The sequence below is a fragment of the Streptomyces sp. NPDC050856 genome (assembly GCF_040653855.1).
GTDB lineage: Bacteria > Actinomycetota > Actinomycetes > Streptomycetales > Streptomycetaceae > Streptomyces.
In genome coordinates this window covers 1-57,671 of record NZ_JBFAGV010000002.1, presented here as the reverse complement: position 1 = coordinate 57,671, position 57,671 = coordinate 1, and the positions used below count along the sequence as shown (strand labels likewise).

The window sequence follows — 57,671 nt, the reverse complement described above, 5'->3', positions numbered from 1 at the left end:
GACCAAGTTACGCGGGCGCGGACGCCGCTATTCACCTCCGGGGGGAAATCATCCCCCGGAAGTCGACAAATCTGCAGGGTTACTGCGCCGGGGTGCCGGAGCTCCCGCCCAGCTTCGAGATCCAGTCGCTGACCGTCGCCACGGCGTCACCAATGGCCTCCCAGTAGCTCTTGCCCTGGGCGACCCAGTCCTGGAGCGGAGTCAGCTCCCAGATCAGCCAGCCCGCGACGAAGAGCAGGACGATCGTGAACAGACAGCCCTTGAGGCAGCCCAGGCCCGGGATCCGCATCGGGTTGGCGCTGCGCTGCCGGGGCGGACGCGGCTCACGCGGCGGGCGCGGGGCCGGCTGCCGGGGCTGCTGCTGCCGGGGCTGCGGCGGCGGCTGCGGCTGGTGGTGCTGCGGCGCGTAACCCTGCCGCGGGGGCTGCGCGTACTGCTGCGGCGGGGGCGGGGGCGGGGGCGGCGCGTAGCGCTGGTGCTGCGGCGGGCGCTGCTGGGGCTGCGCGTACTGCTGCTGCGGCGGCTGCGCGGGCTGCTGGGGACGGCGCTGCGGGCGGCGGCGCAGCGGGTCCTGGCTCGGGTCGAGGTACTGGATCTGCGTCTGCTCGTTGCGGTCCCTGGCCGCGCGCAGCTGGTTCTGCCAGGGGTGCGGCTCCTCCGGCTGCGGCGGTCCGTCCGGGCGCGAGGGCATGAGCGCGGTCTGGTCGGCGTCCCCGCTCCGGCCACCGGGGCCGCCGGGGCCGCTGGTGGGCAGCACGGCGGTCGGATCGGCCGCGCCCGGGGCGCCGGTGGGCAGCACGCTGGTCGCGGCGCCGGCGTCGTACTGGCCCGCGCCGGCGGGCAGGACCTGGGTGGGGTCGGCCGCGCCCGGGGTGTCGGGGACGGGGGCCGGGGCGGGGTCGGGCGCCAGCAGCGCGCCGACGCCGTCGGCCGCCTCGATCTGGGCCGGTGTGGCGTGCACACCGATGCCGGCGGCGACGGTCCGCAGGGCGCGGGCGAGGTTCTCGGCGCTGGGGCGCCGGTCGGGGTCCTTGCTCAGGCAGCGCTCGATGACCGTCCACAGCGGGCCGGGAACCGTCGAGGGGCGGCGCGGCTCCTCGCTCAGGTGGCGGTGGAGGACCTCCAGGGCGGTGGCGCCCGCGAACGGGGGCCGGCCGGTGACCAGCTCGTACAGCAGGATGCCGGCGCCGTAGATGTCCACGGCGGAGGTCTGCGGGCGGCCCTCGGCGGACTCCGGCGCGACGTACGCGGGCGTGCCGACGAACTCGTGGGTCCGGGTCAGGCCCGGGGAGTCGGCGAGGCGCGCGATGCCGAAGTCGGTGAGCATCGGGTGCATCCGGCCGTCGCGCTCGGCGAGCAGCACATTGGCCGGCTTCAGGTCGCGGTGGACGACGCCGTCGGCGTGGCTGGCGGCGAGCGCGTCGGCGATCTGGGCGGTCAGCAGCGCGGCGGCGACCGGGGTGAGGGGGCCGTTCTCGCGCAGGTAGCGGTGCAGGTCGGGGCCGTCGACCAGGTCCATGACCAGGGCCAGCAGATCACCCTCCACGACCAGGTCGCGGGTCCGCACGATGTTGGGGTGGGTCAGGCGGAGGAGGACGGAGCGCTCCCGCAGGAACCGCATCACCACGTCCGCGTCGTTCGCGAGCTCCTCCTTGAGGACCTTGATCGCGACGGTCTCGCCGGGCTGGCCCGGCACGGCCGCCTCGGCGCCCGCTGTCTCGCGCTGGCGGGCTCGCCAGACGGTGCCCGTGGCGCCGCGCCCCAGCGGCTCCTCGAGCAGGTACTTGCTGCCTACCGGCCGCACGTCATGCGCTCCCTGCGATCGTGGTCCTTGCTCGGCCCGGGCCTCCCTGGAGGGTCCGCCCGGGGTTCCGACCCACTGTAAGGCCGCCGGGCGGCCTACCGGTGGGTCGTCGTCCACCGGGCACCGGCCGAGGGTGAAGACGTGCGCGGGGCGCCGGAGGTTGCCGGGCCGGCACATCCGGGGGGATCACACATGATCCCCATACCTGGCCAAGCAGGCGTTTTCCTGACCGTGTCCGATCGTTCAAGATCGTTTGGGGGTGGGTCGCGGGCGGGTTGTCAGTCGCGGGTGCGAGGATGCCTCCAGCACGGCTCACCGTGGGCGGAAGCCTCACGGTCCGTGCCGACCTGAACCGGACGACGCGTCCGTGCCGGGTGGGGGGAGAGCACCGGATCGCCGGGCCACTCCTCCGCCGGCGCGCCGCGCAGAAGGGACCGCTGACGGCGATGCAGATCCGGCTGACCGTCCTCGCGGCGCCGCTCGGCGGGCAGACCGCGCGGCGCGCCTGCGACGTGCTCGTCACCGCCCCGGCGGGGACCGCGCTGGCCGCCGTTGCCTCCGGGCTGGCCGCCGCCGTGTCCGGTCCCGACACCTCGGGCGCGGTCGTGCTGTACGCGGGCCGGGAGCGGCTGGACGCCCAGCGCCGCACCCTGGGCGAGCCACCGCTGGTGGACGGCGCGGTGCTCTCGCTGCACGTGCCGGCCGAGGAGCACGCCGCCGCCGACGGGGTGTCGGCACGGCTGCACGTGGTGGCCGGGCCGGACGCGGGCGGCGTCCACCTGCTGCACGGCGGGCAGATCCGGATCGGCCGTTCGGCCGACGCCGACGTCCCGCTGGACGACCCCGACGTCTCCCGGCTGCACTGCGCGGTGACCGTCTCCGAGGACGGCCGGGTCACGGTCGCCGACCTGGGCTCGACCAACGGCACCACCCTGGACGGCGAGGAGGTCGGCCCCCGCCCGGTGCGGCTCGCCCCGGGCGCATTGCTCCGGCTGGGTGAGTCGTCGCTCCGGCTGACGCCGGGCGCGCCCGGGGCGGACGGCGCACCGCTGCCGGTCACCCCGGACGGCGAGGGCCACCTGCGGGTGCGCCACGCCGGAGCGGCGCCGGACGCGACGGCCCCCGGCACCGGGCCGGCCGGACCGTACGGCGCCACGGGCCCGGCCCCCCTCCCGGCTTCCGGGCCCGGTTCCGGCGGGGCCGCCGGCGTACCGCCCCGGGGCGGTCACCGCGCGGACCCGGCGGCCGGGCGCGATCCGCGCCCGGGGTACGGCTCCGGCGGCCCGGCCGCCGCCGGGGGCGCCCCGCCCCGGGGCACCGGCGCGACCGTGCCCCACCAGGCCGCCCCGCAGCCGGGCGACCCGCTCCCCTCCACCACCCGGCCCGGCCACCACGCCCCCGGCGCCGCCGCTCCCGGTTCCGCCCCGCTGCCCGGGCGGCCGCTCTCCGGCGAAGGCCCGTTCGCCGGTGGCCCGCTGCCGGGCGCCCCGCTGCCCGGCGCGGTCCAGCCCGGCCACGCCGCTCCCGGCGGTCCCGCCGGCGCGTCCGGCGCCCCGGCTTCCGACGGCACCGCCCAGGGCGCCGGCCCCGCCCACCGCACGCCCGCACGCGGCACCCAGATGCCCGACGAACCTCCCCGCAGGCGCGGCATAGGCGCCTGGGCGCGGCGGCTGGCCGGGAGCGCCCGCACCGCCGACGGCACGGCACCCGGAGACCCGTACGGCACCGGATCGCCCACCGCCCCGGCCGGTGACCCGCGCGGGCCGCTCGCCGAGACCTGGCCCGATCCGTCCGCCGTGCTGCTCACTGTCCTCGGCCCCGGGCCCCGGCTGTGGGAGCGCGGTCCCGGGCACCCCGAGGCGCTGGCGGTACGGCTCGGCACGACCGACCGGGCCGACCTGCCCGCCGTGCCGGTCACGGTCGGCCTGCGCGAGGCCGGGTCGCTCGGGCTCGCCGGGCCGCGCGCCCGGCTGGCCGGGCTGGCCCGTTCGGTCGTGGCGCAGCTCGCCGCCCTGCACCCGCCCACCGACCTGGAGATCGTGCTGATCAGCGCCGACCGGGCCCGGCCGCTGGAGGACCGCAGGCGCGAGTGGGGCTGGCTCGGCTGGCTGCCGCACCTGCGCCCGGCGCACGGCCAGGACTGCCGGCTGCTCCTCGCCTACGACCGCGACCAGGCCACCGCGCGGACCGCCGAGCTCACCCGCCGCCTGGACGACGGGCCGCTGGGGCCCGACTGGGCGAGCGCCGACCGCAGGGCCGTCACCGAGGCCGCGGCCGCGTTCGACCCGGCGGCCGGCGGCACGTACACGGTCATGATCGTCGACGGCGACCCGGGTTCGGCGGCGCTGCGCGAGACCACGGCCCGGCTCGCCGCGACGGGCGCGGCGGCCGGTGTCCACCTGATCTGCCTGGCGGAGACCCCGGCCGCCTCGCCCCTCTCGCCGGTCGCCGCGACCTACGAGACCGCGTGCGCCGCGTCGTTGCCCTTCCGCGAGTGCGGCGCGGCCGCGCTGCTGTCCGGCGACGTGGCGACCGCGCTGCGCCTGATGCGCACGGCCGGGGGGCAGCCGGTGGGCCACGGCACCGTGGGCACCGTGGACGCGGTCTCCGGTGCCTGGGCCGAGCGGTTCGCGCGCGCCCTGGCGCCGCTGCGCGCCGAGGGCGGTGCCCCGCGTGGGCGGGGCGGCGGCGCCATGGCGCTGCCCGCGTCCGCCCGTCTGCTGGACGAACTGGGCCTGGCCCGGGCCACGCCCGCCTCCCTGCTGGCGCGGTGGGCCTCCGCGCCCGACGGCACGGCCGTACTGGGCGCGGGCCCGCGCGGCCCGCTCTGTGTGGACCTGACCGCCGAGGGGCCGCATCTGCTGGTCGAGGGACCGGCGGGCAGCGGGCGTACCGAACTGCTGCGCGCCGTCGCGGCCTCGCTGGCCGCCGCCTCCCGCCCGGACCGGCTCGGGCTGCTGCTGGTCGACGGCGCCGGTGGCGAGCGCGGTGACGGCCTGGCGCCCTGTGCCGAGCTGCCCCACGCCATCGAGCACCTGGTCGCCTCGGACCCGGTGCGGATGCGGACGTTCGCGCAGGCCCTCGGGGCGGAGCTGAAGCGGCGCGCCGAGCTGCTGGGCGGCCAGGAGTTCACCGAGTGGCACGCCCGGCGCGAGGTGGCCGACCGGCTGGTGGGCCAGCGCCGCCCGGGCGGCACGGATCAGCGTCCCCCGGCTCCGGCCGACCCCCGCGTACCCGCCCCCGCCGCCCCTCCGGCCGGGCACGCCCCCGACACGCCGTCCAGCACCACGCTCCGGCTGCGCCCCGCCGCCGCCCGGTCCGACGTCCCGCCCCCGCTGCCCCGTCTGGTGATCCTCGTCGACGACTACGACGCCCTCGTGTCGCCCGCCCTGGGCAGCCCCGGGCGGCCCGCGGCCGGTTCGGTGGTACGGGCGCTGGAGGCCGTGGCGCGCGACGGTCACCGGCTCGGGGTGCACCTGGTGGCGACCTCCGCCCGCCCGGACCGCACGGCCGACACGGAGCTGGCCCGGGGGGCGCGGCTGCGCGTCGTGCTGGACGCCCCGCCCGGTTCGCCGGGGCCGGACGACCCGGCGCCCGGGCGCGGCCGGCTGGGCCACCCGGACGGCCGGGTGACACCGTTCCAGGGGGGCCGGGTGACCGGGCGCATCCCGCGTACCGCCACCCAGCGGCCCACCGTGGTGCCGCTGGAGTGGGAGCGGATGGGTGATCCGCCGGCCCGCCGCCCGGTGCGTGAACTGGGCAACGGGCCGACCGACCTGGCGCTGCTGGCCAGCGCGCTGGAGCGGGCCGCCCGGTCGGTGGACGCCGCCCCGGTCGGGCCGCTGACCGCCGTACAGCCCCAGGCGCACTGACGTGACGTCACGACCCCATCACGATCGGCGACTTGACACGGAAGGCGGTATTGCGGGCCTCGGGCACCGGGCGTAGACCTGTCGGACGGGACGAGCACGCGCACGGAGTAGAGACGGGGCAGTGATGCGCACAACTCGCACGACTCGCACAGCTCGCACGGGCCGCACAGCACTTCGTACCCGCAGGGCCGCGCTGGCCGCCGCGGCGGCCGGCGCCCTGGCGCTCGCCGGCTGCGGTGACGGCGACGGCGGCGCCGGGGAGCCGGCCGGCAGCGGCGGCACCCAGCCGACGAGCGGTGCCGAGACCGTCCGGCTGCCCAGGCTGGACGGCCAGAAGCTCCAGGTGGTGGCGGTGTGGACCGGTCCCGAACAGCAGGCGTTCAGCAAGGTCCTGGACGAGTTCGAGAGGCGCACCGGGGCGGAGGTCTCCTACATCCCCACGCAGGACGCGATGCTCAACTACATCGGTACGAAGATCGCCGGGGGCGCCCCGCCGGACGTGGCGATGCTCCAGCAGGTCGGCGCGCTGCACCAGGCCGTCGAGCGCGAGTGGGCCCGGCCGGCCGGCGCCGCGACCAAGGACCAGCTGGCGAAGAACTACGCCAAGGGCTGGCGGGACCTCGGCGCCGTGGACGGCACCCAGTACGGCGTGTACTTCAAGGCCGCCAACAAGTCGCTGGTCTGGTACAACACCGCCGTGTTCGAGAACGCGGGCGTCTCCGCGTCGGACACGCCGAGGACGTGGAAGGAGTTCCTGGCCACCGCCGAGACGATCTCCGCGTCGGGTGTCACCCCCGTCTCGGTCGGCGGCGCGGACGGCTGGACGCTCACCGACTGGTTCGAGAACGTCTACCTCTCCCAGGCCGGCCCCCGGAAGTACGACCAGCTCGCCAAGCACGAGATCAAGTGGACCGACCCGTCCGTGAAGCGGGCGCTCACCACGCTGGCCGAGCTGTTCGGCAAACCGGACCTGATCGCCGGCGGCGCGGCCGGCGCGCTCCAGACGGAGTTCCCCGCGTCCGTCACCCAGACGTTCACCGGGGGTGACCAGCCCAAGGCCGCCATGGTGTTCGAGGGCGACTTCGTCTCGATCAACATCGGTCAGACCGAGGCCAAGGTCGGTACGGACGCCAAGGTGTTCCCCTTCCCGGCGGCCGGCGCCCAGGCCCCCGTGGTGACCGGCGGCGATGTGGCGGTGGCCCTCACCGACAAGCCGGCCGCCCAGGCGCTGCTCACCTTCCTCGCCTCCCCCGACGCGGCCCGCGTGTGGGCCGCTCAGGGCGGGTTCATCTCCCCCAACAAGTCGCTGGACCCGGCCGCCTACCCCAATGACGTCCAGCGCGACATCGCCAAGGCGCTGATCGCGGCGGGCGACGAGTTCCGCTTCGACATGTCGGACCAGATGCCGCAGTCGTTCGGCGGAACGCCCGGCAAGGGCGAGTGGAAGGCGCTCCAGGACTTCCTGAAGAACCCGAAGGACGTCGCGGGCACCCAGCAGCGGCTGGAGGCCGACGCGGCCAAGGCGTTCAAGGACTGACGCCGTGACAGCGGCCGTCCCGGCGGGGGGCACGCCTCCCCCGGCCCAGCGCAGGAGCGTCACCGGCACCCGCAAGCTCGTCGCAGCCCTGTTCCTGCTGCCCGCGCTGCTGCTGCTCGGCGCGCTCGTGGTCTACCCGATCGGGTACTCCGTCCACCGCTCCTTCTTCGACCAGTCCGGCGAGGGGTTCGCCGGATTCGGCAACTACGTCGAGATCTTCACCGACGACACCATCCTCACCGCCGTCAAGAACAACATGGTGTGGGTCGTCCTGGCGCCGACCGTCGCCACCGCCCTCGGCCTGATCTTCGCGGTGCTCACCGAACGGGTCCGCTGGGGCACCGCCTTCAAGCTGATCGTCTTCATGCCGATGGCGATCTCGATGCTGGCCGCCGGGATCATCTTCCGGCTGGTGTACGAGCAGGACCCCGACCGCGGTGTCGCCAACGCCGTCTGGGTGGGCGTGCACGACACCTTCGCCGGGTCGGCCGGTTACCCGGGCGCCCGGCCGCTGGCCGCGCACCCGCTGCGCGCGGCGGGCGGCGGGGCGTTCGTCACCAAGGAGCCGGTGCGCGCGGGCACGCCGGTCCGGTTGCCGCTGGTCGGCGTCGCGGCCCCGAGGATGCCGGACGACGCCCGGCCCGCCGCGGTCCCGCCGGCGGGCGGCAAGGAGGTCACCGGCACCGCCTGGCTGGACTTCGCCAAGGGCGGCGGTGGCCGGCTCAACGCCGTCGACGCCCGGGAGCTGGGCCTGGAGGGGCTCACGATCGAGGCGGTCAGGGACGGCGCGGTCGTCGCCACCGCCACGGCCGCCGCCGACGGCACCTTCACGCTCCCCCCGGAGGCGGACGGTGCCCGGCTGCGCCTGCCGGGGGAGAACTTCCGCGAACCGTACAACGGCGTCGACTGGCTCGGCCCGTCCCTGGTCACCCCGGCCGTCATCGGCAGTTACGTATGGATGTGGGCCGGGTTCGCGATGGTGCTCATCGCGGCCGGTCTGGCGGGCCTGCCGCGCGAACTGCTCGAAGCGGCCCGGGTCGACGGCGCCAACGAGTGGCAGGTCTTCCGCCGCGTCACCGTCCCGCTCCTCGCGCCGGTCCTGGCGGTCGTCCTGGTCACCCTGATGATCAACGTACTGAAGATCTTCGACCTGGTGTTCATCATCGCGCCCGGCTCGGTGCAGGACGACGCCAACGTCCTGGCGCTCCAGCTCTACCGCTCCTCGTTCGGCACCGACGCCCACCTCGGCGTGGGCAGCGCCATCTCCGTGCTCCTGCTGCTGCTGGTGATCCCGGTGATGCTGTTCAACATCCGCCGCATCCGGAAGGAGGCCCGGCGATGAGCGGCACCGTGACCGAACCCCGGCGGTCCCTGGCCGCGCGGGCCGCCGCCCGCGCGGGCGGGGGCGCCGTGCGGGTCTTCCTCGTGCTGGTCGCGCTGTTCTGGCTGATGCCCACCGTCGGGCTGCTGCTGTCCTCGCTGCGCGATCCCGCCGACATCAACGCCAGCGGCTGGTGGACGGCCCTGACCGCCCCCGCCCAGTTGACCACCGCCAACTACGCCGCCCTGTTCGACAACGACACCATCACCCGCTCCCTGCTGTCCACCGTCCTGATCACCGTCCCGGCGACCGTCCTGGTCGTCGTGATCGGGTCGCTCGCCGGGTACGCCTTCGCGTGGCTGGAGTTCCCCGGCCGCGACTGGTGGTTCCTGGCCGTGGTCGGCCTGCTCGTCGTCCCGGTACAGATCGCCCTGGTCCCGGTGTCCGAGCTGTTCGGCGAGATCGGGGTCTTCGAGACCACCCTGGGCGTGGTGCTCTTCCACGTGGCGTTCGGCCTGCCGTTCGCGATCTTCCTGCTGCGCAACTTCTTCGCGGAGATCCCGCGTGAGCTGCTGGAGGCCGCCCGGCTCGACGGGGCAGGAGAGGTGCGGCTGTTCACCCGGGTGGTGATGCCGCTGGGCGGCCCGGCCATCGCCTCCCTGGGCATCTTCCAGTTCCTGTGGGTGTGGAACGACATGCTGATCGCCCTTATCTTCGCGGACTCCGAGTCCCCGCCCATCACGGTGGCGCTCCAGCAGCAGGTACGGCAGTTCGGCAACAACATCGACGTCCTGGCCCCCGGCGCCTTCGTCTCGATGGTGATACCGCTGGCCGTCTTCTTCGCCTTCCAGCGGCAGTTCGTCTCCGGTGTGATGGCGGGCGCCGTGAAGTGACGGGGGCGGGCGGACCGGCCGGCCGTCCCCCGGATGCCACGGCGGGCGTAACCCGGTCGGTCCATCGGAAGTTCCCGGGCCATGCCCCGGTTCTCCGTCATCGTCCCCGCGTACAAGGTCCAGGCGTATCTGCACGCGTGCCTGGAGTCGGTGCTCGCCCAGTCCTACGACGACCTGGAGCTGATCGTCGTCGACGACTGCTCGCCGGACGGCTGCGGGGCGATCATCGACGAGTTCGCGGCCGGCGACCCCCGGGTCGTCGCCGTGCACCTGCCCGAGAACACCGGCCTGGGGCCCGCGCGCAACGCCGGGCTCGCCCGGGTCACCGGTGAGTACGTGCTCTTCCTGGACGGTGACGACACCCTCGTACCGGGCTCGCTCGAGGCGATCGCGCACCGTCTCAAGGAGACCGGCTCGCCCGATCTGCTGGTGTACGACTACGCCCGCGTCTACTGGTCGGGCAGAGCGGTGCGCAACGAGTTCCGCGGCCACCTCACCGAGGCGGGCCCCGCGCCCTTCCCGCTCGCCGACCGGCCCGGGCTGCTGAAGGTCCTGATGGTGGTGTGGAACAAGGCGTACAAGCGGGAGTTCATCGAGCGCCAGGGCTTCACCTTCCCGCCGGGCTTCTACGAGGACACCCCGTGGACGTACCCGGCGCTGATGGCGGCCGGGACGATCGCCACGCTCGACCGGGTCTGCGTGCACTACCGCCAGCGCCGCACCGGTTCCATCCTGCGCACCACCAGCCGCCGCCACTTCGACCTGTTCGACCAGTACGAGCGGGTCTTCTCGTTCATCGACGCGCGGCCCGAGCTGGCGCGCTGGCGGCCGGTGCTGTTCCGGCGGATGGCCGACCACTTCACCTCGGTGTTCAGCGCGCGCGGCCGGCTCCCGCGCGGCACCCGCGCCGACTTCTTCCGCCGCGCCCGCGCCCACTACCGCCGCTACCGCACCCCGGGCGCCACCCCGAAGTTCACCACGCGCCTGCGCCACGCCCTGGTCCGGCTCGGCAGCCACCGCACCTACCGGGCCGTCACGCTGGCCCGCGCGCTGCTGCGGCGGGCCCGGCGGTACGGCTCCGCCGCGGTGCGCGCGGTGCGCGGCGCCCTGCTCCAGGCGCACTACCGCGTCCAGCTCTGCCTGCCGCTGCGGGCGGACCTCGCGGTGTTCAGCGCCTACTGGAGCCGCGGGTACGCGTGCAGTCCGGCGGCCGTGGAGGAGCGGGTGCGCGAGCTGGCCCCGCACATCCGTACCGCGTGGATCTGCGCACCGGCGTACGCCCACACCGTGCCGCCCGCCACCCGCCGGCTGCGGCCGGGCTCGGCCGCCTACTGGACGGCCCTGGCCCGGGCCACGTACCTGGTCAACAACGTGAACTTCGACCGCCGGCTGGTCAAGCGGCGGGGCCAGCTCCTGGTCCAGACCCAGCACGGCACCCCGCTCAAGCACATGGGCCTGGACCTCCAGTACCGCCCGGCCGCCGGGCGCGACATGGACTTCGCGCGACTGCTGCGCGACATCGACAAGTGGGACTACCTGGTGTCCGCCAACCGGCACTCCAGCATGGTGTGGGAGCGGGTGTACCCGGCGGCCTACCGGGTGCTGGAGTACGGCTGCCCGCGCAGCGACGTCTTCCAGCGGGCCACCGCCACCGATGTCGCGCTGCTGCGCGAGGCGCTGCGCGTCCCCGAGGGACACACCGCGCTGCTGTACGCCCCGACCCACCGGGACTACGTGCGGCCCCAGCCCCGCCTGCTCGACCTGGACCGGGTGGTACGGGCGCTCGGACCCCGGTTCGTGATCCTGTCCCGCCCCCACCCCACCCACGGCGGCGAGGGGCCGCCGCCCTGCGAGAACCCGCGCGTCATCGACGTCTCCGGCCACCCCTCGGTGGAGGAGCTGTGCCTGGCGTCGGACGCGCTGATCACCGACTACTCGTCGCTGATGTTCGACTACGCGGGACTGGACCGGCCGATCGTGCTGCACACCGCGGACTGGGAGGCGTACGAGGCGGCTCGCGGCGCCTACTTCGACGTGCGGGCCTTCCCGCCGGGCGCGGTCGCCCGCGACGAGGACGAGCTGATCGACATCTTCGTCTCCGACCACTGGCGGGGCTCGCGCTCGGCGCAGCTGCGCGCCGCGTTCCGGGCGCGCTTCTGCCCCTGTGACGACGGCCACGCGGCCGAGCGGGTGGTGCGGCACGTGTTCCTCGGCGAGGACCCGGCGGCGCTCCCGCCGGTGGTGCCGCTGGAGGAGCGCCGTCCGGCCCCGGCGGCGGGCGACGCGGGCGCGAAGGTCTTCCCGGCCGGCCGCCGGCCGCCGCACGAGACCCCGGCCGGCCGCTGACCGGGACCCGCGTCGCCGCCCGGACGGGCGTCCGCCCGGTCCGCCCGCCCCCCGCCCGCATCTGGCCGGAATCCGCCGGTGCGGCCGGCGGGCGGACTACCCTCCTCACGATCGCCTTCGGACCACGGCCCCGCGCCGCGCCCCGGCCGGCCGGGGCTCAGCCGCCGGCCAGGGCCCTGGCGACCTTGCGCACCGGGCCGCGCTGCGCCACCGGGCCGAGCAGCCGGTTCAGCAGGCCCTCGGGCAGCCAGCGCAGTTGCAGCCGGCCCGCGCCCCGGCCCTCGGGCTCCACGGTGACGCGGTGCCGTCCGGTCCTGGGGCCGGTCACCGTCACGTCGAAGGGCGGGAAGTCCAGCGGCGCCAGCAGCACGCCGGTGTTGCCGGTGCGCCCGTCGGTGACCTCCAGCACCGGGTGGCGCGCGCCCCGGAAGCCGTGCAGGGGCAGCGAGGCCGCCGCCAGGTCCAGCCGTGCCGAGCCCTCGAAGACACCGCGCCCGGCCGGGTCCATCCGCAGCCGGGTGGTCAGCCGCCGCCCGGCCGGCGAGATGTGCAGCAGCGCGGGTTGCGGGGCGAGCGGCAGGCGCAGGCCCGGGTCGTACGTCCGTACCGTCAGCTCCACGGCGGCGCCCGGGCCCCGGGACACCCGGGTGATCTCGTGCCGGAACCGGGCGGCGCCGAACGGGCAGCCCGGCAGGTCGAGTCCGGTCAGGTCCAGGGCGAGCCGGCCGGCCCGTGACCGGGGCGGCACCCCGCCCCAGTAGGCGCGCCCCCGCTCGTCGGTGACCGTCTCGCGGGGCCCCACACCGTGCCCGGCGCCCCGGGCGGCCAGCCGCGCCTCCTCGTACCGGCCCTCCCGCAGCAGACCCACGACCACCCGCTGCTCCCAGCCGAGGCGTGCCAGCGCGGCGTCCGACAGGCCCTCCAGGTAGGGCACCATCTCGGCGGCGAACTCCGCCACCCAGGAGGGCTCGCGGTAGGGCAGGTCGCCGGCGTACAGGCCCAGGTCGTGGGAGAGGAACTTGAAGTCCTTCTCCTCCCGTACCCGCGCCGGGACGTCCCGGGCGGCGAGGAACTCGTCGATGAGCCGGGCGACGGTGACCCGGTCGCGGACGTTGCCGATCAGGTGGCGCCGGTTGGAGATGGTGGCGGCCCCGGGCGCGGCGTGCGGGGCGATGTACCAGCGGTAGACCGGTTCGGTGATCACGGTGAAGGCGCGCGCCAGGGTGTACGCCTGGGCGGTGAAGAGCTGGTCCTCGTAGTGCAGGCCCTCGGGGAAGCGCAGGTCGTGCCGGTCGAGGAACTCCTTGCGGTAGAGCTTGTTGGTCGACAGCGGTTCGAACAGCAGCCGGGGCTCGTCCGCGATGCCCCGTACCGTCCGCCGTCGCCCGAACAGGTGCGCCATCCAGGTCGAGGTGGCGCCGGTGTCGGTGCGGACGCGCTCGACCGCGCCCATCACGAAATCGGCGTCGGGCTCCTCGCGCGCCGCGGCGAGCAGCAGCTCGCAGGCGCGCGGCGGCAGCTCGTCGTCGCTGTCGAGGAACATCAGCAGGGGCGCGCGGGCGATCTCGACGGCCCGGTTGCGCGGCGCGCCGCACCCGCCGCTGTTGCGCTCCAGCCGCAGCACCCGGATCCGCTCGTCGCGGGCGGCCAGGGCCGCCGCCACCTCGGGGGTCGCGTCGGTGGAGTGGTCGTCGCTGATGACGATCTCGATGTCCCGGCGGGTCTGGGCCTGCACGGAGGCGACCGCGCGGGGCAGCCGCTCGGCGTCGTTGTGGACGATGACCGTGACGGTCACCTCGGGGAGCGTGGTCATCGGCGGTCGGCCTCCTCGGGGGTGGGGGCCGGGGTGCGCCGCTCCAGCGGGAGCACCGGCGGCAGGCTCTCCTCGCCCTCGCCGAGGAAGACCCGGCGCACCACCCGCTCGGCGGCGCGCCCGTCGTCGTACTCGCAGAAGCGCAGCCGGAAGTCGTGCCGCTGCTTGCGCGCGGCCTCGTCGCACCAGGTGCCGTCGGTGAGGATGCCGGTCAGCTCCTCCTGGTCGCGGGCGACCGGTCCCGGTGGCTCGGCGGTCAGGTCGAAGCAGACGCCCCGGACCCGGGTGTAGGTCTCCCAGTCGTCGGCGTGGATGAGGACGGGCCGGTCGAGGTTGGCGTAGTCGAACATGATCGACGAGTAGTCGGTGATGAGCGCGTCGGCGGCCAGGGCCAGTTCCTCGACCGGGTCGTAGCCGGTGACGTCCAGGACGCGCGGGTGGCCGGGGCCCGGCAGGGCGGTGTGGAAGTAGTGGCCGCGCACCAGCAGGACGGTGTCCTCGCCGAGCCGTTCGGCCAGGGCGGGCAGGTCGAGGCGGGGCGTCCAGCGGGCCTCGTGGTCGCGGTGGGTGGGGGCGTAGAGCAGGGCCCGCTGCCCGGGGCGGACGCCGAGCCTGGCGCGGGCGGCGCGGACGTCGGCGGCGGTGGCCCGGTAGTGGATGTCATTGCGGGGATAGCCGTAGTCGAGGGACTGGAAGCCGGAGGGGTAGGCGCGCTGCCAGGTCTCGGTGGAGTGGCTGTTGGCGGAGAGGCTGTAGTCCCAGCGGTCGACCCGCTCCAGCAGGGCGTCGAAGTTGAGGCCGCGGGCGGCGGCCGGGTGGAGCCGCTGGTCGACGCCCATGAGCTTGAGCGGGGTGCCGTGGTGGGTCTGGAGGTGGACCGTGCCGGGCCGTTTGACCACGGCGTTGGGGAAGTTGACGTTGTTGACGAGGTACTTGGCGCGGGCCAGCACCTCCCAGTAACGGGCGGTGCCGGGCACGACGTGATCGGTGCCGGGCGGCAGCAGCGGCACCCGGTCCTCCTCCACGACCCACACCTGGCGGATGTCGGGGGCGAGTTCGGTCAGCTCGGCGGCGATGGCGGCGGGGTTGCAGTGGACACCGCGCCCCCAGTACGCGGAGAGGACGGCGAGGTCCTCGTCGACGTCCCGGCGCAGGGCCCGGCGGTAGCGGTGGCGGGCGCGGGCGGCGGCGAGCCGCCGCGCGTGCGGGGCCGCGCCCGCCCGCAGGGCGCGGTGCCGGTCGTTGGCCAGGCGCAGCAGCCGGTAGCAGAGGTAGGCGTTGTGGCCGAGGAGTGTGTGGCGCACGCCGTCCAGGCCGCCGGGCCCCCGGTGCCCCTCGGGCCGGAGGACGGCGGCGTGCCGGGCGGCGTGCCGGAAGAACTCGCTGATCAGGGCGGGCGGCAGTTCGTCGCGCCGGGCGAGGGCCGCCAGGTAGTCGCCGGTCATCCGGTCGTAGAGCCGGGCGCGCAGGGCGGTGGGGGCGCCGGCGGCCAGCTGGTGCAGCCGTTCGTACTGCCCGAAGAGCGCGAAGGTGCGTTCGGGTCCGGCGGCGCGCCGCTGGGCCGGGCGGTCCGTGCGGTGGCTGAGCGCCACGGTGTCGCAGGCGGCGATCCGCCGGGCCAGCAGCAGCACGGCGTACGCGAGGTAGAGCTGGTCGTGGCCGTCGGTCCCGATGAGTTCGGGGTGGGCCGCGACCAGGGCGGCGCTGATGAGACGGGCGCCGAGGACGGGGGCGAGGTCCAGCAGCCCGGGGCGGGCGGCGAGCGTGGTGAGGGTGCCGTGGGCGCGGCCGAGGGCGTCGGTGTCGCCGCTGGGCGCTGCCTCGTCCCACCAGGTGGCCCGGTGGTGGTCGCACAGCAGTACGTCGGCGGCGCCGTCGAGCGCCTCCAGGCGCCGTACCAGTGCGGCCGCCGCGCCGGCCGGCAGCAGGTCGGTGCCGGGGCACAGGAACTGCAGGTGGGTCCCGGTGGCGGCGCGGGCCCCGGCGGCCCGGGCGGCCGCCTCGGGGGTGCCGGGCGGTACGGGTACGACGGTGACGCGCGGGTCGCGCACCTCGTGGATCCGGGCGAGCGCCCGGGCGGGGGCGTCACCGGGGCCCCGGCCGCGGTCCGCGGCGCGGCCGGCGGGGTCTTCGGCGCCGTCCACGACGATGACGACGTCCAGGTCGGGGACGTCCTGGCCGGTGACGCTGTCCAGGCAGGCGCGCAGCCGGCTGTGCGGGGCGCTGCCGGACACGATGACGCTGAGTGTGGGCATGGCGGCGGGCGGTCCTTGGGGAGAGGGGGCGGGCGGCCGGGTGGCGTCGGGTTCAGACACCCACGCGGTCGGTGGACCGGTCGGTGGGGACGAACTGGCGGTTGAGGATGTCCTGGACGTCGATGTGCTCCCCGGCGACGATCGTGCGCGCCGCGTGCGGGGTGAGCATGGCGACGTACTGGTAGCCGAAGAGGGTGGGCCGGGCCCGGGTGAGCAGCTTCGACAGCCCGCCGAGCGCCCTGGCGGCGGGGCCGCCGCCCAACACCGACCAGAAGGGCGCCCCGGTGGCGCGGATGGACAGCACGTCGTAGCCGGCGGAGCGGACGGTGCGGCGCAGGCTGGCCCGGCTGAAGAAGCGCAGGTGCGTCTCGTCGAGGATGCCGCGCCGGTCGTAGTCGAAGATGCCCAGGGCGACGCGCAGCCGGGAGTACCAGTGTCCGAAGTTCGGTACGGACAGCAGCACGTGCCCGTCGGGGCGCAGCACCCCGCGGGCCTCGGCCAGCAGGGACTCGGGCCGGGACAGGTGCTCGATGACGTCCGCGGCGACGACGTAGTCGTAGTCGTCCCCGACGCCCTCGGGCAGGCCGTCCTCCAGGTCGGCCAGGAGGAACCCGCCGGAGCAGCGGTCGCGCACGCCCTCCACCTCGACGCAGTCGATGCCGGTGACCTGGTGGCCGAGGGCTTCTAGGCGCTCGGCGAACAGGCCGCCCGAGCAGCCGACGTCCAGCACCCGGCCGGGCGGCAGGTCGCGCATCCGGTCCAGGATGACGGCGTGCGAGGAGCCGTCGCCCTCCTTGAAGGCGTACTCGACGGGCTTGGGGATCCAGCCGCAGGTGCCGAATCCCTTCTTGGCCAGCCGGTACTCCAGGACGTCCTTGACCACGTCCTTGGCGTAGCGCATGCCGTTGACGTAGCAGATCTCGTCCCCGTAGTAGGTGGGGATGGGGATCTCCCGGATGCGCAGGCCGGCGTCGACGAGCTGGACGATGATCTGGGTGTCGAAGTCGAAGGCGTCGGTGTTGCGTTCGACGGGCAGACGGCGCAGCGCGGCCACGCTGTAGGCGCGGTAGCCGGAGTGGAACTCGGTCAGCTCCGAGCCGAGCAGCCGGTTCTCCAGGCGGGTCAGGACGCGGTTGCCGAGCCACTTGTAGACGGGCATGCCACCGCGCAGGGCGTCCTTGGGCCGCATCATGCGGGAGCCGAACACGGCGTCGCACTCGCCGCGTTCGAGCGGGGCGACCATCTCGGGCAGCAGCTCGGGGGCGTACTGCCCGTCCCCGTGCAGCAGGACGACGATGTCCAGGCCCCGCTCGGCGGCGAGCGCGTAGCCGGCCTTCTGGTTGCCGCCGTAGCCCAGGTTCTTGGTGTGCCGCATGACGACGGTGGGGGGCATGCCGTCGAGTTGGGACCAGCGGCAGCCCGCGGTGAAGGTCGCGTCGTGGCTGGCGTCGTCGAGGATGAGGATTTCGGCGATCCTCGGGCGGAAGTCCGCCGGGATCCGGTCGAGGGTCTTCTCCAGTGTCGATTCCGCGTTGTACGCCACCACCAGGATGCCGATCCTGGGGGGCTGGCCTTCCGTCACGGGCTTCTCCACTCTCGCGGGGGTCGGGGACAGGTCGGGACGTCGGTGGGCGGCTCAGTGGGTGGTGGGGGCGGTGCGGTGTCCGGCCCGCGGCCCGGCGATGCGCGGAACCGGTGGCGGGCCGTCCGCCCCGGCGCCGGCCAGGACGCGGTGGACGCCGCAGGCCACGCCCACGGCGAGCACCGCCCAGCCGAGGGCGCCGAACGCCATCTCGGTGTCGGTCCAATGGACCGGCCGCTGCCCGGAGTAGACCGAAGCGGTCACCGCGCCGACGACGACTCCGTACGAGAGCCCCGGCCACAGGCCGACGACGAACAGCCCGGCCGCGGGCCAGGCGAGGTACTGCACGCCCGAGGCGGTGCTCAGCAGCAGCAGGAGCCCGAGGGTGGTGGCGACGGCGACGGGCAGGGCGTCGGGGCGCCGCCAGGCGAGCCAGACGCCGGCGGCCATGATCGCCGCGACGATCAGGAAGTGGCCGTCGCCGCGTACCAGGGTGACGTAGTCCTCGGGCACACCGGCCCAGCGGGCGAAGCGGACGATGCCCCAGAAGCTGAAGTTGCCGCCGGCGTACTCCAGCACGTTGGCCCTGAGACCGCCGGGTACGGTGGCGATCACCGGCCCCCAGACGGCGAGGAACAGCGCGCCGAAGCCGGCCGTGAACCGCAGCAGTGACCGCCGCCCGGCGCGCCAGGCGGCGACGAAGAACAGCGGCACGACCACGACCGGGACGATCTTCACACTGACGCACAGGGCGGCGGCGAGCCCGGCGGCCAGCGGGCTCCGGCGGTCGGCGAGCAGGTAGGCCGCGGCGAACGCGAACATCACGGCGACCGAGTCGGTGTTCCCGTGGTAGCCGGAGGTGGCCACCAGGACCGGGCACAGGGCCGCGCCGATGGCGCACAGGACGGCCGTCCGCAGCCGCGCCCGGCGCCGTACGATCGCGAACACCAGCAGCACCGTGACGAAGTCGGCCAGGCAGGCGGGGAAGCGGATGAGCGGCCGCCAGGGCACGTGCTGCCGCGCGAGCCACTCCATCCCCAGCAGCATCCAGCTCGCCAGGGGCGGGTGGTTGTAGACGGGCAGCCACGGCATCGGCTCGACGTAGATGCGAATGGGGTCCGTCCGGGCGATCGCCCGGGCGAAACCCCAGAAGAACCGCACGTCGGCGGGCCCGCGGGTGGACGCCGCGAGCATCATCTTCGAGATGAACGCGACCGCCGCGACGGCGATGACGACAATTCGAGCTTTCCGCACATCCCACGACAGAGACGACATTCTGACGTTCATGGTGGACGAACGTAGCAATACCAACGGCACCAGCGAAGCACCGATTAACACACTGGAACCGGTACTTACTTCTCCATACCGGCCTTATCCCAGTAAAACGGACTTATCAAATCACCCGTACGGCTCAGGGCCGTACGTCGTGCGCGGCGTCCAACTCTCTTTCCCACCCCGCACCTTGTCCCCGTACCGGCCAGCAGGCAGGCAGCTCCAGTGAAAGCACTCGTCCTCTCCGGTGGCGCCGGCACCCGGCTGCGCCCCATCACCCACACCTCCGCCAAACAGCTCGTGCCGGTCGCCAACAAGCCGGTGCTCTTCTACGGGCTCGAATCGATCGCCGCCGCCGGGATCCGGGAGGTGGGCATCATCGTCGGCGAGACCGCGCAGGAGATCCGCGCGGCGGTCGGCGACGGCTCGCGGTTCGGGCTGGACATCACCTACATCCCCCAGCACGCCCCGCTCGGGCTCGCCCACGCCGTACTGATCGCACGCGAGTTCCTCGGGGACGACGACTTCGTGATGTACCTCGGCGACAACTTCGTCGTCGGCGGGATCACCGACCTGGTGGAGGAGTTCCGGGCCACCCGCCCGCACGCCCAGATCCTGCTGACCAAGGTGCCCGACCCGCGGGCCTTCGGGGTGGCCGAGCTGGACGTCGACGGCCGGGTGGCACGCCTGGAGGAGAAGCCGGCCGCGCCGCGCAGCGACCTGGCGCTGGTCGGCGTGTACCTCTTCTCCCCCGCCGTGCACGAGGCGGTGCGGTCCATCGAGCCGTCCGCGCGCGGCGAGCTGGAGATCACCCACGCCATCCAGTGGCTCATCGACCAGCGGCGGACCGTCACCTCGACGATCGTCTCCGGCTACTGGAAGGACACCGGCAACGTGGCGGACATGCTGGAGGTGAACCGGTCCGTCCTGGAGCTGCTCACCCCGCGCAACGAGGGGACCGTGGACCCCGCCACCGAGATCATCGGCCGGGTGCGCATCGGGGAGGGGGCGACCGTGCGCGGCTCGCGCATCGTCGGCCCGGTCGTCATCGGCGCGGGCACCGTGGTGGAGAACTCCTACATCGGGCCCTCCACCTCCATCGCGGAGAACTGCCGGGTCACCGACAGCGAGATCGAGTACTCCATCGTGCTCAGCGGCTCCTCCCTGCTCGGCGTGGGGCGCGTGGAGGCCTCGCTCATCGGCCGTAACGTCGAGATCACCCCGGCCCCGCCCATCCCGGCCGCGCACCGGCTGGTGCTGGGCGATCACAGCAAGGTGCAGATCTCGTCATGACCGTTACCCGTGTCCTGGTGACCGGCGGCGCCGGCTTCATCGGCTCGCACTACGTCCGTACGCTGCTGGGCCCGGACGGCCCGGGGGGCGTCACGGTGACCGTCCTGGACCGGCTGACCTACGCGGGCAACCCGGCCAACCTGGACCCGGTGCGCGCCCACCCCGACCTCGCCTTCGTCCACGGCGACATCCGCGACGCCGACCTGGTCGACAGGCTGGTGTCCGAGCACGACCAGATCGTCCACTTCGCCGCCGAGTCGCACGTCGACCGCTCCCTGCTGGGCGCCGCCGAGTTCGTCCGCACCAACGTCCTGGGCACCCAGACACTGCTGGACGCGGCGCTGCGCCACCGGCTCGGTGTCTTCGTCCACATCTCCACGGACGAGGTGTACGGGTCGGTGGAGACCGGTTCCTGGACGGAGGAGGAGCCGCTGCGGCCGACCTCCCCCTACGCCGCGTCCAAGGCCTCCAGCGACCTGGTCGCCCTGGCCTACCACCGCACGCACGGGCTGGACGTGCGGGTGACGCGCTGCTCCAACAACTACGGCCCCCACCAGTTCCCCGAGAAGATCGTCCCGCTCTTCGTCACCCGGCTGCTCGGCGGCGGACGGGTGCCGCTGTACGGGGACGGCTCCCAGGTGCGCGACTGGCTGCACGTCGACGACCACGTGCGGGCGGTGGAGCTGGTGCGCACCCGGGGCCGGGCGGGCAGGACGTACAACATCGGCGGCGGCACCGAACTGTCCAACCGGGAGCTGACCGGCCTGCTGCTGGAGGCGTGCGGAGCCGACTGGACCAGCGTCGACCACGTGCCGGACCGCAAGGGCCACGACCGGCGCTACTCGGTGGACTGGACCCGGATCCGCGACGAACTGGGCTACTTGCCGGGCACCGACTTCACCAAGGGCCTCGCCGCGACGGTCGCCTGGTACCGGGAGCACCGCGCCTGGTGGCAGCCGCTGCTGGACCGGGCGGCGCTGTGAGCTGGCTGGTGACCGGGGCGGGCGGGATGCTCGGCCGGGACGTCCTGGCCCGCCTGGGCGACGGGGCGGTGGGCCTGACGCGGCGGGACCTGGACGTGCGCGATCCGTACGCGGTGCGCGCCGCCCTGTCCGCCCACCGCCCCTCGGTCGTGGTGAACTGCGCGGCCTGGACCGCGGTGGACGAGGCCGAGACCAGTGAGGCGGCGGCGCTGGCCGTCAACGGCACGGCGGTGCGGCACCTGGCGGAGGCGTGCGCCGCGGCGGGATGCGCGCTGGTGCACATCTCCACCGACTACGTCTTCGGCGGCGACGGGTCCGCGCCCTACGCCGAGGGCGCGGTGCCCACTCCGCGCACGGCGTACGGCCGCACCAAGCTCGCGGGCGAGCGGGCGGTCCTGGAGGTGCTGCCCGAGCGCGGTTACGTGGTGCGCACGGCCTGGCTGTACGGGGCCGGCGGCGGCAACTTCGTCCGGACGGTGATCCGGCTGGAGCGGGAGCGCGCCCACCTCGACGTGGTGGACGACCAGCGCGGCCAGCCCACCTGGAGCGCCGACGTGGCCCGGCAGCTCGTCGCGCTGGTGGCGGCGGACGCGGCACCCGGCGTCTACCACGCCACCGGTGCCGGGGACGGCACCTGGTGCGACCTGGCCCGCGAGACCTTCCGGCTGCTGGGCGCGGACCCCGGGCGGGTACGCCCCACCACGAGCGCGGCCTTCCCGCGCCCGGCGCCCCGCCCGGCGTACAGCGTGCTCGGGCACGACCGGTGGCGCGCGGCGGGCCTCGCGCCCCCACGGGACTGGCGGGAGGCGCTTCCCGTGGCGCTTCCCGCCCTGCTCACCGCCGGGCGGTGAGCACGCCGGACAGCCCCGGCGGGGGCGGCGGGACGGCCCCGGTCAGGCCGTGGGCTTCCGGCCGCGCCAGTCCAGGCAGACGACCATGGCGTCGTCGGCGGCGTCGATGGGGCCGCGGTGCCCGGCCAGCTCCTGGAGCACCGCGCGGGGGACCTGGGAGGCGGGCAGCAGACGGGTGCTGGCCAGGGCCCGCGCCAGGGCCCGCTCGCTGTAGCGCTCACCGGCGGGGGACGCCACGTCGTAGACACCGTCGCTGACGAAGACCAGGCGGTCGCCGGGCTCCACCTGGAAGGACTGCGCGGTGTAGATGGTGTCCTCGAACATGCCGAGCGGCAACTGGGCCTCCAGCTCCACCGGTTCCGCCCTGCCCTGCCGCAGCAGCCACATCTTCGGGGAGCCGGCGTCGACGATCTCCGTCCGGCCGGTCGCCAGGTCGAAGCGGAGCAGGAGCACGGAGAGGTGGACGGCTCCGTGGTAGTGCCCGTACACGGCCTGGTCGGCGAGGTACGCCTGGTCGGCCAGGGACAGGCCGGCGCGCCTGGCGTTGCGCAGGGCGTTGACGGCGAGGTTGGTGAGCAGGGCGGCCTCGGTCCCCTCCCCCATGCCGTTGGTGACGGTCAGGGTGAGGTGGTCGGCGGACGAGGACCAGTCGAAGTTGTCGCCGTAGATCGCGTAGGCCGGTTCGAGCTGCGCGCCGATCTCGTACTCGGGGCGGGAGCAGGAGCGGCCCGGCAGGAGCTGCCACTGCATCTCGGCGGCGAGCGTCAGCCGGTCCGCGCGCCGCGCCTGGAGGTACAGGTCGGTGTCGCGCTCGCTGACCACGATCTCGTGCCCCAGCACTTCGGCCACGTCCCCCAGCTCGCTCTCGGTCGCGGGGTCGTAGGCGTCCTCGGGGAGGCGGACGGTGAGGATCCCCATGCGGTCCCCCCGCACGCTGATCGGCAGATGCGCCGTCACGAGGGCGCCTTGGCCCTCCCTCTCCACGTACGGCCGCTGCGCGCCGAAGGCGCGGCCGGGGGCGCTGACATGGACAGGAATGGGCTCCGCGGTGTAAGGAAGCGTGTTGACGGGTTGCAGTATGGTCATCGCATAGTCGGCCATGAGCAGGTCGACGGAGACAGCCGCGTAGTGCGTGCTGAGCGCGTCCCGCACCACTTCCAGGAGGGCGTGCGGGGCGGCCCCGCGCAGTGCGCGTTCCACGGCCGTGAATCTGTCCACCGTTCGATTACCACCTATTCAGGAAATGCGAAAAGGAGCGGACGGCCTCTCATGCCTCAGCGACTGACAAGGCCGTTGCAAAGTGTCACAGTTGAGGGCATGCGTTCCGAAACTTCTTCGACCCGGGATCGGGATGCTGCCGCGTTCGCGGTCCGTGAGGTCATCGAGCTGCTCGAAGTGCTGTGGGCGCAGGGCCGGGACGTGACCCCGACGGCTCCCGTGTCCACCTCGCAGCTGAGGGTCCTTTACATCCTGGACCGGGGGCAGGGGATCAACCTGCGCACCCTCGGCGAGGAGCTCGGTTCGGCGCCGTCGTCGGTGAGCCGGATGTGCGACCGCCTGCACGCCCTGGGTTTCATCCGGCGCTCCCCCAGTTCCGCGAGCCGCCGGGAACTGGAGCTGCGCCTGTCGGGTCGGGGACGGAACTATCTCAAGGACCTGCGGGCCCGCCGGGAGAAGGCGCTGCTGGGTGTCGTGACCGCCATGTCACCGGCCGAGCGGGCCGCTCTCGTGGACGGCCTGAGCGGATTCCGGACCGCCGCGCGCCCCGCCCCCGAGGCCGGAGAGCCGCACGCGGGCGCGGCGGAGACCGCCTGACCGCGCCTGTCGCCCGGTGCGGGAGATGCTTCAAAGTTCAACCCTTCACTGTGAGCCCCGAAGCGCGGGGCGGCCGACGGCCGCCCTCCTGCGCTCCGTCAGATTGTTTCCTCTCGTGCACTGTTGTCAAACGACAAGTATCGGGGGCGCGCCGGCGCGACCCCGTCGGCGCCTCACCATGGGCGCCCGTGCCCCGTGGACAGAAGGCGCCTGAGCCGGTCGCGCACCTGGGCGAGAGCGCTGCGCAGCGGCCCGCGTCCCGCGTCGGCGCCCACCAGGGCCGGGGCGACGGCACGGGCCAGCCGGGCCCGGAGCTCGGCCACCGCCGCGAGCCCGGCGGGCGTCGGCCTGAGCGAGACCTTCCGCCGGTCCCCGGGGACCGCCTGCCGCACCAGCAGGCCCGCGGCCTCCAGCCGGGCCGAGAGCCGGCTCGCCGAGGCGGCCGAGATGGCCAGCGCGTCCGCCAGCTCCCCGGGCGAGAGCGGCGCGGCACGCTCCAGCACCATCAGGGCCCGCAGCGCCAGCCTCGGCAGCGTGGTGGGGGTGTGCAGGTCGGCGTGCTCCCACAGGGCGAGCAGGGCGGCCACCACCTCGGCCGCGCCCGGTTCGGATGCGTCCCGAGCCACCCGCCCGACCGTGCGGTGGGGCGGCTGGGCTGCGTGCGATTCGCTCTCGTCCATGACCCTTCTGGGAGAAAGGGTTGCGGCGGTCCTTCCGCTGGTGCCCGGCGAAGGATGAGTCATGCCCGACCTCGCGCCCTTATGATGATCATTGCGGGTGATCAAAATTTGCCGTGCGGCAACGGAGTGAGGGTGACGCATGACCGCGGCACGACTTCCGGCGGGGCCGGGCTCGACGCCGGCCCGGTCCGGCGGGGCCACCCGCCCGCCCGGCCGACCACCGGGCCGCCCGCTCCCGTGCCCGCCCGGGTCGCACGCCCGGCCGCCGGCGGGCCGCCGGACCCCCGAGGGAGCCCGAGGACGCCGCGCCCCACGACCGGCTCGACCGGCCCGGCGCGCCTGGCCCGCACATCGCGGCGGCGCCGCATCGCGCCGCCGCCACCGGACCGGGCCCGCATGGTGGTGACGATGAGCGATCATGTGATTACGGACGGTCCACGCGGGTAGGCGTGCTCCCACGGTTGGCCCGGAGCCGTGCCCCGGCGCGGCGTCAGCGGCCAGGCAACGATGGGAGCCAGTTGTGGACAGGTCCGTGGAAGCTCTGCTCGACCGGGTCCAGGAACGCGCGGGCTACACCCGGCGCCAGGAGGCGGCCGGGGCGGTCCAGAGCGTGCTGGAAGTCCTGGGAGCCCACCTCGTGGGCGACGACCGCACCGACCTCGCCGGCCTGCTGCCCCGCCAGTGCGCGCCCCTGCTCACCGAGGCGGCACCGGCCAGCGAACCCCTGACGCCCACGGGCTTCGTGGAGGCCGTGGCCGCCCGGGACGACGGTGCCGTGACGGACGCCCGCCGTGCCGTCACGGCGGTGCTCGCCACCGTCGCCGAGGTGGCCGACGACTCACTGCTGCGCCGCATCCTCACCCAGCTCCCCCCGGGGCACGCGGGGCTCTTCGGCCGTACCGACCCCATGTGACCCGCGGGGGAGGCGCACGGGAGCCGGGCGGGGGCGAGCGGCCGGTTCAGCCGCTCGGGGTGCGGCCCACCGGGACGCGTGGCGCGCCCACCACGTCCGGTGTCCCGGTCGCGCGCAGCGACGCGTACCAGGCGGCGCAGGTCCGGTAGGAGGGCAGCAGGCCGTCGCGCTCCGCGTCGGCCAGGACCGGTGCCGTGGCGTCCTTCCCGGACAGTACGGGGGCAAGGCCGGCGGGCCAGTCGATGGCGAGGTCCGGGTCGAGGGGGTGGACGCCGCGCTCGTGGGCGGGGTCGTAGCCGCGCGAGCAGAGGTAGACGACCGTGGCGTCGTCGGTGAGCGCCATGAACGCGTGCCCCAGGCCCTCGGCGAGGTGGACCGCCCGGTGATCGCGGTCGTCGAGCCGTACCGCCTCCCAGGCGCGGTACGTCGGCGAGCCGGTCCGGACGTCGACGACGACGTCCAGTACGGCACCGCGTACACAGGTCACGTACTTGGCCTGGCCGGGCGGTACGTCGGCGAAGTGGATGCCGCGCAGGGTGCCCCGGCCGGAGACCGAGCAGTTGGCCTGGGCGAGCCCCAGTCCGTACCCGGCCGCCTCGGCCAGGTCCCCGGCCCTGAACCACTCGTGGAAGCTGCCACGGCTGTCGTGGAAGACGCGGGGTTCCATGACCCACGCGCCGTCGATGCTGAGCGCACGCACTGGCGGCCCACCGTCCTTTCGTGTCGGCAGGCACAACCGCCGCGTCGCCGGCCCGTCACCCGGGAGCCGCCACCCGGGTGACCCTCAGGACGTCAGGGCGGCGACGGCCGAGGCGGCCAGGTCGTCCAGGTATCCCTCCGGGAGGGGTGAGCGCACCACCACCAGCCGCCAGTACAGCGGGCCGACGATCAGGTCCAGGGCGCGCTCCGGGTCGGCGTCCGCGGGCAGTTCGCCGCGGGCCACCGCCTCGCGCACCACCACCGCGGCGACACCCTGCTGACTGTCCAGCAGGGCGGCGCGGACCGCGTCGGCGATCTCCGGGTGGCGGGCGGCCTCCACCAGCAGGTCCGGGATGACCTGCGAGGCGACCGGGTGGCGCAGCGCGTGGCAGGCCACCTCCAGCAGGGCGCGCACATCGCCGTACAGCGAGCCCGTGGCCGGGGCCGGCAGTCCCTGCGCGGCAAACGCGGTGAGCAGGTCCAGGACGAGCGACAGCTTGGACTTCCAGCGCCGGTAGACCGCCGTCTTGCCGACGCCCGCCCGCCGGGCGATGCCCTCGATGGACATCCGGGCGAAGCCCACCGCGGCCAGTTCCTCGAAGACGGCGGCGCGGATGGCCTCGGTGACGTCCTCCCGGAGCACTGCGGCTCCGGCGGGCGCGCGGCGTGGCGGCGGTGTGGTCATGCCCCGGATCATAGCCGGGGCACCGTCGTCACGACGGGACGGTTGCGTTCCGACGTCCGGCCGTCCTACCCTCACCGTAGCGACGATACGGGTGCGTCCCGTCCCGAGGAAAGGCTGCGCGTGAGCACGTACACCGCCGATGCGGCGAAGGAGGAAGCGGCCCTCCGGCGGGACGAGCGCCCCGTCGGGACCGAGCTGCGCGAGCTGGCCCTGCGGCACGGGCTGACCGTCAGCGGGGCCCGGCCTCCGCTGGCCGAGTACGTCCGCCAGCTCTGGGGCCGGCGGCACTTCATCACCGCGTTCGCGACCGCCCGCCTCACCGCCCAGTACAGCCAGGCCCGGCTGGGCCAGCTCTGGCAGCTGATGAACCCGCTGCTCAACGCGGCGGTGTACTACTTCATCTTCGGCGTGCTGATGAACACCCGCAGCGGAGTCGCGGACTTCGTCCCGTTCCTGGTCACCGGCGTGTTCATCTGGACCTTCACCGCCAGCTCCATCACCGCCGGGACCCGCGCCATCAGCGGGAACACCGGCCTGGTGCGGGCCCTGCACTTCCCCCGGGCGAGCCTGCCCGTGTCGCTCGCCCTCCAGCAGCTCCAGCAGCTGGTGTTCTCGCTCTGCGCGCTGGCGGTCATCCTCGTCTGCTTCGGCGTGTACCCCGGCCCGTCCTGGCTCCTGGCGGTACCGGCCCTGCTGCTGCAGGCCCTGTTCAACACCGGCGTCTCGCTGGTGATGGCCCGCCTGGCCGCCCGGACCCCCGACATCGCGCAGCTCATGCCGTTCGTCCTGCGCACCTGGATGTACGTCTCGGGCGTGATGTGGAGCATCGACCACGTCCTGGCACACGCCCACCTGCCGCACGCCGTGGTCGTGGCCCTGGAGTGCAATCCGGCGGCCGTCTACATCGACCTCATGCGGTTCGCGCTCATCGACAGCTTCACCGCCGACCGGCTGCCGCCCCATGTGTGGGCCGTCGCCACCGGCTGGGCACTGCTCGCCCTCGTGGGCGGGTTCATCTACTTCTGGAAGGCAGAGGAGACCTACGGCCGTGGCTGAGACCTCCCCGACGCCCCCGGCCCCCGGGTCCCGCGTCCCCACCGTCGTCGTGGACGGCGTCCACGTCACCTACACCGTCCAGGGCGCCACCAAGGGCGGCCGGGGCGGCGCCACCGCCGCCCTCGGCCGGGTGCTCTCCCGCCGGCGGACGGCGCCCGGCACCCGGACGGTCCACGCCGTCAAGGGCGTCAGCTTCGCCGCGTACAAGGGCGAGGCGATCGGGCTGATCGGCTCCAACGGCTCGGGCAAGTCCACCCTGCTGAAGGCCGTCGCCGGACTGCTGCCGCCCAGTCACGGGCGGATCTACACGCACGGCCAGCCGTCCCTCCTCGGCGTGAACGCCGCCCTGATGGGCGATCTCACCGGCGAGCGCAACGTCATCCTGGGCGGCCTGGCGATGGGGATGACCCGCGAGGAGATCCACGAGCGCTACCAGGAGATCGTGGACTTCTCCGGGATCAACGACAAGGGCGACTTCATCTCCCTGCCCATGCGGACGTACTCCTCCGGCATGGGCGCCCGGCTCCGGTTCTCCATCGCCGCCGCCAAGAGCCACGACGTCCTGCTCATCGACGAGGCGCTGGCCACCGGCGACGCCCGCTTCCAGCGCCGCAGCCAGGAGCGGATCAACGAGTTGCGCCAGCAGGCCGGAACGGTCTTCCTCGTCAGCCACAGCAACTCCACCATTCGGCAGACCTGCGACCGGGCGATCTGGCTGGAGGCCGGAGTCCTGCGGATGGACGGCCCGGCGGCCGAGGTGGTCGGCGCGTACGAGGCGTCCACCAGACCCCGGCCACCCAAGACGCCCTGATTCAAATCGGACGACACCGGCGAAAGTGTCATAAAGTGCGCTCCGATGACCACGTATCGGATCGACGCACCCCGCACAGCGCTCTTCAGTGAGCGGCCCTCCGCGCTGCCGCTGGCCGCCGTGTGGGCCTTCACGCGTGCCGGAATGCTTCTGCTGCTGTGGCGCGACACCCTCGGCATCGGGGGCATCGGCCGCGAGGTCCACGTCCTGTACCGGCACTGGTACCACCAGCTCGCCGGCGGCTCCTTCCCGCCCGCCGACCCCGCCTGGCAGTACCCGCCCGGCGCCGGCCCGGTGCTGCTCGCGCCGGGCATGGTCCCCGGTCTGACGTACTACCAGGCGTTCGTGGTGCTCACCCTGCTCGCCGACGCGGCCGTCACCTTCGCGCTCGCCCGATCCGGGCGGGGCGGGGCGTGGATCTGGGTGGGCGGCCTGCCGCTGCTGCTGCACCTGCCGCTCGCCCGGTACGACGTGCTGGTGACGGCGGTGGCCGTCCTCGCCCTGCTGGCGGTACGGGCCGGCCGGCCCCTCACGGGCGGCGCCCTCGCCGGGCTCGGGGCCCTGGTCAAGGTGTGGCCGCTGCTCACCCTGCTCGGCACGCCCCGCGGGCGCGCCACCCGCCAGGCGTGGACCTCCGCGGCGGTGGCGGCGGGCGCGCTGCTGGCCGTCCTGGTGCTCTCCTTCACCCACACCCTGGACTTCCTGCGCCAGCAGGGCGGCCGGGGCGTGCAGATCGAGTCCCTGGGCGGCACCGTGCTGTCGGCCGCCAAGCTGATGGGCTGGCGGGGCACGGTCCAGTACCGGTACGGGGCCTTCGAGCTGACCGGCCCGTACACCTCCGCGGTGGCCCACCTGGCGCTGCTGCTGACCGCGGTCGCGCTGTGCTGGCTGGTGCTGTGGCGGGTGCGCTCACGGCGCTGGAACGAGGCCACCCCGCTGGACGCCGCCCTCACCGCCGTCCTGCTGTTCACCGTGACCAGCAGGGTGATCAGCCCGCAGTACATGGTGTGGCTGCTGGGCCTCGCCGCGGTCTGCCTCACCTGCCGGGAAACCAGCCAGCGCACCGCCGGGCTGCTGCTGCTGCCGGCGGCGGCGCTCAGCTCACTGGCCTACCCGGTGCTGTACGAGGACGTCATCGCCGTGTCACCGCTCGGCTGGGGGGTGGTGGCGGCGCGCAACGCGCTGCTGCTCGCCGCCGCCCTGGTGTCGTGCCGGCGGCTGTGGCTGGCCACGGTGCCGCAGCCGCTCTCCCTCAAGGGGCTGTGACCGCGCCTCCCGCGGACACGACCGGGGCGCCCACCGGATCCGGTGGGCGCCCCCTGGTCACAACCGGCTCAGCTGTGCGTACGCAGCAGGGTGCGCATGGTCCGCATCGCCACCGACAGGTTCGCCAGGTCGAACGCGTCCGAGCCCTGGATCTCCTCCAGCGTCGTGCGCGCCCGGCCCAGGATCGCCGCGTTCCTCTCCTCCCACGCCTTGAACCGCTCGGCCGGCGTCGCCGAGCCGTTGCCCGCGGCCAGCACGTCCGCCGTCAGCGCGGCGTGCGCGGCGTACAGGTCCTCGCGGATGGCGGCGCGGGCCATGGACTGCCAGCGGTCGGCCCGCGGCAGTTCGATGATCCGGTCCATCAGCTGGGTGATGGAGAGCCGGTCGGCCAGGTCGTAGTAGACCTCGGCGACCGCCATCGGGTCCTTGCCCGTCCGGTCCGCGATCGCGACGATGTCCAGCGTCGGGAAGGCCGACGAGAACCCGGCCACCCGCAGCGCCAGCTCGTCGGGGACGCCCGCCCCGGTCAGTTCCTCGACGATCGACTCGTACCACTCCAGGTCGGCGCCGCGCAGCATCTGCGGCAGCTTCGCCCACACCTGCTCCACGCGCTCGGCGAAGAAGTCGACCGTCTCGGCGAGCTTGACCGGCTGCGGCCGGTTGCCCAGCAGCCACCGCGTGGCGCGCTCGACCAGCCGCCGCGAGTGCAGCCGGATCCGGGTCTGGACCTCCGCCGGGACCTGGTTGTCCAGGGCCTCCACGGCGTCCCACACCGAGCTGAGCCCGAAGATGGCACGGGCCGCGGTCTGGGCCCGCACGATCTCCTCGACGGACGCCCCGGTCTCCTCCCGCAGCCGGTGCAGGAAGGTCGAGCCACCGGTGTTCACGGTGTCGTTGACCAGCACGGTCGTGATGATCTCGCGGCGCAGCGCGTGCGCGTCGATCTGCTCGGGGAACTCCTCGCGCAGCTTGCTCGGGAAGTAGGCGTGGAGCAGCTCGCGCAGGTACGGGTCGTCGGGCAGGCCGGTCTTGATCAGCTCGTCGGCCACCGTGATCTTGGTGTAGGCGAGCAGCACGGCCAGCTCCGGCTGGCTCAGGCCCTGCTTGTTGCCGAGCAGCTCGCGGATCTGCCGGTCGCTGGGCAGGAACTCCAGCGCCCGGTCCAGCCGCCCCTCGCGGCCCAGTCGGCGCATGAAGCGCTGGTGGGCGTGGAGCAGGGAGGGCGACTGCTTGACGGCGTTGGCCAGTGCCACGTTCTGCGCGTAGTTGTTGCGCAGCACCAGCGTGCCGACCTCGTCGGTCATCTCGGCGAGGATCTTGTTGCGCTGCTTGACGGTCATGTCGCCGTCCGACACCAGGCCGTTGAGCAGGATCTTGATGTTCACCTCGTGGTCGGAGGTGTCCACGCCCGCGCTGTTGTCGATGGCGTCGGTGTTGATCTTGCCGCCCTGGCCCTCGGGACCGCCCCGGCGGGCGAACTCGATCCGGCCGAGCTGGGTGAGCCCCAGGTTGCCGCCCTCGCCGACCACCTTGACGCGCAGGTCCTCGCCGTTGACCCGGATGGCGTCGTTGGCCTTGTCGCCGACGTCGCCGTGGGTCTCGGTGACGGCCTTCGCGTACGTACCGATGCCGCCGTTCCACAGCAGGTCCACCGGCGCCTTGAGGATCGCCTGCATCAGCTCGGCCGGGGTCAGCTTGTTGACCGTCCCCTCGATGCCGAGCGCGGCGCGCACATGGGCGTTGACCGGGATCGACTTGGCGGTACGGGGGTAGACGCCGCCGCCCGCCGACAGCAGCTCCGGCCGGTAGTCGGCCCAGGAGCTGCGCGGCAGCTCGAACAGGCGGCGCCGCTCGGCGTAGGAGACGGCCGCGTCCGGGTCGGGGTCGATGAAGATGTGCCGGTGGTCGAAGGCCGCCACCAGCCGGATGTGCTCGCTGAGCAGCATGCCGTTGCCGAACACGTCGCCCGACATGTCGCCGACGCCCACGACCGTGAAGTCCTGGGTCTGGGTGTCGTGGCCCAGCTCCCGGAAGTGCCGCTTGACCGACTCCCAGGCGCCCCGGGCGGTGATGCCCATGCCCTTGTGGTCGTAGCCGGCCGAGCCGCCGGACGCGAAGGCGTCGCCGAGCCAGAAGTCGTAGGCGATCGCCACGTCGTTGGCGATGTCCGAGAACGTCGCGGTGCCCTTGTCGGCGGCGACGACGAGGTAGGTGTCGTCCCCGTCGTGCCGGACGACGTCGGCCGGCGGCACGACCTCGCCCGCCACCAGGTTGTCGGTGATGTCGAGCAGCGCCGAGATGAACGTCTTGTAGCTGGCGACACCCTCGGCCAGCCAGGCGTCGCGGTCAACGGCCGGGTCGGGAAGCTGCTTGGCGACGAAGCCGCCCTTGGCGCCCACCGGCACGATGACGGTGTTCTTCACCATCTGCGCCTTGACCAGGCCCAGGATCTCGGTACGGAAGTCCTCGCGCCGGTCGGACCAGCGCAGGCCACCGCGGGCCACCTTGCCGAAGCGCAGGTGGACGCCCTCGACCCGGGGGGAGTACACCCAGATCTCGTAGGCGGGCCGGGGCGCCGGCAGGTCGGGGATGGCCTTCGGGTCGAACTTCATCGACACGTACGCGTGCGGCTCGCCGCCCTGTGCCCTCTGGAAGAAGTTGGTGCGCAGTGTGGCCTTGATGACGGTGAGGAAGGAGCGCAGGATGCGGTCCTCGTCCAGGCTCGCCACCTGGTCCAGTGCCCCGTCCAGCTCCTCCAGCAGTCCGTCGGTCAGCTCGGTGCCGGCCTTCTGGCGCTCCGGCGCCATCCGCGCCTCGAAGAGGGACACCAGCAGCCGGGTGGTGTGGACGTTGTTGCGGAGGGTGTCCTCCATGTAGTCCTGGCTGAACGTCGAGCCGGCCTGGCGCAGGTACTTGGCGTACGCGCGCAGCACCATCGCCTGCCGCCAGCTCAGCCCGGCGCTCAGCACCAGCGCGTTGAAGCCGTCGTTCTCGGCCCGGCCGGTCCAGGTGGCGGCGAACGCCTCCTGGAACCGCTCGCGGGCGTCGTCGGCGAGGTAGTCACCGCCGCCGGCGCCGCCCTGCGGCATCCGCAGCCCGAAGTCGTAGATCCACGCCTGGGTGCGGTCCGCGCAGCGCAGCTCGTACGGGCGCTCGTCCACGACCTCGACGCCCAGGCGGTTGAGCACGGGCAGCACGGCGGAGAGGGAGACCTGACCGCCGGTCTTGTAGATCTTGAAGCGGCGCTCGCCGGGGCCCGCGCCGACCGGCTCGTACAGGGAGAGGGCGAAGTCCTTCTCTCCCTTGATCAGCTGCTCCAGGTGGCCCAGGTCGGAGACGGCGGCGCGCGGCGAGTGGTCGGCCTTGTAGCCCTCGGGGAAGGACCCGGCGTACCGGCGCAGCAGCTCGGCGGCGCACTCCTCGCCGCACTCGGCGTTCAGGGCCTCGGCGAAGCCGTCCTCCCAGGAACGGGCCGCCTCCACCAGCCGGGCCTCGATGCGCTCCACGTCGGCGTCGGTCAGCGTGGTCAGCTCGGTGCCCTGCGGGACGCGCACCACGAAGTGCAGGCGGGACAGGATCGACTCGGTGTTCCAGGCGGTGAAGTCGACGCTGGTGCCGCCGAGCTCCTCCTTGAGGATGTCGATGATCCGCAGCCGTACGCCCGTGGTGTAGCGGTCGCGCGGCAGGTAGACCAGCGCGGAGTAGTAGCGCCCGTACTCGTCCTGACGCAGGTAGAGCCGCAGCCGGCGCCGCTCCTGGAGGTACAGCACGCTGGTGACGATGGGCAGCAGCTCGTCGACCGGAGTCTGGAACAGCTCGTCGCGCGGGTAGGTCTCCAGGATCTGGAGCAGGTCGCGGCCGTCGTGGCTGTTGGGCGAGAAGCCGGCCCGCTCCAGCACCTCGGCGACCTTGCGCCGGATGACCGGCACCCGGCGGACGGACTCGGTGTACGCGGCGGAGGAGAAGAGGCCCAGGAAGCGGCGCTCGCCGACGACGTTGCCGTCGCTGTCGAACTTCTTCACCCCGACGTAGTCCAGGTACGACGGGCGGTGGACGGTGGCGCGGCTGTTGGCCTTGGTGAGGATGAGCAGCTTGTGCTCGCGGGCCTTGGCACGGGCGTCGGCCGGCAGCCGGTTGAAGGACGGCGAGACCGGGTGCGCCTCGTCCCCGCTGTGGTGCGGGTCGGAGCGCAGGATGCCCAGGCCGGTGCCGGGCACGGCGGCCAGCGCGTCCTCACCGGTGAGCTGGTACTCGCGGAAGCCCAGGAAGGTGAAGTGGTCCGCGGCCAGCCAGCGCAGCAGCTCGCGGGCCTCCTCCACCTCGGTGTCGCGCAGGTCGTCGGCGGTCGGCTCGCCGGGCAGCTCGTCGGCGATGCGCAGCGCGGCGTCGCGCATCTTCTCCCAGTCCTCGACGGCCTCACGGACGTCGGACAGCACGCGCACCAGGTCGGCGGTGATCTGCTTGAGGTCGGCGCGGTCGGTCTCGCGGTCGATCTCGACGTGGATCCAGGACTCGGTGAGCACGTCGTGCGGCAGCTCGCCGCGCGCGCCGCCCTCCGGCGTCAGGATCTCGATCAGCCGGCCGGCCACGTCGCGGCGGACGATGACCTGCGGGTGGATCACCACATGGATGCCGCGGCCCTGCCGGGACAGCTCATTGGTGACGGAGTCCACCAGGAACGGCATGTCGTCGGTGACGACCTCCACCACGGAGTGGGTGCAGGTCCAGCCGTTCTCCTCGACCGTCGGCGTGTGGACGCGCACGTTGGCCGTTCCCTGGGGACGGTTCTCGGCCAGGCGGTAGTGCGACAGCGCGGCGCCGAAGACGTCGACCGGATCGCGGTCGGCCAGATCCTCCGGGGCGGTGTGCAGGTAGTAGCGCTGGAGGTACCCGAGCACGGTGTCCCGGTCCGGACGGTCCCCGGTCTCGGGCCCAGTCGCGAGTTGCCCCCCGACCGGACTGTTCTCAGCTACCCGGGCGGCCCGTTCGAGCAGCTCGGCCTTGGCTTCGTCCAGCTTGGTCTGCATGTCCTCTGGCTCCTGTCGCGCGCCGTTGCGTGACGTAGGTGAAGGAAGTGACACAACGCCACGACGCGGGGTATCCGGTCTGAGGCGACGTTATGCCGCGATGAGAGATCTCCGGGCCGTTATTGGCCAATTTTGGCGGCCGGGCCGGATGGAAGGAAAGATCAGCAGCCGCCCGGGCACGTCGGCACACCGGGCGCTGGCCGGAGGCTTCGCTGCCCCCTCGGCGTATCGCGCTGATCACGGGACAAGGCTATCGCTCTTGCCCCCTGGACCGTCATGAGCCGTATGTGTACAAAAGCGGGGCCCGAAGTTTGACACTGTGGACAGCGACAGACGGAGGCAGACAGGCATGGCACCGAAAATCCTGATCGTCACGGGAGACGCGGCGGAGTCGCTGGAGGTCCTCTACCCCTACCAGCGACTGCGCGAGGAGGGGTACGAGGTGCACATCGCGGCCCCGTCCCGCAAGAGGTTGCGCTTCGTCGTGCACGATTTCGAGCCGGGGTACGACACGTACACCGAGAAGCCCGGTTACAGCTGGCCGGCCGACCTGGCCTTCTCGGAAGTCGAGCCGAGCCAGTACGCCGCGGTGGTGATCCCGGGCGGCCGGGCTCCCGAGTACCTGCGCAACGACCCCGAGCTGCGCAAGATCGTCAAGGCCTTCTTCGACGCCGACAAGCCGGTGGCCCAGATCTGCCACGGCCCGCTGCTGACGGCGGTGGTCGGCGCCCTGGAGGGCCGCCGGGTGACGGCGTACCCGGCCCTGGAACCGGACATGCAGGCGGCCGGCGCCACCTTCCAGGACATGGAGGCGGTGGTGGACGGCACCCTGGTCTCCTCCCGCGCCTGGCCGGACCACGCCGCCTGGATGCGCGCGTTCATCGAGGTGCTCCGCTCCCGGTCCCCGCAGCCCTGACCGGCAGCGGGTCGCCGGGCCGGGCGAGGGCGGGCGGCGGGGCCGGTGCGGGGGCGGCCGGGCCGGGCGCGGGCGGGCGGGGGGCCGGCCGCCGGACCTGACGGCGGACCGGACGCCGGGGCGGCGCGCACGCCATGGGCGGCACGGAGGGCGGGCACCGCGGCGCCGCACCGGGGACGCGGCCGGCGCGGTCCGCCACCCAGCGGCACCAGACGCGCCACCCCTCGCCCCCCGGGACGCGGCGCGGCCTACGCGACCAGGTCCTCCGCGACCGCGACCGCCTCCGCGAGGGTGTCGACCACCGGGACGCCCGCGACCTCCAGGCTGGCGCGGCTGTGCGAGCCGCCCGTGTAGAGCACCGCCCGCGCCCCGACATGGGCCGCCGCCACCGCGTCGTCCGCCGCGTCACCGATGACCACCACCCGGTCCGGCGACGAGGTCACCCCGCTCAGCGTCAGCAGGTGCCGGACCATGTGTTCGGCCTTGCCCGAAGTGGAGGCGCCGGTCCGCCCGTCCACCCGGATGAACCGCTCCTCGATGCCGTGCCGCCGCACGATCGGCACCAGGCGGTCGTGCGGGGCGAGCGACAGCAGCGACTGCGTGTGCCCGGCGTCCTGCCGTCCGGCCAGCAGCTCGGCCGCCCCGGCCGTCAGCCCGCAGGTCTCGGCCCGTATCCAGTAGTGCCGGTGGAACGCCTCGTCCATCACCAGCCACTCCGCCTCGGTGGGCAGCCGCCCCATCAGCCGCTCGTAGAACAGCGGGACCGGCACGCAGTACAGCTCGCGGTACCGCTCGAGGGTGATCGGCTCCATGCCGATCTCCGCGAAGGCCGCGTTCGTCGCACCGATCACCGCGCCGATGTCGTCGAGCAGCGTGCCGTTCCAGTCCCACACCAGGTGGGTCCCGAGCTTCCCCATGCGAAAACCGTACCGGCAGGGACCGACACCCCGCAGGGGGGTCGAACGGGTGACGGCCCGGGAGGCAGGTGCCCCGTCAGCCGTCGCGGCCGACGAGCCCGGGAATCTCCTGCACGCCGAACCACAGCAGTTCGTGGTCCTCGGCCCCGTCCACCGTGAACCGCGCGTCGTCGTCGCCCTGGTCCGCCGCGCCGAGCGCGTCCGCCGCCGCGGCCACGTCGGCCTCGGCGTCCTCCGCGTCCGCGTGCACGGCCGCCGCCTTGGCCAGCGGCACCGCGTCCGCGATCCGGACCTCGCCGACGGACGACGCGTCCAGCCCCCCGTCCGGGTCGGCGGCCGCCGCCCGGTCCGGTACGTCGACGGCCACGACGATCCGTCGGCGCGCGGCGTCCGGATCACCGGCGATCAGCCGGAGCGAGGCGGCGGCGGCGCGGCTCAGCGCCGCGTACTCCAGCTCCTCGATGTCGTCGGAGACGTACCACTCGCGCAGCCCGGGCGTCACGGCGTAGGCGGTCAGCGGGCCGGGGCCCAGCTCACCGGTCCGGTGCGCCTGTGTGAGACCGGGAAGGGTCAGTGGAACGTACACGCGCATGGCAGGCCGCTTTCGTAGTCGGGGACGCCCTCAGGATACGTGCGGAGTCCCCCTTCGGGCCCGGCCTGCCGTCCGGCCCCACCCGGACCGTCCCCGCGCCCACCGCCGTGCCGCCCAGCCCTCACGCCGCCGTCACCCTGATAGGTGAACCGCCGGCGGGCCCCGCCGGCCGCCCGGTGCGCGTTGCGGGGGCCCGCCCCGGCCCCGTAGAAGATCAGCGACGCAAGTTACCGCCCGGTATTGCCCCGGGCCGAACGAACGGGGGCGAGCACCATGAACACCGCCGCAGCCAGCACCACGACCGGCCCGGCCGGGCGCCGCGACCAGCGCGGGCCGGGTGCCGCCCGGCCCCGCACCGGGGCCGCTCCCGGGCGGGCCCCGGTACGCCGCCCACTGCCGCCCCACCTGGTGTTCGCCGAGCGGCTGCTCGCCGTCCTGAGCGGTGAGCGCCCGGTCCACTGGATGCTCGGCCAGACCGTCGGCGAGGCGTACGACCAGCTCATCCGGCTGGCGCCCGCCACACCGCTGCGCGCCCGCGACGGCGCCCGCCCCGTCCTGCGCCGCTGCGGCGGACACCCGCTCCGGCCGGGTGTGGTCGAGGCGTTCGCCAGTGTCACGGCGGGTGAACAGGTCCGGGCCATGGCGTTCCGCCTGGAGCAGGGCGCCGACCGCAAATGGCGCTGCGCGGCCGTCGAGCTCGGCGGCGAACGCACTCCCGCGTAGCTCCGCGACGATCCCCGCCCACCGGTGTCACCGGTTGCGCGGGCACCAGGGACGCCACTGGTCATCACCGGCGTCACCGGCGTCACCGGCCATGACGAAGCGGGGCCGGCCGTGCGACACCCGCACGGCCGACCCCGCTCCCACGCCCTCGCCCGGCCGCTACTTCTTGCGGCGCCGGCCGCCCTTCTGGGCCTTGCGGCGCTCCGCGCGGGTCATGCCGTCCGTCTCCGAGCGGGCCGGGCCGTCGCCGTTCTCGAAGTCGCCCTCGATGATCCCGCCCTCGCCGTCCACGGTCGGCGCGGAGAAGTGCAGCCGGTCCGGACGCTGCGGCGCGTCCAGCCCCTTGGCACGGATCTCCCGGCGCCCGGAGCCCGCCGCCACGGCGTCCTGCTTGGCCAGCGAGGTCTTGTCGGCGTCCGGCACCGGGACCTCCTCGACCTGCTGCTCGACCTGGACCTCCAGGTTGAACAGGTAGCCGACGGACTCCTCCTTGATGCCCTCCATCATGGCGGTGAACATGTCGAAGCCCTCCCGCTGGTACTCGACCAGCGGGTCCTTCTGGGCCATGGCCCGCAGGCCGATGCCCTCCTGGAGGTAGTCCATCTCGTAGAGGTGCTCACGCCACTTGCGGTCCAGCACCGACAGCACCACGCGCCGCTCCAGCTCGCGCATGATGTCCGAGCCGAGCTGCTTCTCACGCGCTTCGTACTGCTCGTGGATGTCGTCCTTGACGGACTCCGCGATGAACTCGGCGGTGATACCGGCCCGGTCGCCGGCCGCCTCCTCCAGCTCCTCGATGGTGACCTTGCACGGGTAGAGCTGCTTGAAGGCGCTCCACAGCCGCTCCAGGTCCCACTCCTCCGCGAAGCCCTCGACGGTCTCCGCCTGGATGTACGCGTCGATGGTGTCGTCCATGAAGTGCCGGATCTGCTCGTGCAGGTCCTCACCCTCCAGGACGCGGCGGCGCTCGCCGTAGATGACCTCGCGCTGCCGGTTGAGCACCTCGTCGTACTTCAGGACGTTCTTACGGGTCTCGAAGTTCTGCTGCTCCACCTGCGACTGCGCGGACGCGATCGCACGCGTGACCATCTTGTTCTCGATCGGCACGTCGTCGGGCACATTGGCCATCGACATCACGCGCTCGACCATCTGGGCCTTGAACAGCCGCATCAGGTCGTCACCGAGCGAGAGGTAGAAGCGGGACTCGCCCGGGTCGCCCTGACGGCCGGAACGACCGCGCAGCTGGTTGTCGATACGCCGCGACTCGTGCCGCTCCGTGCCCAGCACGTACAGCCCGCCGAGCTCCTTGACCTCCTCGGACTCGGCCTTGACCGCGAGCTCGGCCTTCTCCAGCGCGGCGGGCAGGGCCGCGACCCACTCGTCGGGGTGCTCGACCGGGTCCAGGCCCCGCTGGCGCAGCTCCGCCTCGGCGAGGTCGTCGGGGTTGCCGCCGAGCTTGATGTCGGTACCGCGGCCGGCCATGTTGGTGGCGACCGTGACGGCGCCCTTGCGGCCGGCCTGGGCGACGATCGACGCCTCCCGGTCGTGCTGCTTGGCGTTGAGCACCTCGTGCGGGATGCCGCGCTTGGACAGCTGCTGGGAGAGGTACTCGGACTTCTCGACCGACGTCGTGCCGACGAGGATCGGCTGGCCCTTCTTGTGCTTCTCCGCGATGTCGTCGACGACCGCCGCGAACTTGGCGACCTCGGTGCGGTAGATCAGGTCCGACTGGTCCTGGCGGACCATCGGCCGGTTCGTCGGGATCGGCACGACGCCCAGCTTGTAGATCTGGTGGAACTCGGCGGCCTCGGTCATGGCCGTACCGGTCATGCCGGAGAGCTTGTCGTAGAGGCGGAAGAAGTTCTGCAGGGTGATCGTGGCGAGCGTCTGGTTCTCGTCCTTGATGTCCACCCCTTCCTTCGCCTCGATCGCCTGGTGCATGCCCTCGTTGTAGCGGCGGCCGGCGAGGATACGGCCGGTGTGCTCGTCGACGATCATGACTTCGCCGTCGATGACGACGTAGTCCTTGTCCTTCTTGAACAGTTCCTTGGCCTTGATGGCGTTGTTCAGGTACCCGACGAGGGGGGTGTTCACCGACTCGTAGAGGTTGTCGATGCCCAGCCAGTCCTCGACCTTGGCGACCCCGGACTCGTGGATGCCGACGGTGCGCTTCTTCTCGTCGACCTCGTAGTCGCCGGTCTCCTCGATGCCCTTCAGCGGGTTGCCGGGCTCACCGCGCTTCAGGCGGGTGACCAGCTTGGCGAAGTCGCCGTACCACTTGGTGGCCTGGTCCGCCGGGCCGGAGATGATCAGCGGCGTACGGGCCTCGTCCACCAGGATCGAGTCGACCTCGTCGACACAGGCGTAGTTGTGGCCGCGCTGGACGAGCTCGTCCTTGGACCAGGCCATGTTGTCGCGCAGGTAGTCGAAGCCGAACTCGTTGTTCGTGCCGTACGTGATGTCGCAGTTGTACTGCTCACGGCGCTGCGCCGGCGACATGTTGGACAGGATGCAGCCGACCGACAGGCCCAGGAACTTGTGGACCCGGCCCATCATGTCGGAGTCGCGTTCCGCCAGGTAGTCGTTGACGGTGATCATGTGCACGCCCTTGCCGGACAGGGCGTTGAGGTAGGCCGGCAGCGTGCCGACGAGGGTCTTGCCCTCACCGGTCTTCATCTCGGCGACATAACCGAGGTGCAGCGCGGCGCCACCCATGAGCTGTACGTCGTAGTGGCGCTGTCCGAGGACGCGCTTGGCGCCCTCACGGACGGTCGCGAACGCCTCGGGGAGCAGGTCGTCGAGGCTCTCACCGTCGGCGTAACGCTGCTTGTACTCCTCGGTGAGAGCCCGCAACTCGGCGTCGGAGAGGTGGACGAAGTCCTCTTCGATGGAGTTGACCTGGTCCGCGATGCGGTGCAGTTTGCGCAGGATCTTGCCTTCGCCTGCACGCATGAGCTTGTTGAAGACGGACACTGAGGTTGGTCTCCTTGCCGATCGGGCCTGGCACTAGGTCTTGTCATGGACACTGGCGCGGGCACGGCAGGTGGGCCCCACCGCAACGGCCATCGTAAGCGAGGACGCCGCCGCGCCGGGAGGCCTGCGCCGAGCGAGGGCCGGCTGCCGCCCGGATGGTGAACGCACGGGACGCCGCGAAGGTGCCGCTGATCTCGAAAAGTGTTCGCCCGGTGCACCCCTCCGCACGACAATGCCGCCATGGAGCCCATCACCCTCACCACCGATCGCCTGCTGCTGCGCGCCTACACGCCCGCCGACGCCGACGAGGTCCACCGGGCTTGTCAGGATCCCGACATCCAGCGGTGGATCCCGGTGCCCGTCCCGTACGAGCGGCAGGACGCCGAGGAGTTCGTCGGCCGGACGGTCCCCGAGGGCTGGCGCACGGACACCGCGTACGCCTTCTCCGTGCGCCCCCGGGCGGGCGGGCCGCTGCTCGGGGCGATCAACCTGCACAACCCGCGCGCCGGCGGCTGGGAGATCGGCTTCTACACGGTCGCGGAGCACCGGGGCCGGGGGTACGCGGTGGAGAGCGCGCGGGCGGCGGCCCACTGGGCGTTCACCAGCCTGGGCTGCACCCGGCTGGAGTGGCGCGCCGGCGTCGGCAACACGGGCTCGCGCGCCGTCGCCGAGAAGGCCGGCTTCACCATCGAGGGCACCCTGCGGGCGGCCGACGCCTTCCGGGGAACGGTGCGGGACTGCTGGGTCGGCTCCCTGCTCCCCTCCGATCTCGGCCGGCCGAGCCCCCTGCCGTACGTCCCGTCGCCCCCGGACTGACTGTCAGTGCCCCCGTCTATCGTGCCGGACATGACGACCCTGCCGCGGCCCACCGCCGAACTCTCCGCCGACGAGGCCCGTCGTATCGCACTGCGCGCCCAGGGTTTTCTGGGCGCTCCCGACCGCCGCGCGGGGGTGCGCGGCGTACTGCGCCATCTCGGCGCGGTGCAGCTGGACACCATCTCGGTGCTGGCGCGCTCGCACGAGCTGGTCCCGTACGCGCGCCTGGGCGCGGTGGGCCGCAGAACGGTCGAGGAGGCGTACTGGACCGACCGGCACGCCTTCGAGTACTGGTCGCACGCCGCCTGCGTCCTGCCGATCGAGGAGTGGCCGCACTTCGCCTTCCGCCGCCGGGCCTACCGCTCCCGGCCGCAGTGGTCCCACGACCTGCCGGACGGCGCGTACGACGCGGTGATCGAGCAGCTTCGCGCGCAGGGGCCGCTGACCGCCACGGAGCTCGGCGGAGCCAAGAACGGCGGCGAGTGGTGGGACTGGTCCGCGTCGAAGGTCGCCGTCGAGCGCGCGCTGATGTACGGAGAGGTGGTCTGCACCGAGCGGCGCGGCTGGAAGCGGGTGTACGACCTGGCCGAGCGCGCCGTCCCCGGCCACCTGCTGCACGACGAGCTGGACGACACCGAGTGCCTGCGCCGTCTGGTGCGGCTGGCCGGCCAGGCCCTGGGGGTCGGCACCCGCGCGGACATCGCCGACTACCACCGGCTCAGGGGCGAGCAGTTCGACGCGGTGGTCGCCGACTCGGGGCTGGTCCCGGTACGGGTGCAGGGGTGGGACAAGCCCGCCTGGGCGGACCCCCGGGCGCTGGAGAGCGAGCCGCGCGGCCGGCACCGCACGACGCTGCTGTCGCCCTTCGACTCGCTGGTCTGGGAGCGGGCACGCACCGAGCGGCTCTTCGGCTTCACCCACCGCCTGGAGGCGTACGTCCCCAAGCAGAAGCGCGTCCACGGCTACTTCGCGATGCCGCTGCTGGCGGGCGGGCAGCTGGTCGGCCGGGTCGACCCGGCGCGCGAGGGCTCGACCCTGGTGGCGAAGCAGGTGTCGCTGGCGGGCCCCCGGGCCATACCGGCGATGGGCCAGGCGCTGCGGGAGGCGGCGGAGTGGGTGGGCTGCGACGCGGTACGGATCGAGCGCGTCGACCGGCCGGAGTTCGCCGCCGCGCTGACGGCCGCGGTCGCCTGACCTCCGCGGGACGCGCTGCGGGGACGGGTTGGCGGGCCGGGGCGGGGGGCGGTGGGGCGGACGGATCGCGGGGACGGGTTCGTGGGCCGGGACGGACCGCGGGGACGGACGCGAGCGCGCCAGGCCCGCTGGGACGAGGGCGGACTCGGTGCGGACGGGCCTTGTCGGCCCGGGACGCGCCGTGTGGCCGCCGCCCCGCCCCGGCGCTCACCTGATTTCGAGGATCTTCTCCCGCATCGCGTACACCACGGCCTCCATCCTGGAGTGGAGCTGAAGCTTCTCCAGGATGTTCCGGACGTGGTTCTTCACCGTGTTCTCCGAGATGAACAGCTCCTTGGCGATGTCCCGGTTGTTCATCCCGGTGGCGACCAGCTTGAGCACCTCCAGTTCCCGGTCGGTCAGCCGCGGCGCCGGTACGAGCCGGCGCTCGTCGGTGCGCTGGATCATCGACTTGAACTCGGTGAGGAGCTTGGACGCCATCGAGGGGCTGATCTGGGACTGGCCGTCGGCGACCGCCCGGATCGCGGTGGCCACCTCGTCGGTGGAGATCTCCTTGAGGAGGTAGCCCGTCGCACCCGCCTTGATGGCGTCGTAGAGGTCGGCCTCCTCGTCGCTGATCGTCAGTATGATGATCTTGGCGCTGGGCGCCACCTCCTTGATGGAGGTGCACGCCTCGATCCCGCCGCGCTTGGGCATCCGCACGTCCATCAGCACGATGTCGGGCAGCAGGTCGGCGGCCTTGTCGACGGCCTCCGCCCCGTCCCCCGCCTCACCGACGACCTGGATGTCCTCCTCCTGGGCGAGGACGATCTCCAGGCCCCTGCGGAAGAGCGCGTGGTCGTCGACCACCAGAACCCTGATGGGTTCACCGCGCGACGTACCGCCGTCCGTGCCGGTGCCGGGGCAACTGCCCGCAGCCGCCCCGCCCGACGGGGCGTGGGAGCCGCCCGGGTGGTGCACCGGGCCGAAGCTGTCCGCCATCGTTCCTCCCCCTGAAGGCCGCGGCCTGAGATCATGGTCCATGCCAATCACGCTCCATGGAGCACTGGTTGGCGCCTCGTCATGATTCCATGCCCGGCCGCCCGAGCGGTGATCCTCCGGTCGCACGATGATGCCCCTGGGGGCGCACAGGGCGCTCCAGGGGCATCATTTCCGGACAGGTTCAGGCGCTGTCAGCCGCCGAGCGCACCACCCGGGCCGCCCCCTTCCAGGCCTTCCGGGCCGGCCAGCGGGTCGGTCTCCAGGTGGATGACGCCGTAGTCATAGGCGTGACGCCGGTAGACGACGCTGGGCTGCTTGGTCTCGGAGTCGACGAACAGATAAAAATCGTGTCCGACCAGTTCCATCTCGTAGAGGGCCTGGTCGAGCGTCATGGGGGCGGCGGTGTGGGTCTTCTCGCGGACCACCAGCGGTCCCTCGCCCCGCACTTCGAGCGGTCCCATCTTCGTGGTGGGAACGTCCGTCGTCTCCTCGGCGCCGAGAACACCGGACTCGTTGATCTCGGCCACACCGGGCACCGCTGTGGAGACCTCGGCGGCCGACAGCCGGCCGGCGCCACGGCGGGTGTGGCGCTTGTCGTGCTGCTTGCGCAGCCGCGCCTCGAGCTTGCCCGTGGCGAGGTCGAGCGCTGCGTACGGGTCGCCGGCAGCGGCCTCCGCCCGGATCACCGGGCCTCGGGAGTGGAGGGTGATCTCCACGCGGTCGGACCGGTCGGCCTGCCGCGGGTTGTGCTCCTTGGACACCTCGACGTCGAGGCTGATCACCTTGCCGTCGAGCTTCTGGATCTTCTCCAGCTTCAGCTTCTCGGCCACGTGCTTGCGGAACCGCTCGGGCACCTCGGTCTTGCGGCCCTTGACGACGATGTCCACGCAGAACTCCGTTCCCGGATCGCTCCGACCAGCTCACTGGCTGGCGGGCATCTCCCTTTTTGCACCAGACCCCGGTGAGCCCCGGAGTCTCGGACTTGGCGACTTAGCCCTCCTCCTCCCCAGTCGACAAGGTCCTCACCCCACCAACTTCCATGTATCTGACGTCCCGGATTCCGCCCGGAGCACGGCAGCGCATTCGGTGAAGCGCGGCTTTCGCCATTCCTCACAACCGAACATAGCTCGCTCGGACGTATGTCGGCACCCGCTGAACGCAGGTACCTCCGATCAGGTGTTTTCGCTCTCTTACTCCCTGCAACGATGCGTCTTTCCTGTCAGTTCCGCTTTATTCCGAAGGCACTCGGTACCGCTGCCACGACGGCCGCGTCCACCGGCGTGAGTGCCGGAAATGGCCGGGCGTGGACGGCACTCAGTGCCCGGGCCGCCTCGGTCAGGGAGGCACCCGTCGTCATCAGGTCGTCCACCAGGACGACCCGGCCGTCCGACAGCAGCCGTCCCGCCCCGCGCACCACCTCCAGCGCGCCCGCCAGGTTCGCCGCCCGCTGCCAGGGGTCCAGCCCCGACTGGTCGGCCACCTCCCGCCGCTGCCGCAGCACCGGAAGGACCCGCGCCGCCGTCCCGGTACGCCGCAGCTCCCGCGCCGCCGCGGACGCGATCCGCCGGGTGGCGTCGTGCCCCCGTGCCCGTACCGCGCGCCGCGCCGAGGGCACCGCCACCAGCAGCAGGGGGCCGGTTCCGGCGCCCGCGGAGCGCGACGCAGCAGCCCTGACGGCGCCGGCGAGCGCGACGCCGAGCGGTCCGGCCAGCCCCAGCGCGCCCCGCTCCTTGTGCCCGAGCAGCAGCGCCCGTACCGCGTCGGTGTACGGCGCCGCCGCATGCACCACCGGTAGACCCGCGGGCTCGGGCACCGGCCTCACCCGGCGAGGCCCCGCCCGGTGCAGGGCCTCCCGGCAAGCAGCGCACAGGGGCGTACGGGGCAGACCGCAGCCACCGCAGGCGTCCGGCAGCACGAGCCCGGCGAACTCCCGCCACCATCCCCGCATGGCCACCACTGTCCCAAGGGTCCGGGCGCCCTGCCACCCCTGTGGAAAACCCCGGCCCGGGCGGGGAGCGGGGCGGGTCGGGACATACCAGGCCGCCGGGCGGCCCTGGCGGGGCCGCACCGGGCCGATCCGGGGGCCGCGCGCGTCAGCCGGGGTAGACCGGCGAGGTGCCCTTGGCGACGGGCTGCCAGTTGACACCGGCCTGCAGCCGTACGATCCCGTCGTCGGTGGAGGCCGCCACCAGCGGCACCCGGTCGTCGTTCGCCGCGCCGACCGCCTTCACCTGGTTCAGGCCCGGGACGCCGGTGACCGACGTGGAACCGTCCGTCTGGATGTACCGCACCTGCTGCACCCCGCCGGCCAGCTTGCCCAGCACCACCAGGCGGCTCGGCCCGGCCCAGGAGACCGAGGTCACCGACTCCATCCGGGGCGCGACGGACTGCAGGTCCGCCACCGCCACCAACGGCTGGGCGACCGTGCCGGACCGCTCCACCCGCCCGATGTGCAGGGTCGTCCTGTCACCCTTCTCCAGCAGCAGCGCCACCCGCGCCCCGTCCTCGGAGACCCGCAGCGCCTTGACGCGGACACCATCACGGAGCCACGGCGTCGTGACCGTCAGCGGCTCCCCCGAACCCCCGGGGATCATCAGCAGCCGGGGCTTCGCCGCGTCGCGGTCGGCCACCCACAGGTCGCCGCGCCCGTCCCAGCTGGGCGCGGACAACCGCTCACCGGGCCTGCCACCACTGCGCACGATCGGCTCCGGCAGCTGTCCCTCCGAGGAGATGGAGGCCATCCGCAGTTCCCGGCCACCCGACGTCACAGCGGCCGCGTACCGCTCGTCCCTGGCCACGGCGACCTCGTCCACCCGGACCGCGCCGTTGCCGAAGGGCCCCGGCACGTGCTCCGTGCGGCCGATGTCCTTCGCCGCCACCTCCAGCTTCGCCAACTGTCCGCGTCCGTCGATGAAGTACAGGTTCTCCGGAAGACCGGCGGTGGGATCCGGCATGAAGTCCTCCTTCTGCCTCTCCCCCAGCGCGCACAGCAGCGAGCCGTCCGACCGCAGCAGCACCACTTCCTCCACCCTCGTGGACGCCAGGTCCCCGACGGTGAACAGCAATTGCGCGGCCATCTTCAGACAGCGCTCACGCCCGACATCGTCCGCCTTGTCGTTCAGCGGCACCTTCAGCGTGTTCTGGTCGTCGGGCGTCAGGGACGTGACGTCCTTCTTGAGCGCCGTACCGGTGGGAAAGCGGGAATCCACCACCGGTTCCAGCCAGTCGGTCGGACCCTCGAGCAATGCCTTGACCGTCTGCGCCACCGGATCCATCCGCGTGACCGGATCCTGCCGCTGCCGGATGTACACCGGGTCGGCCACGACCCGGTTGCGGCCGGAGGCGAAGTAGTACTTGTTGACCGACCGGTAATTGCGCTGGAAATCCGACTCGCCGAGCACCAGCCCCTGCGGCGGGCCGTCGATCCGCCATTCCTTGTTCTTGCCGTCCGGACTGCTCACCTGCGTCAGGTGGATCGTCCCGGTGAAGTCGGTCGGGGCCGTCGGCGTGTAGGCGTGCCGGCTGTCCACGATCGCGATCTGCTGGCCGTACAAGGGGTAGACGAGGCCGGGCGCCTCCTTGCTGGTGGTGTGGCCCGGCTTGGGATCGGGCGCCGCGGCGAGCACCGTGGTGCGCTCCTCGGGCTTCCAGCTCTGCGCCGCCTGCTTGGTCAGGTAGGTACGGGCCGTGGCGAACCCGGGGTCGTCACCGGTCATCGCCTCCAGGAAACCGTTGACGATCTCGTCCGGTTCCGCGTTCTCCCGGGGCGGCACCGGGTACACCCGGACCTGGGAGTCGCCCGGAGTGGACGCCTTCACGGCGGCCACGTCCCCGCTGTCCGGCATCGACGCGCACCCCGCGAGCAGCGCGCCGCAGCCGAGCAGCGCCGCCCCCCGCGCCGTACGTCCACCGCTGTACCGACGACGGTCAGCGCCCACGAGTCGTGCCCTCCCGCTCCGCGTTCCGCACCGACGGGGCCTTGTCGCCCGTCGCCTCCCCCGCGCCGCGGGCCACGACCCGGGAGCCGTTGCCGGGCAGGGCCGTCGGGTCGGCGCTCGCGCCCTGGCCCTGCCGGGGCGGTATCGGCGCGTGCGGCGACACCGGCATCGGCGAGCGGCCCATGGCGGCCTGCCCCGGCACGGTCGCCAGACGTCCGCCGTCCTGCCCGTTCTCGGCGGCGGCCCGCTCACGGTTGCGCCGCGAGTCCTCAGGCTCCAGGGGTATCGGTGAACCGCGCAGCGGCTCGTCCGCCGTACGCGGCAGTGTCAGCCGGAACTGCGAGCCGCCTCCCGGCTCGCCCCACGCCTGCAGCCATCCCCCGTGCAGCCGGGCGTCCTCGACGGCGATCGACAGGCCGAGGCCCGTACCGCCGGTCGTCCTGGCCCGCGCCGGGTCGGCCCGCCAGAAGCGGTTGAACACGCGCGTCGCCTCCCCCGGCTTGAGACCCACTCCGTAGTCGCGCACGGCGACGGCCACGGCGCCGCCCGCGGCGGCCATCCGCACCACCACGTCCCGGCCCTCGCCGTGCTCGACGGCGTTGACGACCAGATTGCGCAGCACGCGCTCGACACGGCGCGCGTCGGCCTCGGCGACCACCGGCTGCTCGTCGCCCACGACGACGATGCGCCCGCCCTTGCGCTCGGCCAGCGGCTCGGCCCCGCCGATCACCCGGCGTACGACCTGCCGCAGGTCTATCGGCTCCGCCTCCAGGGCCGCCGCGCCCGCGTCGAAGCGGCTGATCTCCAGCAGGTCCGCGAGCAGCGACTCGAACCGGTCGAGCTGGTCGCCCAGCAGTTCCGCGGAGCGTGCCGTCACCGGGTCGAAGTCCGCACGCGCCTCGTGGATGACGTCGGCCGCCATCCGCACGGTCGTCAACGGCGTGCGCAGCTCGTGCGACACGTCCGAGACGAACCGGCGCTGCATCCTCGACAGCTCCTCCAGTTGCTGGATCTTGACCTGGAGGTTGTGCGCCATCTTGTTGAAGGCCTCACCGAGCCGGGCGATGTCGTCCTCACCGGTGACCTTCATCCGCTCCTGGAGCCGGCCGGCGGACAGCCGCTCGGCGATGCCCGCCGCCATCCGTACCGGTGTGACGACCTGCCGCACCAGCAGCCAGGCGATCGCGCCGACCAGGACGACCACGAACAGCCCGGCCGTCGCGAGCGTCGTCTTGACCAGGGAGAGCGACTCCTCCTCCTGGGTGAGCGGGAAGAGGTAGTAGAGCTCGTAGGGATTGCCCTCGATGTCGTTGAGCCGCTTGCCGATCACCAGCGCGGCCTCGGAGTGCTTGCCGTCGGTGTACTGGATCCGGGCGTACGTCTGGAACGTCCCCGTCCCCTGGCCGACCGATTCCCGCAGCCCGGCCGGGATGCTGGTCACCGGCTCCACGCCGCCCGACGCCCGGGCACCGCGGCTGGGCGCCGAGCCCTCGGCGTCGGAACTCAGCGCCACCACGTTGAAGGCGCTCTGCCCACCGCTGGCGAGCTGCACCACCAGATCGGACCGCCAGTTCAGCGACGACCGCGCGGGCGTGCCGTCCGTGCCGCCGTCCGGACCACCCGGCACGGGCGGCGCGCTCGCCTGGTCCTGCGCCGCGGAGAAGCCGCCCGACGCCTGGCTCTGCGCCGCCTTCTCCTTGGCGTCCAGCAGACCGTTGCGCACCTGCCCGATGACGACGAACCCGAGCAGCAGCACCACACCGAGCGACATCAGCAGCGTGCCGGCGACCACCCGCAGCTGGATGTTGCGCCGCCACAGCCGCACGGCCGGCAGCAGGGGGCGGCGCAGCCAGCGCACGACGAGACGGAGCACCGGGCCGCCCGGCGCCCCGTCCTGGAACAGCCGGCCGACGCGTGAGGGCCCGGGCCCCGGCCCGGCAGCCCGCCCCGCACGGACTCCCGGAACCCCGGGCTTCGGAGCAGCACTGCCGCGGGGCATGTCAGCTCGGTCCTGCCTTGTAACCGACACCGCGGACGGTCACCACGATCTCCGGCCGCTCCGGGTCCTTCTCCACCTTGGAGCGCAGCCGCTGCACATGCACGTTGACCAGCCGGGTGTCGGCGGCGTGCCGGTAGCCCCAGACCTGCTCCAGCAGCACCTCCCGGGTGAACACCTGCCACGGCTTGCGGGCCAGCGCGACCAGCAGGTCGAACTCCAGGGGCGTCAGCGCGATCGACTGGCCGTCCCGCTTCACGGAATGGCCCGCCACGTCGATGACCAGGTCACCGATGGTCAGCTGCTCCGGCGCGGGCTCCTCCGACCTGCGCAGCCTGGCACGGATGCGGGCGACCAGCTCCTTGGGCTTGAACGGCTTGACGATGTAGTCGTCCGCCCCCGACTCGAGACCGACCACCACATCCACGGTGTCGCTCTTGGCGGTGAGCATCACGATCGGCACCCCGGACTCGGCCCGGATGAGCCGGCACACCTCGATGCCGTCCCGTCCGGGCAGCATGAGGTCCAGCAGCACCAGATCCGGCTTGACCTCCCGGAACACGGCGAGTGCCTTGTCACCATCCGCTACGAACGACGGCTCGAAACCTTCTCCACGCAGCACAATCCCGAGCATCTCGGCCAGTGCGGTGTCGTCGTCGACGACAAGGACGCGTCCCTTCATATTCGACATCATCCCATTAGCTAATCGTTACCTGGCGTGACCTGGCACACAGCTCCGCGATTCCTGCGCCGGTCACCGGCGACACCGTGCCCAGCTCGGTGACGATCGCGGTCACCAGTTCCGGCGGCGTGACGTCAAAGGCCGGGTTGTACGCCTGCGTTCCGAGCGGCGCCACCGGCAGCCCGCCGCCGGCCGCCACTCCGGCGACCGCGATCTGGGGCGGGGCAGTGAGCTCCGTCACCTCGTGGCCGGGCCGCTGCTCCACCTCGATGGAGGCGCCGTCGGGAGTGTCGGGATCGATCGTCGTGGTGGGCGCCACCACGACGAACGGCACATGGTGGTACTTGGCCAGCACCGCGAGCGGATAGCTGCCCACCTTGTTGGCCACCGACCCGTCGGCGGCGATCCGGTCGGCCCCGATGAGTACCGCGTCCACCTCCCCCGCCGCGAACAGCGACCCGGCGGCGTTGTCGGTGAGCAGGGTGTACGCCAGACCGTTGCGGGCCGCCTCGTACGCCGTGAGGCGGGCACCCTGCAGCAGCGGCCGGGTCTCGTCCACCCACAGCCTGCGCAGCCGGCCCGCCCTGTGTGCCTCCAGCGCCACGGCGAACGCGGTGCCCTCACCACCCGAGACCAGCGCGCCGGTGTTGCAGTGCGTCAGGATGCGGTGGCTGCCTCCGGGCAGCAGCTCGTCCAGCAGCGCCAGGCCGTGGCCCGCCATCCGCGCACTGGCCTCGGCGTCCTCCCGGTGCAGCTCCCGGGCCTCGGCCAGCGCGGCCTCGGCCGCTTCCCGGGAGTCGGCGCCCCCGCCGAGCGCAGCCCGGTACACACCGGCCGCGCGCCGGACGCCGTACCCGAGGTTCACCGCGGTGGGCCGCGCACCGGCCAGCAGGGCGGCGGCCTCGTCCACGTCGTACCCCCGCGCGGCGGCCAGCGCGACGCCGTAGGCACCGGCGATGCCCAGCAGCGGCGCTCCCCGGACGGCCAGGCTCTGGATCGCCCCGACCAGCGCCGGTACGTCCGTGCAGACCAGCTCGACCTCCTCGGCGGGCAGCCGTGTCTGGTCCAGGAGCACCACCACCGGCCCTTCCGGTGGCTCCTCCCAGCGCAGTGCGGGCAGCTCGGGCGGCTCGGTCGGAGCGGCAGTTTGTGCGTACTGATCAGCCATCCGCCCAGTCTGCCCGCTGAGCCTCCGACAATGAAGGTGCCAAGGAGATACGGGCTCAGGCCCGGCGGCGGGCGGCGCGTGGCACGATGGCAGCCAGCCTGCCGTCCCACCGGGCGGCCCGGCACCGTGACCGGGCGGGCTCCTCGAGCCGGCCCCGCGACCAATCCACGAGGTGGACGACCGTGAACGACACTCCGGGCTGGGCCTCGCCCGGATCTGCCCCGTCCGAGGGCCAGGGCGCCGACGTCCCGCGGCCCGCCGAACCCGCCGATGAGCACGGTTCGGCCGTCAAGTGGTCCAAGGACCAGCCTCCGGCCGGTCAGTGGTCCCCGCCGACCGCGTCCGGCCCGTCCGGTCCGGTCCCGCCCCCGGCGCCCGCACCGGGCTGGGGCGGCGGTCACCAGCAGGGCGGCTGGGGAAGGCCACCGGCCGCCAAGCCCGGCGTCATCCCGCTGCGCCCACTGGGTGTGGGCGAGATCCTGGACGGTGCGGTGTCGACCCTGCGCGCCCACTGGCGCGCGGTGCTGGGCCTGACGATCACCGTGTCGGTGCTCACCCAGATCGGTGAGATCCTCCTTCAGCGCTATGTCGCCCCGGCCCCGCCGAAGATCGATCCCGACCCGACCCCCGCGCAAGCCCTCTCGCAGGCCGTCGAGTCCGCGCAGGTCAGTCTGATCACCCTGGCGCTGACCTCGGTCGTCACTCTCATCGGCACGCTCATCACCACCGCGTTGCTCACCGTGGTGATCAGCCGGTCGGTCCTGGGCCGCCCGGTGACCCTCTCCGACGCCTGGCGCGAGGCACGCCCACGGCTGCCGCAGCTGCTCGCCCTGACCCTGCTGCTGACCCTGCTGAGCATCGGCATCATGGCCGTGGGCCTGCTGCCCGGCCTGCTGATCGGCGGCTCCACGGCGGGAGTCGTGCTGATCACCCTGGGCGGCCTCGCCTCCGGCGTGGTCATCCTCTGGCTGATGATCCGGTTCAGTCTTTCCTCCCCGGCCCTGATGCTGGAACGGCAGGGCGTCAGGGCGTCCCTGCGGCGGTCGGCGAAGCTCGTCCAGGGTGCCTGGTGGCGCGTCTTCGGCATCCTGGCGCTCACCATGCTGTTGATGTTCCTGGTGACGGTGATCATCGCGATTCCCTTCGCCGTCATCGCGTACCTGGTGGACGGCGAGGGCGTGGGTGAGCTGTTCGCCGGTACGAACCCTGAGTTCGGCTGGCCGTTCCTGATCATCACCGGGGTCGGCGCCGTGATCGCCGCCGCGATCACCTACCCGATCTCCTCCGGCGTCTCCGTACTGCTGTACGTGGACCAGCGCATCCGCCGCGAGGCCCTGGACCTGGAACTGGCCCGCGCGGCAGGTGTGCCCGGTTACGGCTCCCCCTCCCCGGACGACACCGCCCCCAGGAGCTGATGCGGTGGCGATCACGGGGGGCGCCGCGACGGCAGGGCCGCTGAGCGGCGCGGACGACGACGTACCGGTGGACGTTCCGCGCGTTCCCGCCCGTGAGGCGGCGGAGCGGGAGCTGTCCGACCCCAGGTACCACGAGAACGACCCCAACCTGCTCCAGCGTGGGCTGGACCGCTTCTGGGAGTGGGTCAGCGGTGTCTTCGACGCCGCACCGGGGCCCGGGGGCCCACTGGGCATCGTGGTCGTCGTGCTGCTCGTGATGGCCCTGCTGGGAGCGCTGTGGTGGCGGCTGGGCACCCCGAGGCGCACACCGGGCGCCTCGGACTCCCTCTTCGGCGACGGTCCGCGCAGCGCGACGGACCACCGCGCCGCGGCCGAGCGGCACGCCGCCGCCGGCCGCTGGAACCAGGCCGTCCAGGAGCGGATGCGGGCGATCGTGAGGTCCCTGGAGGAACGGACCCTCCTCGATGCCCGTCCCGGTCGCACCGCAGACGAGGCGGCCGCCGAAGCAGGCCGTGCCCTGCCCTTCCACGCGGACGAGCTGCGCGCCGCCGCCCGCTCCTTCGACGACGTCACGTACGGCGGCCGCACCGCCGACCGCGAGGGGTACCAGCGCCTCCGGGACCTGGACACCTCTCTGGAGCGGACCAGGCCCCGGCTGGACGGCACGGCCTTGGAGGCGGCCGGATGACCGTCACCGCCACCTCCACCTCCCTCACCCCCGGCCAGCTCTGGGCCCGGGCCCGGGGCGTACTTCTCGCACTCGTCGTCCTCGTCGTCGCCGGAATCGTCATGGCCCTCCTGCGCTCCGGGGAACAGCACGGCAGGCTCGACCCGCGTTCCGCCGACCCCCACGGCAGCCGTGCCGTCGCCGAACTCCTCAAGGACCGCGGTGTCGCCACTCGGGTGGTCACCACCCTCGGCGAGGCCACCGGCGCCGGCGGCCCGGACACCACACTGCTCGTCGCCGCACCCGACCTGCTGACCGACCACCAGCGCGGGGTGCTCCGGGACGCCATGGACAGCGCCGGCGGCCGCACCGTACTGCTCGCCGCGGGTCCCGTCTCCCTCGACTCGCTCGCCCCGGCGGTGACCGCGGAGTCCCCCGGGTCGGTTTCCGCACGCGAGCCCGGCTGTTCCCTGCCCGCCGCCCGCCGGGCGGGCAGCGTCGACATCGGCGGCGAGCGCTACTCGACCCAGTTGACCGGTACGGACGCCTGCTACTTCAGCGACGGCCTGCCCACCATGCTCAGGGTGCCGGGGCCGGCCGGCGGCGACACCGTCCTGCTGGGTTCCCCCGACATCCTCTACAACAACCGCCTCGACAAGGTGGGCAACGCCTCGCTCGCCCTCCAGCTCCTCGGCTCCAAGCCCCATGTGGTCTGGTACCTCCCCTCGCTCAGTGATCCCTCCGCCTCCGAAGGCGGCGGTGACGGCAGTGACAGCGGGAACGAAAGCACCGAAGAGGACTTCCTCGGTCTCATCCCCTCCGGCTGGCTGTGGGGGACACTCCAGCTCGCCCTGGCCGCCGTCCTGGCCGCCGTCTGGCGTGCTCGCCGTCTCGGCCCCCTGGTGGCGGAACGGCTGCCGGTGGCCATCCGGGCGTCCGAATCCACCGAGGGCCGAGCCCGCCTCTACCGCAGAACCAACGCCCGCGACCGCGCGGCCACCGTCCTGCGCACCGCGACCCGCACCCGGCTCGCCTCACTCCTGGGCGTCCCCTCGACACAAGCCCACTCCCCCGACTCCCTGCTGCCCGCCGTGTCCGACCGGATCGCCCCGGGCGACCAGGACCTCCGGGGCCTGCTCTTCGGCCCGGCCCCCGCCGACGACACCGCACTCATCCTCCTGGCCGACCAACTCGACGCCCTCGAACGAGAGGTACGTAGCTCATGACCGCCCCGACCCCCGAGACCGCTGAGAACTCGGACCGCGCCCGCGCCTCGCTGGAGGCTCTGCGCACCGAGATCGGGAAGGCCGTGGTCGGGCAGGACCCCGCTGTCACCGGACTCGTCGTCGCACTTCTCTGCCGAGGCCACGTCCTCCTCGAAGGAGTCCCCGGTGTCGCCAAGACGCTGCTCGTCCGGGCGCTTGCCACGTCGCTCGAACTGGACACCAAGCGCGTGCAGTTCACCCCCGACCTGATGCCGAGCGATGTCACCGGATCGCTCGTCTACGACGCGCGCACCGCCGAGTTCTCCTTCCAGCCCGGCCCGGTCTTCACCAACCTCCTGCTCGCCGACGAAATCAACCGCACCCCGCCCAAGACGCAGTCCTCGCTGCTGGAGGCCATGGAGGAGCGGCAGGTCACGGTCGACGGCACACCCCGCCCCCTGCCCGACCCGTTCATGGTCGCCGCCACCCAGAATCCGGTCGAGTACGAGGGCACCTACCCCCTCCCCGAGGCACAACTGGACCGGTTCCTGTTGAAGCTGACGGTTCCTCTGCCCTCACGCCAGGATGAGATCAGCGTCCTTACCCGCCACGCGGAAGGCTTCAACCCCCGAGACCTGCAGGCTGCCGGCGTACGCCCAGTCGCCGGCCCCGCGGACCTGGAGGCCGCTCGCGCCGCAGTCGCCAAGACATCGGTCTCCGCCGAAATCGCCGGCTACGTCGTCGATATCTGCCGTGCCACTCGTGAATCCCCCTCACTCACGCTCGGTGTCTCCCCGCGAGGAGCCACCGCTCTTCTCTCCACCGCCCGCGCCTGGGCCTGGCTCACCGGCCGGGACTACGTCATCCCGGATGATGTGAAAGCCCTGGCACTCCCCACTCTTCGCCACCGTGTCCAGCTGCGACCCGAGGCGGAAATGGAGGGGGTCACCCCCGATTCCGTCATCACGTCGATCCTCGCCCACGTCCCCGTCCCCCGCTGAGGCGATGACCCGTGGCCCTCACCGGACGCACCGCGCTACTCGCCGCCCTGGGCTCTCTCCCCGTCGGCATCCTCGCCCCCAGCTGGACGGGGATGCTCGCCGTCAACGCCCCTCTCTCACTCGCAATTCTGTGCGACTACGCGCTCGCTGCGCCAGTACGAACGCTGCGATTCACCCGAACCGGTGACACAAGCGTTCGACTGGGTGACAGCGCCGACGTGCAACTCACCATCGGCAATCCCTCGCGTCGGACCCTGCGCGCCCAGGTCCGCGACGCCTGGCCGCCCAGCAGTTGGCTCCCCGGCGGGGACCTGGCCGCCTCCCGTCACGCCGTAACCGTCCCGGCCGGGGAACGGCGTCGCCTCACCACGGTGCTCCGGCCCACCCGACGCGGCGACCGGCACGCCGAGCGCGTCACCGTGCGCTCCTACGGTCCTCTCGGGCTGGCGGCCCGCCAGGGCAGTCACCGGGTCCCCTGGACGGTCCGGGTGCTGCCGCCCTTCACCAGCCGCAAGCACCTGCCGTCGCGGCTGGCCCGGCTTCGTGAGCTGGACGGACGCACGAGCGTGCTCACCCGCGGGGAAGGGACCGAATTCGACAGTCTCCGCGAGTACGTGCCCGGTGATGACACCCGCTCGATCGACTGGCGGGCCACGGCCCGGCAGACAACGGTGGCTGTCCGCACCTGGCGTCCGGAGCGCGACCGGCACATCCTGGTCGTGCTCGACACCGGCCGTACATCGGCCGGCCGTGTGGGCGACGTGCCACGCCTCGACGCCGCCATGGACGCGGCCCTTCTGCTGGCCGCGCTCGCCGCACGCGCCGGCGACCGGGTGGACCTGCTGGCCTACGACCGTCGAGTGCGGGCGCGGGTCCAGGGCCGCTCCGCCGGGGATCTGCTCCCCGCCCTGGTCGACGCCCTCGCTCCGCTCGAGCCCGAGCTCGTCGAGACGGACGCGCGGGGACTCAGCGCGACGGCCCTGACCAGTGCCCCACGCCGTTCGCTGATCGTTCTGCTCACGAACCTGGAGGCGGCGCCGGTCGAAGAGGGCTTGATCCCGGTACTTCCTCAGCTCACCCAGCGTCACACCGTTGTGGTCGCCGCTGTGTCGGACCCGCACACCGACGAGATGTCCCGGGCCCGGGGCACTGTCGACGCGGTGTACGAGGCCGCCGCCGGCACCCAGGCTCAGGCTCAGCGCCGCCGTACGTCGGAACAGCTCCAGCGCCTCGGCGTGACGGTCGTGGACGCCACCCCGGACACCCTCGCACCTGCTCTGGCCGATGCCTATCTGGCTCTGAAGGCCGCAGGCCGACTCTGATCCGGCAGCCAGCCGGTGAAAGCAGAAAAGCCCCCCTCCACCATGGAGACGGGGTTTCGGGCCCGGAACGCAGAAATGCCTCGGTCCCCGGACAGTAATGTCCGGGGACCGAGGCTCAAAAATTGTTCGGCGGCGTCCTACTCTCCCACAGGGTCCCCCCTGCAGTACCATCGGCGCTGAAAGGCTTAGCTTCCGGGTTCGGAATGTAACCGGGCGTTTCCCTAACGCTATGACCACCGAAACACTATGAAATAGAGAACTCAACCAGCACATGGGAGTTCGTTACTTCAGAACTAACACAGTGGACGCGAGCAACTGAGGACAAGCCCTCGGCCTATTAGTACCGGTCAACTCCACCCATTACTGGGCTTCCATATCCGGCCTATCAACC

Annotated in this window: 42 protein-coding genes and 2 rRNA genes; 22 read left to right on the top strand and 22 right to left on the bottom strand. The window is 73.1% G+C overall.

Annotated features, from left to right (window positions below; genetic code table 11):
- Positions 1-79: 79 nt before the first annotated feature.
- Positions 80-1,804 carry a protein kinase gene (locus AB0H53_RS02150; protein ID WP_362105785.1) on the bottom strand — a complete coding sequence of 575 codons (1,725 nt, stop codon included), beginning with the start codon at positions 1,802-1,804 and terminating at the stop codon, positions 80-82.
- A gap of 446 nt (positions 1,805-2,250) precedes the next feature.
- Between AB0H53_RS02150 and AB0H53_RS02145 the strand changes: the two genes are divergently transcribed.
- The 5 genes from AB0H53_RS02145 to AB0H53_RS02125 all read left to right on the top strand — a co-directional run bounded on the left by AB0H53_RS02145 (position 2,251) and on the right by AB0H53_RS02125 (position 11,773).
- Positions 2,251-5,676 carry an FHA domain-containing protein gene (locus tag AB0H53_RS02145; protein WP_362105782.1) on the top strand — a complete coding sequence of 1,142 codons (3,426 nt, stop codon included), beginning with the start codon at positions 2,251-2,253 and terminating at the stop codon, positions 5,674-5,676.
- A gap of 124 nt (positions 5,677-5,800) precedes the next feature.
- Entirely contained in the window at positions 5,801-7,213 is a 1,413-nt protein-coding gene (locus tag AB0H53_RS02140; RefSeq protein WP_362105779.1) for an extracellular solute-binding protein, read from the top strand.
- 4 nt (positions 7,214-7,217) lie between these two features.
- Positions 7,218-8,555, top strand: coding sequence for a sugar ABC transporter permease (locus AB0H53_RS02135; protein ID WP_362105776.1), 1,338 nt, complete (start codon positions 7,218-7,220; stop codon positions 8,553-8,555).
- Positions 8,552-9,427 (top strand): carbohydrate ABC transporter permease, encoded by an 876-nt coding sequence (locus tag AB0H53_RS02130; protein ID WP_362105773.1) that lies wholly within the window; start codon positions 8,552-8,554, stop codon positions 9,425-9,427. The genes AB0H53_RS02135 and AB0H53_RS02130 overlap by 4 nt, the downstream gene beginning before the upstream one ends.
- 81 nt (positions 9,428-9,508) lie before the next feature.
- The gene (locus tag AB0H53_RS02125) at positions 9,509-11,773 is read left to right on the top strand and encodes a bifunctional glycosyltransferase family 2 protein/CDP-glycerol:glycerophosphate glycerophosphotransferase (protein WP_362105771.1); all 2,265 of its coding nucleotides are present in this window, start codon (positions 9,509-9,511) and stop codon (positions 11,771-11,773) included.
- Positions 11,774-11,930: 157 nt separating this feature from the next.
- Here the strand turns inward: AB0H53_RS02125 and AB0H53_RS02120 are convergent, their stop codons facing one another.
- From AB0H53_RS02120 to AB0H53_RS02105, 4 genes are read right to left on the bottom strand one after another with little or no spacing between them, the layout of a single operon-like run.
- Entirely contained in the window at positions 11,931-13,586 is a 1,656-nt protein-coding gene (locus AB0H53_RS02120; RefSeq protein WP_362105768.1) for a glycosyltransferase family 2 protein, read from the bottom strand.
- Positions 13,583-15,841, bottom strand: coding sequence for a CDP-glycerol glycerophosphotransferase family protein (locus AB0H53_RS02115; protein WP_362105765.1), 2,259 nt, complete (start codon positions 15,839-15,841; stop codon positions 13,583-13,585). The genes AB0H53_RS02120 and AB0H53_RS02115 overlap by 4 nt, the downstream gene beginning before the upstream one ends.
- Before the next feature lie 52 nt (positions 15,842-15,893).
- Positions 15,894-17,423 carry a methyltransferase domain-containing protein gene (locus AB0H53_RS02110; RefSeq protein WP_362105762.1) on the bottom strand — a complete coding sequence of 510 codons (1,530 nt, stop codon included), beginning with the start codon at positions 17,421-17,423 and terminating at the stop codon, positions 15,894-15,896.
- Positions 17,424-17,477: 54 nt separating this feature from the next.
- Positions 17,478-18,698: a glycosyltransferase family 39 protein gene (locus AB0H53_RS02105; RefSeq protein WP_362105759.1), complete on the bottom strand. Its 1,221-nt coding sequence runs from the start codon at positions 18,696-18,698 to the stop codon at positions 17,478-17,480.
- Between the two features lie 222 nt (positions 18,699-18,920).
- Here AB0H53_RS02105 and AB0H53_RS02100 point away from each other — a divergent pair, with 222 nt between their 5' ends.
- From AB0H53_RS02100 to rfbD, 3 genes are read left to right on the top strand one after another with little or no spacing between them, the layout of a single operon-like run.
- On the top strand, positions 18,921-19,988 hold the full coding sequence (locus AB0H53_RS02100) for a glucose-1-phosphate thymidylyltransferase (protein WP_362105756.1): 1,068 nt from the start codon (positions 18,921-18,923) through the stop codon (positions 19,986-19,988).
- Positions 19,985-20,971, top strand: coding sequence for a dTDP-glucose 4,6-dehydratase (gene rfbB / locus AB0H53_RS02095; RefSeq protein ID WP_362105753.1), 987 nt, complete (start codon positions 19,985-19,987; stop codon positions 20,969-20,971). The genes AB0H53_RS02100 and rfbB overlap by 4 nt, the downstream gene beginning before the upstream one ends.
- On the top strand, positions 20,968-21,822 hold the full coding sequence (rfbD, locus tag AB0H53_RS02090) for a dTDP-4-dehydrorhamnose reductase (RefSeq protein WP_362105750.1): 855 nt from the start codon (positions 20,968-20,970) through the stop codon (positions 21,820-21,822). The genes rfbB and rfbD overlap by 4 nt, the downstream gene beginning before the upstream one ends.
- A 42-nt stretch (positions 21,823-21,864) precedes the next feature.
- Here rfbD and AB0H53_RS02085 read toward each other — a convergent pair whose 3' ends face one another.
- A complete protein-coding gene (locus tag AB0H53_RS02085; RefSeq protein WP_362105747.1) occupies positions 21,865-23,040 on the bottom strand; it encodes a PP2C family protein-serine/threonine phosphatase in 1,176 nt (391 codons plus the stop codon).
- A 99-nt stretch (positions 23,041-23,139) separates the two neighbouring features.
- Here AB0H53_RS02085 and AB0H53_RS02080 point away from each other — a divergent pair, with 99 nt between their 5' ends.
- Positions 23,140-23,637: a MarR family transcriptional regulator gene (locus AB0H53_RS02080; RefSeq protein ID WP_362105744.1), complete on the top strand. Its 498-nt coding sequence runs from the start codon at positions 23,140-23,142 to the stop codon at positions 23,635-23,637.
- 173 nt (positions 23,638-23,810) lie between these two features.
- On the opposite strand, the gene AB0H53_RS02075 is transcribed toward AB0H53_RS02080, so the two are convergent.
- Positions 23,811-24,263: a MarR family transcriptional regulator gene (locus AB0H53_RS02075; RefSeq protein ID WP_362105741.1), complete on the bottom strand. Its 453-nt coding sequence runs from the start codon at positions 24,261-24,263 to the stop codon at positions 23,811-23,813.
- A gap of 574 nt (positions 24,264-24,837) precedes the next feature.
- Between AB0H53_RS02075 and AB0H53_RS02070 the strand changes: the two genes are divergently transcribed.
- Complete coding sequence (locus AB0H53_RS02070; RefSeq protein WP_362105738.1) at positions 24,838-25,230, top strand: DUF2267 domain-containing protein; 393 nt, start codon at positions 24,838-24,840, stop codon at positions 25,228-25,230.
- Positions 25,231-25,276: 46 nt separating this feature from the next.
- Here AB0H53_RS02070 and rfbC read toward each other — a convergent pair whose 3' ends face one another.
- Both rfbC and AB0H53_RS02060 read right to left on the bottom strand, forming a co-directional pair.
- Complete coding sequence (gene rfbC, locus AB0H53_RS02065; protein WP_362105735.1) at positions 25,277-25,930, bottom strand: dTDP-4-dehydrorhamnose 3,5-epimerase; 654 nt, start codon at positions 25,928-25,930, stop codon at positions 25,277-25,279.
- A gap of 84 nt (positions 25,931-26,014) precedes the next feature.
- Positions 26,015-26,626, bottom strand: coding sequence for a TetR/AcrR family transcriptional regulator (locus AB0H53_RS02060; RefSeq protein WP_362105732.1), 612 nt, complete (start codon positions 26,624-26,626; stop codon positions 26,015-26,017).
- A gap of 183 nt (positions 26,627-26,809) precedes the next feature.
- Here AB0H53_RS02060 and AB0H53_RS02055 point away from each other — a divergent pair, with 183 nt between their 5' ends.
- The 3 genes from AB0H53_RS02055 to AB0H53_RS02045 are packed head-to-tail and all read left to right on the top strand — an operon-like array spanning position 26,810 to position 29,747.
- Positions 26,810-27,670 (top strand): ABC transporter permease, encoded by an 861-nt coding sequence (locus AB0H53_RS02055; protein WP_362106392.1) that lies wholly within the window; start codon positions 26,810-26,812, stop codon positions 27,668-27,670.
- Positions 27,663-28,481: an ABC transporter ATP-binding protein gene (locus AB0H53_RS02050; RefSeq protein ID WP_362105729.1), complete on the top strand. Its 819-nt coding sequence runs from the start codon at positions 27,663-27,665 to the stop codon at positions 28,479-28,481. Before AB0H53_RS02055 ends, AB0H53_RS02050 begins: the two co-directional genes overlap by 8 nt.
- Before the next feature lie 45 nt (positions 28,482-28,526).
- The gene (locus AB0H53_RS02045; protein ID WP_362105727.1) at positions 28,527-29,747 is read left to right on the top strand and encodes a glycosyltransferase 87 family protein; all 1,221 of its coding nucleotides are present in this window, start codon (positions 28,527-28,529) and stop codon (positions 29,745-29,747) included.
- Between the two features lie 68 nt (positions 29,748-29,815).
- On the opposite strand, the gene AB0H53_RS02040 is transcribed toward AB0H53_RS02045, so the two are convergent.
- Positions 29,816-34,774 (bottom strand): NAD-glutamate dehydrogenase, encoded by a 4,959-nt coding sequence (locus tag AB0H53_RS02040; protein WP_362105724.1) that lies wholly within the window; start codon positions 34,772-34,774, stop codon positions 29,816-29,818.
- A gap of 349 nt (positions 34,775-35,123) precedes the next feature.
- Between AB0H53_RS02040 and AB0H53_RS02035 the strand changes: the two genes are divergently transcribed.
- Positions 35,124-35,690, top strand: coding sequence for a DJ-1/PfpI family protein (locus AB0H53_RS02035; protein ID WP_362105721.1), 567 nt, complete (start codon positions 35,124-35,126; stop codon positions 35,688-35,690).
- A gap of 248 nt (positions 35,691-35,938) precedes the next feature.
- Here AB0H53_RS02035 and AB0H53_RS02030 read toward each other — a convergent pair whose 3' ends face one another.
- On the bottom strand, positions 35,939-36,607 hold the full coding sequence (locus tag AB0H53_RS02030; RefSeq protein WP_362105718.1) for an HAD hydrolase-like protein: 669 nt from the start codon (positions 36,605-36,607) through the stop codon (positions 35,939-35,941).
- 76 nt (positions 36,608-36,683) lie between these two features.
- Positions 36,684-37,199, bottom strand: coding sequence for a hypothetical protein (locus tag AB0H53_RS02025; RefSeq protein ID WP_362105715.1), 516 nt, complete (start codon positions 37,197-37,199; stop codon positions 36,684-36,686).
- Positions 37,200-37,472: 273 nt separating this feature from the next.
- Between AB0H53_RS02025 and AB0H53_RS02020 the strand changes: the two genes are divergently transcribed.
- A complete protein-coding gene (locus AB0H53_RS02020) occupies positions 37,473-37,922 on the top strand; it encodes an Rv3235 family protein (RefSeq protein ID WP_362105713.1) in 450 nt (149 codons plus the stop codon).
- A 159-nt stretch (positions 37,923-38,081) separates the two neighbouring features.
- Here AB0H53_RS02020 and secA read toward each other — a convergent pair whose 3' ends face one another.
- Positions 38,082-40,895 (bottom strand): preprotein translocase subunit SecA, encoded by a 2,814-nt coding sequence (gene secA / locus AB0H53_RS02015; protein WP_362105710.1) that lies wholly within the window; start codon positions 40,893-40,895, stop codon positions 38,082-38,084.
- Between the two features lie 240 nt (positions 40,896-41,135).
- Between secA and AB0H53_RS02010 the strand changes: the two genes are divergently transcribed.
- Both AB0H53_RS02010 and AB0H53_RS02005 read left to right on the top strand, forming a co-directional pair.
- On the top strand, positions 41,136-41,711 hold the full coding sequence (locus AB0H53_RS02010) for a GNAT family N-acetyltransferase (protein ID WP_362105707.1): 576 nt from the start codon (positions 41,136-41,138) through the stop codon (positions 41,709-41,711).
- Between the two features lie 30 nt (positions 41,712-41,741).
- Positions 41,742-42,905, top strand: a complete 1,164-nt coding sequence (locus AB0H53_RS02005; RefSeq protein ID WP_362105704.1) for a crosslink repair DNA glycosylase YcaQ family protein — start codon at positions 41,742-41,744, stop codon at positions 42,903-42,905.
- A gap of 207 nt (positions 42,906-43,112) precedes the next feature.
- On the opposite strand, the gene AB0H53_RS02000 is transcribed toward AB0H53_RS02005, so the two are convergent.
- From AB0H53_RS02000 to mtnA, 7 genes are all read right to left on the bottom strand, one after another.
- Entirely contained in the window at positions 43,113-43,886 is a 774-nt protein-coding gene (locus AB0H53_RS02000) for a response regulator transcription factor (RefSeq protein ID WP_362105702.1), read from the bottom strand.
- Positions 43,887-44,077: 191 nt separating this feature from the next.
- Positions 44,078-44,773 (bottom strand): ribosome-associated translation inhibitor RaiA, encoded by a 696-nt coding sequence (raiA, locus tag AB0H53_RS01995; protein WP_362105699.1) that lies wholly within the window; start codon positions 44,771-44,773, stop codon positions 44,078-44,080.
- 332 nt (positions 44,774-45,105) lie between these two features.
- Positions 45,106-45,834: a ComF family protein gene (locus AB0H53_RS01990; RefSeq protein ID WP_362105696.1), complete on the bottom strand. Its 729-nt coding sequence runs from the start codon at positions 45,832-45,834 to the stop codon at positions 45,106-45,108.
- A gap of 145 nt (positions 45,835-45,979) precedes the next feature.
- The gene (locus tag AB0H53_RS01985; RefSeq protein WP_362105693.1) at positions 45,980-47,824 is read right to left on the bottom strand and encodes an LpqB family beta-propeller domain-containing protein; all 1,845 of its coding nucleotides are present in this window, start codon (positions 47,822-47,824) and stop codon (positions 45,980-45,982) included.
- Positions 47,814-49,823 (bottom strand): MtrAB system histidine kinase MtrB, encoded by a 2,010-nt coding sequence (gene mtrB, locus AB0H53_RS01980; protein ID WP_362105690.1) that lies wholly within the window; start codon positions 49,821-49,823, stop codon positions 47,814-47,816. Before mtrB ends, AB0H53_RS01985 begins: the two co-directional genes overlap by 11 nt.
- Position 49,824: 1 nt before the next feature.
- Entirely contained in the window at positions 49,825-50,514 is a 690-nt protein-coding gene (gene mtrA, locus AB0H53_RS01975; RefSeq protein ID WP_362105687.1) for a two-component system response regulator MtrA, read from the bottom strand.
- Positions 50,515-50,518: 4 nt separating this feature from the next.
- Positions 50,519-51,670: an S-methyl-5-thioribose-1-phosphate isomerase gene (gene mtnA, locus AB0H53_RS01970; protein ID WP_362105684.1), complete on the bottom strand. Its 1,152-nt coding sequence runs from the start codon at positions 51,668-51,670 to the stop codon at positions 50,519-50,521.
- A 182-nt stretch (positions 51,671-51,852) separates the two neighbouring features.
- On the opposite strand from mtnA, the gene AB0H53_RS01965 reads away from it, so the two are divergent.
- The 5 genes from AB0H53_RS01965 to AB0H53_RS01945 are packed head-to-tail and all read left to right on the top strand — an operon-like array spanning position 51,853 to position 57,280.
- Positions 51,853-53,085 (top strand): glycerophosphoryl diester phosphodiesterase membrane domain-containing protein, encoded by a 1,233-nt coding sequence (locus AB0H53_RS01965; protein ID WP_362105681.1) that lies wholly within the window; start codon positions 51,853-51,855, stop codon positions 53,083-53,085.
- Between the two features lie 4 nt (positions 53,086-53,089).
- Entirely contained in the window at positions 53,090-53,773 is a 684-nt protein-coding gene (locus AB0H53_RS01960) for a DUF4129 domain-containing protein (RefSeq protein ID WP_362105678.1), read from the top strand.
- Entirely contained in the window at positions 53,770-54,978 is a 1,209-nt protein-coding gene (locus AB0H53_RS01955) for a DUF4350 domain-containing protein (RefSeq protein WP_362105676.1), read from the top strand. Before AB0H53_RS01960 ends, AB0H53_RS01955 begins: the two co-directional genes overlap by 4 nt.
- Positions 54,975-55,958: a MoxR family ATPase gene (locus tag AB0H53_RS01950; protein WP_362105673.1), complete on the top strand. Its 984-nt coding sequence runs from the start codon at positions 54,975-54,977 to the stop codon at positions 55,956-55,958. Before AB0H53_RS01955 ends, AB0H53_RS01950 begins: the two co-directional genes overlap by 4 nt.
- A gap of 11 nt (positions 55,959-55,969) precedes the next feature.
- Positions 55,970-57,280: a DUF58 domain-containing protein gene (locus AB0H53_RS01945; RefSeq protein WP_362105670.1), complete on the top strand. Its 1,311-nt coding sequence runs from the start codon at positions 55,970-55,972 to the stop codon at positions 57,278-57,280.
- 124 nt (positions 57,281-57,404) lie between these two features.
- Here AB0H53_RS01945 and rrf read toward each other — a convergent pair.
- Together rrf and AB0H53_RS01935 are read right to left on the bottom strand one after the other, a co-directional pair.
- Positions 57,405-57,521 (bottom strand): 5S ribosomal RNA (gene rrf, locus AB0H53_RS01940).
- A 76-nt stretch (positions 57,522-57,597) separates the two neighbouring features.
- A 23S ribosomal RNA gene (locus tag AB0H53_RS01935) occupies positions 57,598-57,671 on the bottom strand; the annotation flags it as partial.

Excerpts from the sequence above, each read along its gene's own strand:
- AB0H53_RS02145 (WP_362105782.1), top strand. The coding sequence starts at position 2,251 with ATGCAGATCCGGCTGACCGTCCTCGCGGCGCCGCTCGGCGGGCAGACC.
- AB0H53_RS02140 (WP_362105779.1), top strand. The coding sequence starts at position 5,801 with ATGCGCACAACTCGCACGACTCGCACAGCTCGCACGGGCCGCACAGCA.
- AB0H53_RS02130 (WP_362105773.1), top strand. The coding sequence starts at position 8,552 with ATGAGCGGCACCGTGACCGAACCCCGGCGGTCCCTGGCCGCGCGGGCC.
- AB0H53_RS02125 (WP_362105771.1), top strand. The coding sequence starts at position 9,509 with ATGCCCCGGTTCTCCGTCATCGTCCCCGCGTACAAGGTCCAGGCGTAT.
- AB0H53_RS02120 (WP_362105768.1), bottom strand. The coding sequence starts at position 13,586 with ATGACCACGCTCCCCGAGGTGACCGTCACGGTCATCGTCCACAACGAC.
- AB0H53_RS02115 (WP_362105765.1), bottom strand. The coding sequence starts at position 15,841 with ATGCCCACACTCAGCGTCATCGTGTCCGGCAGCGCCCCGCACAGCCGG.
- AB0H53_RS02105 (WP_362105759.1), bottom strand. The coding sequence starts at position 18,698 with ATGTCGTCTCTGTCGTGGGATGTGCGGAAAGCTCGAATTGTCGTCATC.
- rfbB (WP_362105753.1), top strand. The coding sequence starts at position 19,985 with ATGACCGTTACCCGTGTCCTGGTGACCGGCGGCGCCGGCTTCATCGGC.
- AB0H53_RS02080 (WP_362105744.1), top strand. The coding sequence starts at position 23,140 with ATGCGTTCCGAAACTTCTTCGACCCGGGATCGGGATGCTGCCGCGTTC.
- AB0H53_RS02060 (WP_362105732.1), bottom strand. The coding sequence starts at position 26,626 with ATGATCCGGGGCATGACCACACCGCCGCCACGCCGCGCGCCCGCCGGA.
- AB0H53_RS02045 (WP_362105727.1), top strand. The coding sequence starts at position 28,527 with ATGACCACGTATCGGATCGACGCACCCCGCACAGCGCTCTTCAGTGAG.
- AB0H53_RS02040 (WP_362105724.1), bottom strand. The coding sequence starts at position 34,774 with ATGCAGACCAAGCTGGACGAAGCCAAGGCCGAGCTGCTCGAACGGGCC.
- AB0H53_RS02035 (WP_362105721.1), top strand. The coding sequence starts at position 35,124 with ATGGCACCGAAAATCCTGATCGTCACGGGAGACGCGGCGGAGTCGCTG.
- AB0H53_RS02030 (WP_362105718.1), bottom strand. The coding sequence starts at position 36,607 with ATGGGGAAGCTCGGGACCCACCTGGTGTGGGACTGGAACGGCACGCTG.
- AB0H53_RS02025 (WP_362105715.1), bottom strand. The coding sequence starts at position 37,199 with ATGCGCGTGTACGTTCCACTGACCCTTCCCGGTCTCACACAGGCGCAC.
- AB0H53_RS02020 (WP_362105713.1), top strand. The coding sequence starts at position 37,473 with ATGAACACCGCCGCAGCCAGCACCACGACCGGCCCGGCCGGGCGCCGC.
- AB0H53_RS02010 (WP_362105707.1), top strand. The coding sequence starts at position 41,136 with ATGGAGCCCATCACCCTCACCACCGATCGCCTGCTGCTGCGCGCCTAC.
- AB0H53_RS02005 (WP_362105704.1), top strand. The coding sequence starts at position 41,742 with ATGACGACCCTGCCGCGGCCCACCGCCGAACTCTCCGCCGACGAGGCC.
- AB0H53_RS02000 (WP_362105702.1), bottom strand. The coding sequence starts at position 43,886 with ATGGCGGACAGCTTCGGCCCGGTGCACCACCCGGGCGGCTCCCACGCC.
- AB0H53_RS01990 (WP_362105696.1), bottom strand. The coding sequence starts at position 45,834 with ATGCGGGGATGGTGGCGGGAGTTCGCCGGGCTCGTGCTGCCGGACGCC.
- mtrB (WP_362105690.1), bottom strand. The coding sequence starts at position 49,823 with ATGCCCCGCGGCAGTGCTGCTCCGAAGCCCGGGGTTCCGGGAGTCCGT.
- mtrA (WP_362105687.1), bottom strand. The coding sequence starts at position 50,514 with ATGATGTCGAATATGAAGGGACGCGTCCTTGTCGTCGACGACGACACC.
- mtnA (WP_362105684.1), bottom strand. The coding sequence starts at position 51,670 with ATGGCTGATCAGTACGCACAAACTGCCGCTCCGACCGAGCCGCCCGAG.
- AB0H53_RS01955 (WP_362105676.1), top strand. The coding sequence starts at position 53,770 with ATGACCGTCACCGCCACCTCCACCTCCCTCACCCCCGGCCAGCTCTGG.
- AB0H53_RS01950 (WP_362105673.1), top strand. The coding sequence starts at position 54,975 with ATGACCGCCCCGACCCCCGAGACCGCTGAGAACTCGGACCGCGCCCGC.